This window comes from Draconibacterium sediminis (assembly GCF_000949475.1).
GTDB lineage: Bacteria > Bacteroidota > Bacteroidia > Bacteroidales > Prolixibacteraceae > Draconibacterium > Draconibacterium sediminis.
The window spans coordinates 288,358-346,028 of the sequence record NZ_JRHC01000005.1 but is presented as its reverse complement, the minus strand read 5'-3'; the positions used below and the strand labels follow the sequence as shown (position 1 = coordinate 346,028).

The window sequence follows — 57,671 nt, the reverse complement described above, 5'->3', positions numbered from 1 at the left end:
TGAAGTTCAATGTTGTGAACCAAAGTACCAAGAGGTATTTCAGCCAGAGGAAGACAATTACCGATTTCAGGATCTGCTCCAGTACCGCTCATTACAGTTTGGCCAACTTGCAACCCGTTAGGCGCAATCATGTAACGTTTTTCGCCATCTTCGTATTTCAGAAGGGCGATACGAGCTGTACGGTTTGGATCGTACTGAATTGAATCGACAACAGCTGCAACACCGTCTTTATCGCGCATAAAATCGATAATACGGTATTTGCGTTTATGTCCCCCACCTATATACCTCATTGTCATGCGTCCCTGGTTATTACGACCACCGGACTTTTTAATGGGCTCCAACAATGATTTTTCAGGTGTAGATGCAGTAATGGTATCAAAAGCGCCAATTACTTTGTGCCTTTGACCCGGAGTTACTGGTTTCAGTTTTCTTACTGCCATAATACTTATTAATTATATACTATTATATATTACTATAAAAGTCAATACTATCTCCTTCAACCAAAGTAACAATAGCCTTTTTATAGGCTGCTGTTTTACCGGTAATAATACCACCTTTGGTATATCTCGATTTTACTTTACCACCATAAACCATGGTGTTAACGTTCTCAACCGAAACGTTATAAAGATCTTCAACCGCTTTTTTAATCTCAGGTTTACTTGCATTGCGAGCTACCACAAAACCGTAACGGTTAAAACGTTCCGACTGGTCGGTCATTTTTTCTGTAACTAATGGTTTTACTAAAATTTCCATCTTTTTTTTATCCGTTAAAGTTTAAATGCTTCTTCAATTTTCGCAACAGATCCCTCGCAAAGCACAATCGCTTTTGCATTCAAAATCTGGTAAGTATTTAACTCTGAAGCAGTTACAACCGATACGTCTTGCAAATTTCGCGACGACAAATATATGTTATTATTTTCAGTTGGTAAAACGAAAAGTGCCTTTTTTTCAGCTATTTGCAGATTGCTCTGTAATGCTACCATCTCTTTTGTTTTTGGAGCTTCAAAATTGAAGTCTTCAACAACAACGATGCTCTTTTCGTTTGCTTTGTAAGTTAAAGCTGATTTACGGGCCAATTGCTTCACTTTTTTGTTCAGCTTGAAACCGTAGTTACGCGGACGTGGGCCAAAAATAGTACCACCACCACGGAAGATTGGCGACTTGATGCTACCGGCACGTGCTGTACCTGTACCTTTTTGTCTTTTAATCTTCTTGGTGCTACCTGCTATCTCACCACGTTCTTTACTCTTGCTAGTTCCCTGGCGTTGGTTCGCCATATATTGCTTTACGTCCAAATAAATGGCGTGGTCGCTGGGCTCAATACCGAAAATCTGGTCGTTTAAAGTGACTTTCTTTCCGGTTTCTTTTCCTTCTATATTCAGTACACTTAGTTCCATTGTTTTCTAATAATTAAGTATGAACCTTTGGCTCCAGGTACCGAACCTTTTACCACTAATACATTCTTCTCAGGAATAATTTTTACTACCTCAAGGTTTTCGATAGTAACTGTTTTTCCACCGTCTCTACCAGCCATACGCATACCTTTAAATACGCGTGAAGGCCATGAAGATGCACCGATAGAACCAGGTGCTCTCAACCTGTTGTGCTGACCGTGTGTAGCATCATTAACACCACGGAAATTGTGACGTTTTACTACACCCTGAAAACCTTTACCTTTTGAAACTCCAACGATATCAACATAATCTTTTTCTGCGAAAATGCTTACATCGATTTCTTGTCCGAGCTCAAACTCTTCCTGATAGGTGTTATGAAACTCTACTACTTTGCGCTTTGGTGAAACACCAGCCTTTTTAAAGTGGCCAACTTCAGCTTTAGTGGCGTGCTTGTCTTTTTTCTCGCCATAAGCTAACTGAAGCGCTTCGTAGCCGTCGGTCTCTGCCGTTTTCACTTGTGTAACCACACAAGGTCCGGCCTCAATCACAGTGCATGGGATATTTTTCCCCTCAACACTGAATACGGATGTCATTCCGATTTTTTTTCCAATAATACCAGCCATTTTTTCGACTACTTTAAATTATCAAACTTTAATTTCTACTTCAACGCCACTTGGAAGCTCCAGCTTCATTAGTGCGTCGATTGTTTTAGCGGTTGAGCTGTAAATGTCGATCAAACGTTTGTAAGACGACAGCTGAAATTGCTCCCTCGATTTTTTATTTACGAAGGTTGAACGTAAAACGGTGAAAACTCTGCGGTGAGTAGGAAGTGGAATAGGACCACTTACTACAGCACCAGTAGTTTTTACTGTTTTAACGATTTTCTCAGCCGACTTGTCTACCAAGTTGTGATCGTACGATTTAAGCTTAATCCTGATCTTTTGACTCATAAGAGAAAATTGTTATAAATTATTTTAATAAATCAACTTTTCCATTACAATCTGCCAATACTTTCTCAGCAAGGCTACGTGGAACTTCTGCATAATGGCTGAATTCCATTGATGAAGTAGCACGACCCGAAGAAAGTGTACGCAATACGGTTACGTAACCAAATTGTTCTGACAGTGGAACTTTTGCTTCGATTACTTTTGCGTTACCCTTGCTATCCATGCTTGCAACTTCGCCACGACGACGGTTGAGGTCGGCAATAATATCACCCATGTACTCTTCAGGAGTAACGATCTCAACATTCATAATTGGCTCAAGAAGCGCAGGTTTAGCTTTTGATGCTGCACTTTTAAATGCCTGACGAGCACAAATCTCGAACGATAACTGGTCTGAATCCACAGGGTGGAACGAACCATCGAGCAATGTAACTTTCAAGCTGTCGACAGGGAAACCTGCCAACGGACCATTTGATAATGCATCTTTAAAACCTTTTTCAACTGAAGGGATAAATTCGCGAGGAATACGTCCACCTTTTACAGCATCGATAAATTCCAAACCATCTTTTCCTTCTTCAGCAGGTTCTACTTTTACAATAACATCGGCAAATTTACCACGACCACCAGTCTGTTTCTTGAATACTTCACGTAATTCAACAGATTCGGTAATTGCTTCTTTATAGGCAACCTGTGGTGCTCCCTGGTTACATTCAACTTTGAACTCGCGTTTCAAACGATCGATCAAAATTTCGAGGTGAAGCTCACCCATACCACGGATTACAGTCTGACCTGAATCTTCGTCGGTATTTACAACGAATGTAGGATCTTCTTCAGCCAGTTTCGCCAATCCGTTTCCAAGTTTGTCAACGTCTTTTTGCGACTTAGGCTCAATTGCAATACCAATTACCGGCTCAGGGAAGTCCATGCTTTCCAGAACAACCGGATTTTTAATATCACCCAGCGTATCACCTGTACGGATATCTTTAAAACCTACTGCAGCACAAATATCTCCAGCTGAAATAGAGTCTTTTGGATTTTGTTTGTTAGAGTGCATCTGGAACAAACGCGAGATACGCTCTTTTTTACCTGTACGTGAGTTGTAAACAGTATCACCGGCATTCAGTGTACCTGAGTACACACGAATAAATGCCAAACGACCTACGAATGGGTCGGTAGCAATTTTAAATGCTAATGCAGCCAAAGGCTCATCTGCATCAGGGTGACGTACAACATCAGCGTCAGTTAACGGGTTTTTACCAGTAATTTCCTCTTTATCAAGCGGCGATGGTAAGAACTCACAAACAGCATCCAGCAAACGCTGAACACCTTTATTTTTAAATGCTGATCCACACATCATTGGAATGATTACTCCTTCCAAAGTTGCTTTACGGATAACAGCCAACATCTCTTCTTTCGTAATTGAATCCGGATCTTCGAAGTAACGCTCTAAAATCGCGTCATCTACTTCTGCTACCGATTCAACTAAGTTTTCTTTCCACTCTTCAGCTTGTTCAACTAAATCAGCAGGAATTTCATCAAGAACATACTTTGTTCCCATTGCGCCGTCGTCTTCCCAGCGGATAGCTTTCATTTCTACAAGGTCGATTACCCCTTCGAAACTTTCTTCTGATCCAATAGGAATTTGCATTGGCACCGGGTTAGCACCTAATTTTTCTTTAATCTCGTTGTAAACGTTAAAGAAATCGGCACCCTGACGGTCCATTTTGTTTACGAATGCAATACGGGGAACGCCGTATTTTTCGGCCTGACGCCATACTGTTTCAGACTGAGCTTCCACACCACCAACGGCGCAGAATAATGCTACAGTTCCGTCCAAAATTCTCAGTGAACGTTCAACCTCAACAGTGAAGTCAACGTGTCCCGGAGTATCAATAATATTTACTTTGTGCTCAATATCATTGTGTTTCCAGAATGTAGTAGTTGCAGCCGAAGTAATTGTAATACCTCTTTCCTGCTCTTGCTCCATCCAGTCCATGGTAGCAGCACCATCGTGCACCTCACCAATACGGTGAGTTAACCCTGTATAAAACAGAATACGCTCTGTTACAGTGGTTTTTCCGGCGTCGATGTGCGCCATAATACCAATGTTTCTGGTATATTTCAGATCTTGTTTAGCCATTTTTTAAACCTATTTTCTATTACCAATTTTACTAAACTATGATTCTAGAATCTGAAGTGTGCGAATGCACGGTTAGCTTCGGCCATTCTGTGTGTATCTTCTTTTCTCTTGTAAGCTCCACCTTCTTCGTTGAAAGCAGCGATGATCTCAGCTGATAATTTATCGGCCATAGATCTTCCCGAACGTTTACGGGCAAACAAAATCATGTTTTTGATACTGATAGCAGTTTTTCTTTCCGGACGAACTTCCATTGGCACCTGGAAAGTAGCACCACCTACACGGCGACTCTTAACCTCAACATTTGGAGTAATGTTCTCCAATGCTTTTTTCCAAACTTCAAGAGGTGATTGTTCTGCATCTTTCATGCGTTTCTCTACCATATCCATGGCTTCGTAAAACACTGAATATGCTGTTGATTTTTTACCATCAACCATAAGGTCGTTTACAAACCTTGTTACTAAAGTGTCGTTGAATTTTGGATCCGGTAAAAGGATCCTCTTCTTTGGTTTCGACTTTCTCATTTTAAAACTTTTTAGTGTTATTCAAATCGGCTGCCCTAAGGCGGTCTTCAGTTCATCTCCGGAAGACATTAGAGAGAATTCCTTACTCAACCAAACCACTGCAAATAACGTAGTTAATTACTCTTTTTTACTTTCTTATTTTTTCGGTCTTTTAGCACCATATTTCGAACGACGTTGTAAACGTCCTTCAACACCCGCAGTATCCAAAGCACCGCGAATTAAGTGATAACGTACACCCGGAAGGTCTTTTACTCTACCTCCACGTACAAGCACAATTGAGTGCTCCTGAAGGTTGTGGCCTTCACCAGGAATGTAAGCATTCACCTCTTTACCATTGGTTAACCTTACCCTTGCAACTTTACGCATTGCCGAGTTTGGTTTCTTTGGCGTAGTGGTATAAACACGAACACATACTCCACGACGTTGTGGGCATGAATCTAAAGCCGGAGATTTACTTTTCTCAACTTTAGTTTGTCTTCCTTTTCTAACTAACTGTTGAATAGTTGGCATAACTACCTGTTTTTTATATAGTTAATAATCATTATCCAAAATGGACTGCAAAATTATGCAAAAATCCTTAATTATCAATCGTTTCGAGACGAAAAAGCGCACTTTTCCCCTAAAAACGGCTCGCAAAAGTACGAATTATTATTAAAGTACAATAGATTTCTACCTTTTTTTTGAAATAATTAAGATTGAAATGGATTGAGGGAGAGAAGATTGAAGTTGAACACGGAAAGTCAAAAGCTCAAAAGAAATGCTTGCACAAACTCATAGAAAAACAGGCAATAGGCAAACAACAATTGGCAACTTGTTTTGCCTGTTGCATTTTGCGAACCGTGACTGTAAACTGTTTACTGCTTTATCCGTTCTTTCCAAAGCGATTTTAATGGATTAAAAATTCGCTGAATCAGTCGCAGGTCTTCTGTAATAATTTCGGCCTGCCCCATCAGCTGACTTTGCATTTGCAGCTTGTTATCGTAGTTAGTTACCAAACCATTAGGGAAAGTGATTTCTACCATATAAAAGCTATCTTCGGGCACCAGCGAAACACTTTTAACTTTACCGCGCACCAAACCATATTCCATGTACGGATAATTGTCGAATTTCACATTTACATCAAGCCCTTCTTTTACTTTTCCCGATCCACGAACAGGCAATTCAACTTTACCTATCACTTCGCCAACATCTTCGGGCACGATGGTTAAAACACGGTCGCCCTCAGTAATATTCTGATTTTCGGCATAAAACTTATTAAAGGTTACTACCCCATCAATTGGCGATCGCAACACATAAGTAAGGAACCAATTGCTTGCCTGGCTTTTCAAATTATTAAAAGCCTCAATCAGGGCCGATTCGTATTGAATTTTAAAATCGCGGTATTCTTTTTCGTTTTCAATAATTTTCTGATCCAGTTCGCTGATACCCATCTGGCGCTCTGCAAGTGTTGAACGTATACCGTCGAGTTCCGATTTTTTGCTCAACATTTCCGATTCGGCCTGTTCCAAAACAGTGGAAGAAACCACCTCGCCGGCCAGCAATTTTTTCTGGCGTTCGTAATTCCGCTGTTTAATCTGATATTCTTTATCAACGGCCACTTTTTGCTCCCAAAGGCGATCATATAAAATCCGGGCGTTTTTCAACTGCTCCTTATACGACTCCTCTTTTAATATATAATAGTTGCGTTGGTAAAACTCATTCAGCTCCTCGTAGCGGGTTAAAAACTGCGAATAATACTCCTGAACAGCACCCAACTGCAGACTTTTATTAAAACGCTGCGAAACAGAAAAATTGAGCGTATCAAAAGCGGGCTGAACAGTACTTATCATCTGCTCCAACTCAAGCACATCGGTATAATCTGCCGGATTTTCAATTAAAGCGATTGTTTGCCCGGCAGTCACATGATCTTTATCTTCCACAAACAACTTCTCGATTTTTCCGGTTGCACGGGCAACCAGTGTAGCCGGCGGATTTTCGGTAGTAACCACAATATTCGAGCGCAAAATATCAGGGTAATAAAATATAAAGCTAAAAATAATGATCAGCGAAAAGATGGCAACAAACACAAGAATCCCGTATCGCACAATGCGCGATGGAACTCCGCCAAGTATCTCCTGTACCTCGCCGGAACGTAACTCTATCTTTTTGTCATCAGCCATTGGTCACTAGTTATTAGTTACCTAATTCCAATTGGTTTTTTACCAGTTGATAATATTTTCCTTGTTTTGCAATCAGCTCTTCGTGCGTGCCGCGCTCAACAATTTCACCTATTTCGAGTACTATAATCTGATCGGCATTTTTTACCGTACTTAAACGGTGTGCCACAACAACCACTGTTTTACCGGCCGAGAACTTGTCCATGTTTTCCATGATCATTTTTTCGTTGTTGGCATCAAGCGCATTGGTTGCTTCATCAAAAAACAGGTACTCCGGCGATTTATAAATAGCCCGGGCAATCAATATTCGCTGTTTCTGCCCTTGACTTAAACCAACACCTTCCTGCCCTATTTTTGTATTGTAGCTTAACGGCAATGCTTCAATGTATTCCTGAATGTTAGCCATTTTAACTGCATTCAGCAAACGCTCCTGATCAATGAGTTCGTCATTCACCACAATGTTTTTTGCAATGCTGTCGGAAAATATAAAACCATCCTGCATTACAACGCCGCAGTTGTCGCGCCACATTTGCGGCGAATAATTGGCGAGTCGAGTTCCTCCAATTTTAATATCGCCGGCAACCGGCGGGTAAAAACCAAGCAACAATTTTATCAATGTGGTTTTCCCACTACCACTGGTTCCAACAATAGCAGTAGTTTTCTTTTCAGGAATTTCGAGGTTGATATGATTTAAAACTTTGGGCGAACGCGGACCTTCATACTGAAAAACCAAGTCGCTTATAGTTATTCCTTTATTTTCAGGCAGGTTTCGCAGATACGACTTGCCCGCTTCACTCTCATCCTTTTTATCGTGAATTTCAGCCAAACGCTCCAAACTAATTTTAGCATCTTGCGCTGTGTGCATAAAACCAATCAGCTGCCGCAAAGGTGTGTTCATTTGACCTATTATATATTGTATAGCCAACATTGCACCAAAAGAGAGTCCATCATTTACAACAGAAGTTGCAGCAATAATTATAATAATAATGTTTTTTGTTTCATTAATAACAACGGAACCCGCATCCTGGTACTGTTGCAACGAAAGGCTTTTCACACTCACTTTAAACAGCCCGGCCTGAACACGCTCCCACTCCCAGCGCTTTTGCTTTTCGTAGTTGTTCAGTTTAATCTCCTGCATCCCGTTAATGATCTGGATAAGCTTACTCTGATTTTCAGAAAGTTTACTAAAACGCTTAAAATCGAGCTCGCGCCGGCGTTTCATAAAAACATAGATCCAGACAAAATACAAGACCGAACCAACCATAAAGATCAAAAATATTGTCCAGCTGTAGATAGCCAGCACAATAGCAAAAACCACCAGATTAAAAACCGAGAACAACACTCCGATTGACTGGGCCGTTAAAAAGCGCTCAATCCGGTCATGATCTTCAATACGCTGCAAAATGTCGCCGATCATTTTCGAGTCGAAAAAGCCCAGCGGCAGTTTCATCAACTTGATCAGGAAATCGGAAATAATGGATATATTAATACGTGTACTGATGTGCAGCAAAATCCACGAACGGATAAACTCAACCGACATCCTACTGATAAACAAAACCAGTTGCGCGATAAGCACCAGGTAGATAAAGCCAATGTCTTGATTATTGATACCAATATCAACTACACTCTGCGTTAAAAATGGCAATACCAGCTGAATACAGCTTCCTAAAAAGAAACCAAGGATTAACTGAATTACCAGTTTTTTGTATGGTTTCAGGTAATTAAATACAAACTGAAATCCGGTACGTTTAACCTTGTCGTCTTCGCTTTGATAAAACTCGGGAGTTGGTTGCAAAAGCAGGCAAATTCCTTTTTCTTCGCCACCGGAAACGGTTGATATCCATTTTTCGCAAAACTCCTTTTCAGTATATTCAACCCGTCCAAAAGCAGGATCCGCCACACAAACTTTGCCTTTTTTTAACTGATGAACAACAACAAAATGTTCCTGTCCCCAATGTACAATACACGGCAGCGGCGCTTCATTCCTTAACTGCTGAAAGGTAATTTTCACACCCATCGAGCGCATCCCGATTGCTTCAGCAGCATCGCTGATTCCCAGTAACGATACACCTTCCCGGGTGATGTATGAGTTTTCACGAAGAAATTCGGTGGTGTAATGTTTCCCGTAATATTTGGCTACCATACGCAAACACGTAGGGCCGCAATCCATTGCATCAAATTGTTGATAAAACGGGAACTTTGACATAACTTTCTTTTGTTGCGGAAAGATAGAAAAAATTCTCAATGCTCCCGCCAGTATTGACGATTTGATACTAACAGAGTTATCAGCATACAAGGTCCGGCAGTATCGGTTTTTGTTTTTATCCGTTGCTATAAAGTTGGTTACAATAATTAATTATATTTGCTAACGCTCAACATAATTAGTTTCAGAATGCACCTCAAAATTCGAATTTCTTTATTCATGCTTTTTTGCCTGCCTGTATTTGCCTTGGCCCAACAGCCAAAATACGACATTCAGGTTGTTAGCTGTATTGAATCGCTGGTTCCGAGCGGCCTGGGAAGATCGCGAATGATTTCGCCGGTTGTGGAAGTAAATTACCAGGATTTTACCTCGCAACAAACGGCAGCAAAAAACGACAAAAACAAAAGTAAACGAAGTGAAATACGCATTAAGGAATATGAAGAAACCAAGTTACTGAACTTCTACAACGAAGGAGGAATCCGGTTCCAGAACATTGCCTCGAATGATGCGTTGATAACATCGAAAATTAACGAAATGCTGTCCAACGGATGGGAGCTGTTTGATGTAAAAACCGGTGTTGAAAGCAAAATGGCCAATGCCAGTGTGAAAAAAGAAATCTTCAAGGCACTGATTAATGACGATAGCGAAAGTGCGAATGATCCGAACGGATTATTTCTTACACGATATTATTTCAGAAAAGAAATTAAAGAATAAGGATTCGTCATCCAGAACAAGTTATAAATCACAAAAACAAATACAAAATGAAACAAGCACTCATGTTCATCCTTTTGGCGATATTTTTATCGCCGGCAGCTAACGGACAGGAAACTCCGCAATACGAGGTAAAAATAATTACCACTATCGAATCGATTATTCCAAGTGGCGTTGGCCGTTCGCGTTTAATTTCTACCGACCACGAAGTGGATTACAAAGAATTTACCACACGACAAACAGCCGAAAACGGCGACAGAAACAAAAGCGACCGCGAAGAAATTCGTATTAAGGATTACGACGAAACAAAACTGCTCAACTTTTTTAATGTTGGAGGTATCCGTTTTCAGAACATTGCTTCGAACGATGCATTGTTAACCTCTAAAATTAACGATATGATGAGCCAGGGATGGGAACTGGCTTTTGTAAATACCGGTGTTGAAAGTTACGGCGGTGCTGATGACACCAATGGTATTTTTATTACACGCTATATCTTTAAACGCCAGAAAACAGAAGAAACGCATTCGCTTCAGGATACAATCCCGGAATAAAACAATACAAAAAAACACAATAGTATTACTGTATAAAAAGTTGATTCTATTGTGTTTTTTATGATCTCACAAAACTCTGCAACTCCCCAATATCATAACAGAATAAAGATCAGATAAATTAAAGCAGGAAGAAATCCAAGCAACGATATTGGCCTTGCCGAATTCTGAAATCGTTCTTTCTCGCTTAAATAATAAAATAGTGCAACCGGCAGCACTGCAATTACCATACTTATTCCAAAAAAATCGAAAAATGCCCCCTTTTCAGTTAGAAAACGAAATTGGTGCGTTCTTTCCCTAAAATAAAAAATGGCAGCTGAAATAACGGCTGAAACAAGAATAATTACCACCGGATAAATACGGCAACAAAGTTTATTTTTTTGCATAGCGCAAGATAATTATAAAGTTTTTGAACGGTACAACTTAAAGGCCATATTCTAACTCAGTTGGAACAAATGACGACATAAGATTGAAAAGTTATTATATTGCAAATTGAAAATAAGCATTCATGAAGATTCTGATTATAGAAGACGAAATAGCTTTATCAGACGCCATTTTTCAGTACCTGACCGATGAAGGTTATGTGTGCGAAACAGCCTACGATTACAACACGGCGGCCGAACATATTGAAATTCATTTTTACGATTGCATTTTGGTAGATATTAATTTACCGGGCGGCAGCGGGCTCGACCTTATCCGCCAGGTAAAAAAGGACAATAAAAAAATGGGGATCATTATTATTTCGGCGCGCGATTCGGTGGAAAACAGAATTGAAGGGCTTGAAATCGGTGCTGATAATTACCTCACAAAACCTTTTCACCTGGCCGAATTAAATGCGCACTTAAAATCGATTAACCGGCGAATAAATTTTGATGGCGACAATCATATTCTGGTCAACGAAATAAAGATTCTTCCTGATTCGCACCAGGTTTTTGTGAACGACAATGAGTTGCAACTCACCAAAAAAGAGTACGAACTGCTTCAGTTTTTTGTGGCCAACAAAAACAAGGTAATTACCAAAACCGGTTTGGCGCAACATCTTTGGGGCGATTACATGGACATTGCCGATTCGTACGATTTTATATACGGCCATATTAAAAACCTGCGCAAAAAGCTGATAAAAAAAGGATGTGCCGATTATATTAAAACCATATACGGCGTTGGTTATAAATTTGATTTAACCCAGGAATAAAAGGCAAAGCCAGAAAGAAAAATAATGAAACTACTTACCAAAATAAGTCTCAATTTCCTCTCCATTTCGCTTTTCATTTTTCTGGTAGGGCTAATCGCTTTTTATTTTTTACTTCGTCAGCAAGTAAACCAAAACATTAATGTTGAGTTACAAAAACGGCAAACCAGTATTCTGAACGAATTGAAATCCGCACACTCGGCTGCTACCACACCGACCGATTTTGAAAAAAAGGTTGAAATAACTCCGATTCCTGCTAACCAAACTCCGGTTGAAGGTTATTCCGATACGCTAATTGTGAACAATGAAACAGGTGCTTACACCGCTTACCGTCAACTGCAGTTTGTTTCGGAGATTGGCGGACAAAAATACCTGGTACGAATCTTTAAATCGCATGCCGAAACCGACAACCTGATGGTGCGCATTATTTTATCGATGACACTGCTGGTAGTTGCCCTTATTGTAGGACTTTTGGTGCTAAACCGGCATATTTCGCAAAAAACACTAAAATCGTTTTACGACACCATCAACAAAATAAAAAAATACGACCTGAACACCCACGAAGATTTTCAGTTGAAAGAAAGTGACATCAAGGAATTCAACGAGCTAAACAAGGTTTTGACTTCGATGACCGAGCGCATAAAAGAAGACTATTATAACCTTAAGGAATATACTGAAAATGCCTCGCACGAGCTGCAGACTCCCATTGCCGTAATTATTTCAAAAATGGAGCTTTTGCTGCAGTCGGATTGTATGCAGGAGAAAGAACTAAAAACAATTAGTGACGCGTACGAAGCTTCCAACAAACTTTCGCGTCTGACCAATACCTTGCTGTTGCTTTCTAAAATCGGTAACCGTCAATTTCCGGAAGTCAAAAAAATTGATCTAACACAAATTATCAACACACAACTTTCGTTCCTTGAAGATGTTATCGAAAGCAAAAAGATTTCGGTGGAAAGCCCCGACAAAGCATATTTTGTTGAAATGAATCCGTACCTGGCCGACATTCTTATTTCCAACCTGTTAAAAAACGCCATCCGTCACAATTACAAAAATGGTTCGATTTCGATAACTACAAACGAAAAACAGCTAACGATTGCCAACAGCGGTGAAAAAATTGAGGGAAACGCCGACGATATTTTCAAACGATTTTACAAATCATCATCCTCCGACAGTTCGGTTGGATTGGGGCTTGCCATCGTTCAGAAAATATGCGAAGTTTCGGGTTTTAAGGCCCTTTATTCCTATGAGAATAATCTGCACAATTTTAGCATTATTTTCACCCCGGAAGCAAAGAATTTTGAAGACTGAATATCAGAATAACAACACCGCATAATCCCCTGTTTTTCTGACACATTAACACAACACTTACAAGCCTTTGTTCAATACCCCTCCAAATCTGGTTTTTTCTACAGATTTTCTACAGATTGTTTTAATAGTATTGTTTCAAAATCAAGACTTAATCAATTCATTCATGATAGGATTACTTGGATTAAACCACAAAACTGCTCCGATAAAAGTTCGCGAGAAATTTGTTTTTTGCGAAGAAGATGTGAAGCGTTTTGTGCCGCAATTAATCGACGCAGGTATAAACGGTGCAATCGTTGTTTCAACATGCAACCGTACCGAAATATATTTTGACTACCCGGAAAAAGACATTTTTGATTGTACATCAACATTGGCAAAAATGCTTTTTGATTGGAGGAAAGCGGATAAAAGTGTGGGAGCACATTTTTACCATAAATTTCAGGACGAAGCTTCACAACATTTATTCCGTGTAGCATCGGGCCTCGACTCGATGGCGCTGGGCGAATACCAGATTGTTGGCCAGTTGAAAGATGCTTTTGCCATTGCCGACAAATATGAGCTGCACACTCCAACTCTAATTCGCCTGTTTAACAAGGCTTTTGAGGCCGGTAAAAAAGTTAGAACAGAAACTGCACTCTCAAAAGGAGCCGTTTCGATTAGTTACGCTGCCGTTGAACTGGCTAACAAAAAACTGCACAATCTTAGTTCGCATCCAACATTGCTGCTTGGAGCTGGTCAAACAGGTGAGTTAACTCTGCAAAACCTGCTGAAAAAAGGGTGCAACAAGTTCACCATTATTAACCGTACCGCAGAAAAAGCGCAGGAACTGGCAAAACGCTATAAGGGTGTGGCCAGAGAATTTTCGGAACTGCAAAATGAACTGGTTCACAACGACATTGTAGTTACGTCAACCGCATCGAAAAAGCCACTTATTACAAAAGAAATGGTGGAACAGGTAATGATTGAAAGACAACATAAACCAATGTTTTTTGTCGATCTTTCGGTACCGCATAACGTTGCACCGGACGTAGCAGAAATAGAAAATGTTTTTGTTAACGATATCGACGATTTAAATGCCGTTGTCGATAAAACATTTGATATTCGTAAGGGTGAAATCGAAAAAGCAGAAGCTATCATTGCCGAGTTTGTTACCGATTTTAGCGACTGGCAACACACCCGTAACCTTACTCCGACTTTCCAAAGCATCAGCGATAATTTCAGGAAAATAAATGAAGCGGAACTCGAAGGTTTCATAAAACGTCAGTCGAAAGACAACACCGAAGAAGCTTCGATGTACGCCGACCACATTACCAACAAATTTATCCGCCTGATGATCAAAAATGTAAAATCGATTACCGATAACGGGCGCAAAAAAGAATACATCGAACTCGTTAACGATCTGTTCAAGCTTGCTCCATGAAACATATAATTCGCATTGGTACACGAGGCAGTAAACTTGCCTTATATCAAGCTTATAGGGTAAAAGATGTACTGACACCGAAATTCCCTGAAAAGCAATTTGAGATTGTCGTTATTAAAACAAAAGGCGACAAAATTCTGGATGTGCCGTTGTCAAAAATCGGAGACAAAGGACTTTTTACCAAAGAGCTTGAAGTAGCCATGTTCAACGACGAAATCGACATGGCCGTACACAGTTTAAAAGACCTTCCCACGATTTTTCCTGAAGGAACAAAACTGGGCGCTGTGCTGGAAAGAGGCACTGTTAACGATGCACTGGTCAGCAAAGATCACTTAAAACTTTCGGAATTAACTTCGGAGCATACCATTGCCACTTCAAGTTTACGCCGCAAAGCACAATTGCTTCGTTTGAATCCCGACTTTAATATCGTCGAAATCAGGGGCAATGTAAACACCCGCATCCGCAAAATGAATGAAGGTTACTGCGATGCAATGATAATGGCAGGTGCGGGATTACAACGCCTCGAAATGGATGAAGCGATCACCGAAATTCTTGATCCGGAAACGATGATTCCGGCTTGCGGACAGGGTGCAATCGCAATCGAAATAAAAGATAACGATCCGGAGATTGAAGCCATTATCGCACAAATCAATCACAAGGAAACGATGATAACAAGTTCGGCAGAACGTGTGTTTCTGAATACTTTGGAAGGCGGATGCCAGATTCCGGTGGGAAGCACCTGCAAAGTTGAAGGTGATCAGGTAAAGATAACCGGTTTTATTGCCAGCATCGACGGAAGTAAATTTTTGAAAGAAACAGCAACCGGACCGGTTGAAGATGCCAATGAATTGGCAAGAAACCTGGCCAATAAATTATTTAACGCCGGCGGAAAAGAAATTCTGGATGCAATCCGCACGGAGAATTTACCTGTTACAAAAACGGAACTTCCGCTAAATGACAAGGTGATCATTTCAACTCGTCCGGCTGATATTCACGATGATCTTCCTGAGCTGCTTACAAAAGCAGGCGCATCGGTTGTTTCGCTGCCAATGATTCAAATTGAACAGACACAACTGACTGCAGCAGAAGAACAATCTTTACAAAATCTCGATCAGTTTCAGTGGATTATTTTCACCAGCAAAAATGGCGTTGTTAGTTTCTTCAAACAACTTATCGAAACCTTAGGCAATACCACTTTGCCCAACGATTTAAAGATTGCCGTGATTGGCAAAAACACAGCAGCAGAACTGGATTATTACGGTTATGCGCCGTATTTTACGGCAAGTGAGAATTCATCTGACGGCCTGCTAAAGGAATTAGCAGAGAAGCACAATCTGCAAAACCAAAATATTTTACTGGCCCTCGGAAAGCTGGCCGGTAATAAACTGGAAACAGAATTATCAAAAACAAATTCTGTTACCCGTATCAATACATATCAAACGGTAAAACCTTCGGGTGCTGATTCGAAAATACTGGATACGATTTCGAATGACAATTACGATCTGATCGTATTTACAAGTCCGTCAACGTTTAACAATTTCTGCCACTTTTATGGCACTGAAAATATTTCATGTGTGAAAATGGCCAGCATTGGTGAAACAACCTCGGAAGCTATCCGACAAGGTGGTGCCGAACCATTGGTTACCGCAGAAAATTCAAATGCTGAAGGACTGTACAAAGCAATAATCGACTATTATCTAACCAAATAAAACTACACTATATGATGTTTCCTGAAACAAGATTAAGAAGATTAAGATACAATTCGGTTTTACGCGACATGGTAACCGAAACAAAACTATCGGTTGACGATTTGGTGATGCCACTTTTTGTTTGTGCCGGAACCAACGTTCGCAACCCGATCAGCTCGATGCCGGGTAACTTTCAATTATCGGTTGAAAACCTGGTTGAGGAATGTAAAGATGTTGTTGCATCAGGCGTGAAAGCAGTTCTTTTGTTTGGTATTCCTGCCGAAAAGGACGAAGATGGAACAGTTGCCTGTCAGCACAACGGCATTGTACAGCAAGCCATTCGTGCCATAAAAGCAGAGCTTCCCAATTTGTATATCATTGCCGATGTTTGCAACTGCGAATACACCACACACGGACACTGCGGAACCATAATTGATGGCGATGTGGATAACGATACCACGCTTGAAACACTGGCTGCACAATCGGTTTCACTGGCAGAATCCGGTGCAGACATGATCGCTCCGAGCGATATGATGGACGGTCGCGTTGGACGAATCCGTGAAGCATTGGACGAAAATAAATTCGAGAAAATTCCGATCATGGCTTATTCGGCTAAATATGCATCGGGTTTTTACGGGCCATTCCGTGAAGCTGCGGAAAGTGCACCAAAATTTGGCAACCGTGCCACTTATCAAATGAATCCGGCCAATTCAGACGAAGCCATGCGCGAGGTAGAACTCGACATTGCCGAAGGTGCCGATATTGTGATGGTAAAACCGGCGCTCTCGTTCCTGGATATTATATACCGTGTAAAAACCGAATTCAAAATGCCAACGGCAGCCTATAATGTTAGCGGCGAATTTTCAATGCTAAAAGCAGCTGCAGAGAAGGATTGGATCGACGGGCCGCGTGTGATGATGGAAATTCTTACCTCGATAAAAAGAGCCGGTGCCGATATTATTATTACGTATTCAGCTGTTGACGCAGCGAAAATTTTGAATGGAATAAAAGGATAAAACATGCAGTTTTCAAAAAGTATAGAAGCATTTCAGCAAGCTCAGCAAAGTATTCCGGGAGGCGTAAACTCTCCGGTTCGGGCTTTTAAAAGTGTCAATTTAAATCCGGTTTTTATCGACTGTGCCAAAGGCTCAACAGTTGTAGATATTGACGGTAACCAATACACTGATTTTGTATCGTCATGGGGACCACTGATTTTTGGTCATGCCCACCCTGAAATTGTGTCGGCTATTAACAAAGCAGCACAAAAAGGTACCAGTTACGGAGCTCCTACTTTGTACGAAACAGAAATGGCGGAGCTGATCGTTGAGATGGTGCCTTCGATAGAAAAAGTACGAATGGTTAACTCGGGAACCGAGGCTACAATGAGCGCCATCCGTTTGGCACGTGGAACCACAGGCCGCGAGAAAATTGTAAAGTTCGTGGGTAATTACCACGGTCACGGCGACAGCTTCCTGATCAAAGCAGGCTCAGGTGCTATCACTTTGGGATTGCCTGATAGTCCGGGCGTAACTGCCGGAAATGCAAAAGATACCTTGCTGGCCAATTATAACGATCTGGCTTCGGTAGAACAATTATTCGCTGAAAACGGAGAAAATATTGCTGCAATTATTGTTGAACCGGTTGCCGGAAACATGGGTGTTGTTCTTCCTGAAAAAGGATTTTTGGAAGGCCTGCGCGAAATCGCCACAAAAAATGGCGCACTACTAATTTTTGACGAGGTGATCACCGGTTTTCGTTTGGCCAAAGGTGGTGCTCAGGAATACTTTAATGTAATGCCCGACATTACCACGCTGGGTAAAATTATTGGCGGAGGATTGCCGGTTGGCGCTTATGGTGGTAAAAAAGAAATTATGGATCAGCTGGCACCAAACGGCCCGATTTACCAGGCAGGAACCCTGTCGGGAAATCCGTTGGCAATGGCAGCCGGAAGCACCATGTTGAAACTGATCCGGAACACTGCCGACTTCTACCCGGAACTGGAGCGCAAAGCTAAAAAGCTGGAAGAAGGAATTCGCAACAACCTGAAAGAAACAGGTATCAAAGCAGTGTTGAACCGTGTTGGATCGATGATGACCTTGTTCTTCACTAACGAAGAAAAAGTGAGCTCATATGAGGAAGCAATGAGTGCAGACACAACACGTTATGCAAAATATTTCAAACTATCATTGGAAAGCGGAATGTACATTGCGCCGTCGCAGTTTGAATGTTTGTTTGTTTCGTACGCACACTCCGACGAAGATATCGACAACATCATCGCTGCCAATTTAAACGCCTTAAAAGAACTAAAAAGATTGAGAGAAGATTGAAAACAGATTGATGGAGATTGGCTCAATCTCATCAATCCATTCAATCATATCAATCTACACAGTTGGAAATATTTTGCAGATAGTTACACAAATTTTGTTGATAAGAAAGAAATACCAAAATAGATGGAAAAAGGAATATTTATAAAAACACTTGAAGGGCAAAAAACGGAACGACCACCGGTGTGGTTTATGCGTCAGGCGGGAAGAGTTTTGCCGTCGTACCTTGAAATGAGAAAGCAGTACAGTTTTGCAGCACTGATGCGCGATCCGGAACTGGCAGCCAAAGTTACGCTTCTGCCTGTTTACGATTTGGGCGTTGACGCAGCGATTCTTTTTTCCGATATTCTTGTAATTCCCGAGGCAATGGGAATGGAATTGACGTTCACCGATTCAGGGCCACGATTTGCAACAGCTTTGAAAGATCTTGACGATCCGATGTCACTTATCAACCCGGACGCCACAAAACTGGAATACATTTATGATGTTATCGATAAAATTCAGGAAACCAAACCGGCGGATTTCCCGTTGATCGGTTTTTGCGGAGCTCCGTTTACCACGCTTTGTTACATGGTGCAGGGATTGGGAACAAACCACACGTTCCCTGATGCGGTTTCGCTGTTGTATAAAGACAAAAAGCTGGCAAAACAACTGTTAGGTGCCATTACCGATTTATCGATTGAGTATGCATTAAACCAGGTAAAACATGGCGTGGCAGCTTTTCAGATTTTTGAAACGCACGCCGGACTTATTCCTGCTGATTTATATATGGAATTGATTATGCCGTTTGTACGAAAAATATCGGCAGCAGTAATGGAAACAGGCACCCCAACTATTTTCTTACCAAAAGGATTGGGAACCGGGTTAAAACAATTACAATCCGGCGATGCCGACTTTATCAGTGTCGACTGGCAAGTACCAATTAAAGAAGCACGCGAAATGATCCCGGCAGATATGGGAATTCAGGGAAATCTTGACCCGCGTATTTTATTTGCCAACCAGGAAGTAATTGAAGCTAAGTTGCAGGAATACCTTTCGTTTGGAGCAGAAGAAGACAAATGGATTTTTAATGTGGGACATGGATTTGTTCCCGGCATTCCGGTTGAAAATGCTAAATTCGTTGTCGACTGGATCAAAAGTGCAAACTGGAACGGTTGAATTTCTATTGACGAAAGATCAGAAAAGCTGATTCAATGAAATTCGGAAAATGAAATTGATATTGCTCAAATGGTTTGATTAGTTTGAATTGGTTTGAGAATTTGAGAATTGTAACTGTAAACTGAGACTGAATACTTGAAAATGATGAATCTGAGCGCCATAATCACATCCGACGTAGTAAAAATAATACACGACATTGTTAGTGTATCATTTTTACTTTTGGCGGTTACGTTGATTTACCGCTCGGTTCGTGGAATAAAAAACCAGCTCCCTTACGCCAAAACCGACAAGTATGTTGCCATTGCTTTTATTGTGGCGTTGTACCTGCAACTTATTTTAGGGTTGATAATGTTTACGAATCTGGGATCAGGTTTCGATTTTCAGTACATCCCCGACGAAAGCAATAACATGGTTGCCAAAAGATTGTGGCCCGTAGAACACATTGTTCTTATGTTGTTCGCTCTTTTTATTGCCAACCTCGGATTAATATCTTCATTCCTGACAAAACAGAGTCGTAGCCGGTTTATAAAAATACTCGTTTACTATTCTGTTTCAGTTGTTCTTATTGCGATTTCGTTGTTATCGATTTACGCCTAACAGTAGCTTATTAATTTGCCATTTGCCAAACTATCTTTTGAAACCCATAAAAATTTAAATCTCCTGCCGGAGGCCTTCATTTTTGCCTTAATGCAAAAACGAAGCAAAAAAATCAAGGCTGCTTTTGATCTTTATCCTCCGTTTCATAAAACCTAAATTCGGACGGGTGATCTCCTCAATTCTTCGGAGCTTCCCGCTCTCATTAAGGTTTCATTTCACCTCCTGACAAAGACCAAAAGAGGCCGTTCCACTAATGAAACGCCTTTTTAAAATTCAATATATTTCTACAAATAATAGGTGGCGCTGCAATTCTAGTTCTCCCTAAACCTACAGAGCAATGAAACTGGTGCGGGCTCGTCAAAAATCCGTCAGTCGGGCTAACCCACAACATTGAAAAAACGCAAAGGTTATTTTTTGACAAGATTTTTGGTTCCTTTTCATCGACTGGAATTGAGCAAAGCGAAATCGTGAACACCTCATGTTTCTATTTCTGTGAACAAAAGGAACTGCCCGTCTGGCATGAAGACAAAAGAAACTAAAATAATCTGGCCACGAAGTTTTTTGAGTACTGCAAAACAGCAACGAACATTAAATTGCTATATCAACACTCCATTCTCAGATAAATCAAAGCAGGAGTTTTTACAGGTGTTTCACTATTCAAAGAAACCATCTCCTGCAATGTTCCTTTAAACTTTTGTGCATCCCAACGGCCGGAACGCGACACAATCGTTGCCTGAATACACTCGCGGTGAACGACATCCAGTGCTTCGTAGATTTCCTCCAGTACTTTCGTGCCCATGTAAATCACAGCGGTTCCGCGGTTTTCCAGAATACTTACCAACTGTTTTACGCTGAGTAATTTCCCGGCCACATCGCGCCCCGAAAGCAGGTGCAGCGAGTTGCTTCCCCGCCGGTCGGTTAACGGAATGCCAAATTCTGCCGACGCCGCATTAAACGCCGAAATGCCCGGTACCACTTCAAAAGGAATATTCTTTTCCTGCAGATACGAGGTTTCTTCCGCTCCCCGGCTAAAAATCATTGGATCTCCCGATTTCACACGCACCACCACTTTCCCCTGTTTTGCGTGCTTTTCAATTTTGTGGTGGATGGAGTTTTGCCGCTCCGTTACATCAACGCCATCGCCGGCACGTTTACCCACAAAAATAAGTTCTGCATTCTCCGGGAAAAGCGTCCGAACATCGCGCGAAATCAAGGCATCGTATAAAATCACATCTGCCTCTTTAATACAATCGTGCGCTTTCACAGTGAGTAAATCTGCCGGTCCGGGGCCCGCTCCTACAATATAAACTTTTCCCAACTGTTCCATTGCTAAATTCTGTAGGCCCACTCTTCCACTTCTTTTAAGTAGTCCATCGGACTTTGATACGCGAACTTAAAATCCAACGCCTCAATAAGTTTGTCGCTGTTAATCACCTTGTAACTTCCTTTGTCTTTTGAAAACACCGGAATTGGCATATCACTGATTTTTGCAGCTTTTGCATAAAACTCATTACGTCCGGGATGCTCAGGGCTCGATGCATTGAACACCTCGCCCCAAATATTTTTTTCAATAATTTGAGTGATGATATTTATGCAATCGTCGCGGTGAATCAAATTAACAGGTGCATCAAAAACCGGTGTATTTTTGCCTTGTACAAAACGTGCCGGATTGCGATCGTATCCGATCAAACCACCGAAACGAATTACCGTAGTTTGAAATGCCGGATTATCCAGCAACAGTTTTTCCGCTTTTAACAATGCTCGCCCACTGGCTTTTTCCGGCGTTCCCTCATCGCCTTCTTTTACTTCTGCATTTTTCGATTCGTACACAGACGTTGAAGAAATAAAAAGAACTTTTTTAATGTTCAGCTCCTCAACTTTGGCAATCACCTGCTCAATTTTCTTTGGGTATGAGTCCTCCACACAATCTGTTCGCGTTGGCGGAATGCTGATAATAAGCACATCGGTATTGAAAAAACTATTGTAATCCACCGTCAGCGATTGCGCTTTGGCTTTCACATAAAATGCACTAATTCCACTTACCTCAAGCCTGTTGTAACTTTGCGTTGACGCCACCGATCCTTTAACTTTCCAGCCTTTTCGGAGCAATGATCTTCCCAACGCTGTTCCAAGCCATCCGCAACCTAATATCGATACTGTTGTTCTCATGTTTGTTTGCTTTTAAGTTTTGATTTCTATCTGTTACTAATGGAATTAGTGTTTAAAATCCTTGCCTTCTTTAATTTCCTCCACGTAATTATTGCGGATAACAAAGTCGCCAAAATGCTCGCCGTCCTTGCGGTTTGCTGCAAAATCAGCAATAATCGGACGTAGCTCGTTCAGTATCTCTTCCTCGTTGATGGTTTGTTTGTAGAGCGTGTTCAAACGCGATCCGTTAAAACTTCCACCAAGGTATAAATTGTAATAGCCAGGCGATTTACCGATCAGGCCAATTTCGGCCAGATAAGGACGCCCGCAACCATTGGGGCAGCCGGTCATACGAATTACAATTTCTTCCTTGCCCAGCTCGTGTTCATTCAGAATCGCTTCAATTTTCGATACCAAATCAGGCAGGTAACGTTCGGCTTCGGCAAAAGCCAGAGGGCAGGTTGGCAAAGCCACACATGCAATTGAATTTTTTCGCAAGCCGGAGATATCTTCAGGAGATACACCATAAGTCTTCAGCAAGGCATCCACCTTGTTTTTCACTTTTGTGCTCACTCCCGAGATGATCAGGTTCTGATTTCCGGTTAAGATAATATCACCGTCGATCACTTTTGATATCTCACGAAGAGCAGTTTTCAGTTTGTATTCTCCCCGGTCAAGCACGCGGCCGCCTTCTACAAAATATGTGAGGTGCCACTTTTTGTCGCTGCCTTTTATCCAGCCAAAATCATCTCCGTTTCGGTCTAAAACGTATTCGCGTTCCGGCTCCAGTTCATATCCCAAATATTTTGTCAGTTCTGCCACGAATTCTTCCACTCCCATTCTGTCGATGGTGTATTTTAAACGGGCCTGTTTCCTGTCTTTTCGGTTACCGTTATCACGTTGTACCAGCACCACTTTCTCTGCAACATCAATAATTTGATCTGGGGTACAAAAACCAATTACAGTTCCGGTTCTCGGATAAGTTTCGGGTTTCCCGAATGTAGTTCCCAAACCACCGCCAACAGCAACATTGTAGCCAACAATTTTGTCGTTTTCAACAATGGCAATAAAACCCAAATCCTGCGAAAAAACATCACAATCATTATGTGGTGGAATTACAATCCCGATTTTAAATTTTCGTGGCAGGTAACGGTTTCCGTACAACGGTTCCACTTCCTCTTTACTGTCGGCCACCAGTTTTTTATCCAACCAGATTTCGTGGTAAGCACCTGTTTTGGGCAAAAGATGCTCGCTGATATTTTTAGCTGTCTCAATCACTTCAGCATGAAACGATGACTGCGCCGGATTGGCATGGCTCATTACGTTACGGTTTACATCGCCACACGCAGCTATGGTGTCCATCAAATGGTCGTTCATTTCTTTAATGGTGGCCTTCAGATTGCGCTTCAGCACACCGTGCAACTGAAATGTTTGCCTTGTTGTCAATTTCAACGTACCATTGGCATATTTTTCCGACAACTCGTCCATTGCCAGCCATTGCCCTGGCGTAAATCTTCCGCCGGGCATACGCAACCGTATCAAAAATGAAAAGGCAGGTTCCAGTTTTTGTCGCTTTCGCTCTTTGTCAATATCGCGGTCCCACTGCTGATAAATACCATGGAATTTCGAGATTTGCGTATCTCCATCCGATATGGCCCCAGTAATCGGGTCGGCCAGACTTTCGGTTAAGGTTCCCCGTAAATAGTTACTATCGTATTTGAGCTTTTCAACTTCTGAAAGCTCCTGCCAGTTAATATTTTCACTCATAATTTTTGGGTTATAGTTTCAGGAGCGACTACATGAAGGTAGTTGCAGTCGCTCCTGCTATTTTTATTTATCCCGATGAACTTTATTCTCGGGATTCGTTCGACTAATAACTTTTAATGCGTTACACTTTTAAAAGTTGAGTCTCACTAATAAACATCGGTTTGGAAACGCTTCTCACGTTTCAAATTTTTCACATATTTTTCGGCTTGTTCCTCGCTGATTCCACCCTGAGTTTGAATAATATCAAGCAAAGCCTTGTTTACATCTTTGGCCATGTATTTCATATCGCCACACAAATACAAGTGAGCACCGTTTTCCAGCCAGTCGAACACTTCCTTTTGCTGCTCTTTTAGTTTGTGCTGCACATAAACTTTTTCTTCCTGGTCGCGACTAAAAGCAACATCTATTTTGGTAAGCACTTCATTTTTTAACAGCTTTTGCCACTCGGTTTGATACAGAAAATCGGAGCTAAAACGACGGTCGCCAAAAAACAACCACGACTCGCCTTTAATTCCCAGACTCTCGCGATGCTGCATAAATGCGCGATATGGAGCGACACCCGTTCCGGCACCAACCATGATAATTTTTGATCCGTTGGCCGGCAATTTAAACGACGGATTTTTGTCGATATAAACCGGTACCTGCTCATCAATCTCAATGCTATCGGCCAGGTGCGACGAACATGCTCCGTTGCGTTTACGATTCTTACGTTCGTAACGAACTACTGAAACGGTTACATGAACCTCTTCGCCCACACTTTCCATGCTTGATGAAATAGAATACAAACGGGGCGGAATAGGGCGTAAAACTTCTACCAGTTTATGCGCATTCCATTCGTATGGGTAATCTTCCAGCAAATCGAGCACATCGTGGCCATATAAATAATTGTCGAGCGCCTCATCGTCGGCAAGCAATTTAGCCAGTTCGGCATTCTTTGTTTTCTCCTGGTATTTGGTCAGCAGATCGAAAGTCAGTAAGGTAATTTCCAGATGGTGCGACAATGCTTCCTTCAAACTGTATTCCTCCTCTTCAATATCAACTTTCTGTTGCGGGTCGAAACCGGTAAAGGCAAGAATATCTTCTACCAGGGCTTCAGGGTTTTTAGTAAAAATCCCCAACGAATCTCCCGGTTCGTATTCCAGTCCCGATCCTTCCAACGAAAGTTCAACATGGTACACTTCTTTGTCGGAATCGCTTCCGGTAATCCGAACTTTCTCCAACACTGTTGCCATATATGGATTTGATTTCGAGAACTCCTCTCCAAAACCTCCTGATGGTGTCGATGATGTACCCGAAGCGACAGGCTCGGGGGTTTCAGTAGCCGACAGATTCAGCAAAAAGTTGTTCATCCACATTTCTGATGGCTGTTCGTAATCCACATCGCATTTTACGGCTGGCGTAATTCGGTAACCACCCCGGTTTTTTAAAGCCACATCAATTTCTTCACCGGTTTTACAAAAATGCTTGTAGGTTTTATCACCCAGCGCCAGCACCGAGTAGTTTACGCCCTCGAGCTGAGGCGCACGCGGCCCGGTTACATATTTGTAAAAATCTTCGGCCATATCCGGCGGGTCGCCCTCGCCATGCGTACTAACAACTATCGCTACATTATCTTCCTCATGCAGCTTTTTGTAATTGTAATCGTACAAACTAAAAACCTGGACATTCATTCCTTTAAACGAGGCTTTCTCTCCCAATTTTTCGGCCAGTCCCTGCGAGTGTCCGGTTTCGGTACCATACAAAATGGTAAGATTAATCGAACTTTGTGGTGCCGGAGCAGCTGCACTTACAGTTGTTCCTGCTACGGCTGGCACTTCAACTCCTCCAAGGGCTGCCAATCGCCCCTCAAAATAACCATTTAGCCAAACAGTCTGCTCTTTATTCAAGCCTTCAACCAGTTGGCTTAAAGCACTTAACTGTGCATCATTTAATGGATTTGCTTTTAAACTCATTTTTGATTTTTAATTACGAGATTGAATTGAACGCATCCAACTCAATCTTCAAGTTGCAACTTATCTTTTATTAAATTTCTTATTCTAATCGATTCATAAACATTCTCGCCATTCGAACTTACCGCCACCGAAATTTTTCCATGCCGGTAGATAGCAGGTGAAACAAACTGACAGCGATCTGGTTTATCATGAATATTAACTAATACTTTTTCTTCGCGGCAGTCCTTTTCTATTTGCCGGTCGAGCTCTTCGTTATTCGAGCAGGAATAAAGCATTAAATAGTCTTTTAAATAGTTTTTGTGGTATGGTGCTTCAATGTATTTCACCCCGCTGTTTTTTATTTCGTCGCATACATCAATGGCCAGTATCTCAACTTCGGCGTTGTGGCGCTGCAAGATCTTTAGCTTGCTGTAAGCACTTTGTCCGCCACCAACAATCAGTATTTTCTGGTTGGCAATATCAATTGCAATTGGTAAAAAATTCTTGTCTGCCATACTGTTTAAATTTCGTATTCAATTGGTGTATGTTTAACCCTTCCGAAGCTGATTTTGTTCCAGGCACGCTCATGAAAAAAGTATAACGCCATTTTTGTAAACAGCTCGACACCGCCAATGGTAACCGCAAAATTTATATCGCCCACCACAAACCAGGAGATCAGAATGGTATCGATGGTGCCAATAGTACGCCACGAAATCGTTTTTACGATACTCCTTCTTTTCCTCTCAACTGTATTTCCATTTTCTTTTGCCATACGCCATATCCCTGTTTAAACTATCATTCTGTCATCTGAATTTTTCTAAAAAAAAAAGCCCTTCTGCAAATACAGAAGAGCCTTTCAAATCGAGTAATATTTTCAATCTATGGTCAGTTCCTCTGCACAACAATAACATCACAACACATACACATCATACATGTCATTTTCATCATTGTTATTTTAGAGAAAGTATTAACCATTGCGCTTTAAAATTATTTCTATGTGACTTATATCACACAGTGCAAATGTAAACGAAAATTTCAGACAAAAAAGAATTTTAATCACTAATTTTTATTTGTTCTAAATTAATTAACAAAGCTACAAGGCGCTGAAACCCGGAAAAACAGCCCACATGTTTTTTAATTGACATATTTGTTATGCTATTCTGATAATTCGCTACACCCCCTTATTTATAATGATTTCAGACTATAACATTTATTAACAAAAGTGCTTAAAAAGCTGTATTGATGCATATTAACAACGCCCCGAAACAAGGGCCGGATTATATATTTTTTCCTCCTGATTTTTACCTCTTGATTGTTAATTAATTATTACTATTTTTGATGACCTCGCTTCAAAACGATGAAGAAAACGAGTATAAACAAATCAATAAAACTTATATACTATGAAAGTTTACAAAACCGATGAAGTTCGGAACATTGCTCTAATTGGTAATGCCGGCAGTGGGAAAACCACCCTTGCAGAAGCTATGCTGTTCGAGGGTGGAATTATAAAACGTAAAGGTGATGTTGGTTCGAAGAATACAGTATCCGACTACAACCCGATAGAGCAGGATTATGGCAATTCTGTTTTTTCTACCCTGATGCATACCGAATACAACGGAAAAAAAATAAATATAATGGACACCCCGGGGATGGACGATCTTTGCGGAGGTGTTGTTTCGTCGTTAAGTGTTACAGCGCTTGGTTTGCTAACGGTTAACGCATCAAACGGTATTGAGGCCGGCACCGAAGCCGCTGCCCGTCATGCCGACAACGCACACACGCCACTTGTTGTGGTTTTTAATCAGCTCGATCACGAAAACTCAAATTACGATAGCACACTTGATCAGTGCAAAACTACTTTTGGTAATAAAACTACCATAGTACAATACCCTGTTGATGCAGGAACAGGCTTTTCGGCTATTATCGATGTACTTAAAATGAAAATGTACACCTACAAAGACGATAGCGGCAAACCTGAAATTTCTGATATTCCTGAATCGGAAATGGAAAAAGCAGAAGAACTGCATAACGAACTGGTTGAAAAAGCTGCCGAAAACGAAGAAGCCTTAATGGAGCTTTATTTCGATAAAGGAACACTTACCGAAGATGAAATGCGCAAAGGTATTAAGCTGGGAATGCTCGACCTTACGCTTTTGCCTGTATTCTGTACCTGTGCTAAGAAAAGTATAGGCGTTGGCCGTTTAATGGAATTTATTACCAACATTGCACCGACACCTAAAGAAAAGAAAATGGGTAAAATTGTTGCCGGAAAAGAGGTAACAATGGATGCTTCGCAACCACCAAGCCTTTTTGTGTTCAAAACGGCTGTTGAGCCTCACGTTGGTGAGATCACCTATTTCAAAGTAATGTCGGGGGTTGTTAAAGAAGGTTTAGACCTCATCAACTCGAAAACCGGAAACAAAGAACGCCTATCGCAGGTATTTGTACCCGATGGTAAAAGCCGCGAAAAAGTGGACGAGCTTCATGCAGGCGACCTGGGTTGTACCGTTAAACTGAAAGAAACACGATTTAACCAAACCCTGGCAGCCAAAGAAATCGGAACTGCATTTGCTCCGATTGTATTCCCTACGCCGCGCCATACAGTAGCAGCCAAGGCTGTTAACGATTCTGACGACGAGAAAGTAGGCGAAATTTTAAGTAAGATCAAATACGAAGATCCAACCTACGTAATTGAGTACTCGAAAGAATTAAAACAACAACTGATACACGCACAGGGCGAATACCACCTTAACGTATTGAAATGGTATTTCGACCACGTTCACAAAGTAGATGTGGAATACCTGAAACCAAAAATTCCTTACCGCGAAACCATTACCAAACCTGCTCAGGCCGATTACCGCCACAAAAAACAATCGGGTGGTGCCGGACAGTTTGGAGAGGTACACATGATTATTGAACCTTACGAAGAAGGTGCTGCACCTAAAACCATGTTTAAATTTGGCGATAAGGAACAAAAGATTTCGGTTCGTGCGGTTGAAGAACACAAACTCGACTGGGGTGGAAAACTGGTATTTGTTAACAGTATTGTTGGCGGATCGATCGACGCCCGTTTTTTACCGGCCATTCTGAAAGGAATTATGGAAAAAATCGAGGAAGGCCCGCTTACCGGTTCGTATGCCCGCGATATTATCGTTTACATTTACGACGGTAAAATGCACCCGGTTGACTCGAACGAAATTTCGTTTAAACTGGCCGGACGTAATGCTTTTAGCATGGCCTTTAAAAATGCCGGTCCTAAAATTCTGGAGCCAATTTTAAATCTTGAAGTTTGGGTACCGTCAGACCGCATGGGTGATGCTATGAGTGACCTTCAGGGACGTCGTGCCATGATTATGGGTATGGGCTCGGAAAAAGGCATGGAGAAAATTACAGCCAAAGTACCGCAAAAAGAAATGTACAAATACACCACTTCGTTGAGTTCGATTACCGGTGGAAGAGGCGTGTTTAGTATAAGTTTCGACGGATACGAAAAAGTACCTTCGGATGTACAGGAAGAACTGCTGAAAGCTTACGAAGCCGAGCAGGAAGAAGAATAGACCATTTTCTAATCCATTTTACTATAACTAATAAATCCCGGTTCGTCAGCTGACGGATCGGGGTTTTGTTTTTATGTCCGACCGAATCAAATTCCCTTACCGCAGCCACGCAACATGCTCCCGCAACATTTTTTTCAACTATTACATTGCCGCTACAAGCCTTCCACAACTTTTTCTTGTATGCCGCAGCCGTGTAGCGAGGTCGCCACAAAAATTTCACCCGTGCTACAGCCGTGTAACAGGCTTTCTACAATATTTTTTGCCTGTTACAGCCCTGCAACAGGCGAGCCACAAAACTTTTTCCTAATTACAATACTGCGACAAGCCTTCCACAATATTTTTTTGCATGCTGCAACATTGCGACATGCCTTCCACAACCTTTTTTCGTATATCGCAGCCGTGCGACAAGGTCGCCAGAAAAATTTCTTGCTTATTGCAGCCGTGCAACGCGCGAGCCACAACATTTTTTTGCTTGCCGCAGCGCAGTTACAAGCAAGCTACAACTTTTGCTGAGCAATTACACGAATGCAGGAAGCCTAAAATCAGCGAGTTACAAAGACTGCAAAATTAAGAAACTATCGGGAAGCTGCTTACAGTAAGGTTTAAGGGCTAAAGCCCGGTTAAGAGGAGCAATGCTTAACCCCGGCATTAATGCCGGGGTTATTGATCCCACTACCAAAGCAGGGCTTTAGCCCTTAAGTCCAAGCCAATCAAAAAAAAGTATCCGAGCTGTATTTACGGCAACTTATACTGATCGGATACTTTAGTATTACAAACAAAAACAGCCGAACTAAAAGTCCGGCTGTTTTTATATTTTCTGATAATTCAATTCTCTACGATTTTATCGAACCCTTTTTTAGCTCCAGGCGCGTTTGATGCAATTCCATATTCATTTTGGTGTAACGCTCCAGTGCATTCTTTTTATGCGTTTCGTATTCCTCTTTTAACTCATCGTAATCTTTTTTGGTACGGCGCGTAACAGAAAGACTTCGTTTGTACAAAAGAAAAACAAAACCGGCCAATACCAAAACTCCGGCAATAAGCAAATACATAGTTACCGAATAAACATTCTTATCCAATTTCATCCCTAAAACCACGATTGAATTCTGCAATTTCAAACTCTCATCAAGCTGCTCCTGCAGGTTATTCATTTCTGCATCTTTCGAGCCTATTTCGCTGTTTAGATTTCGGATCTGTGTGTTTTTCTGCTCCACACTTTTCTCCAACACACCAATGGTATCGGTAAGTGCGTTGTAGAAATCATCCAACTGATCTTCTTTCAAAAAATAAGATCCATTCCAGAAATTAAGGTTCTCTTTAAAAACTTCGTATTGGCTGGGCAAGGATTGTTCCTGTTTCCAGGCGTTTATATCCTTTTTGGCGAAGGAATTAAAAACAACAAAAACCAATACAACTACAGCAAATATCCTTTTCATATAACAAACAATTTTCGATTTAATGGTCGGACCTTTTAATAGCCCATTATCTGTAATAAATTCAATAACTATTCAACGTAACGCAGAATCCCTACACTTGTTATTCAACTGTAAAGATAAATACGGGAAGTACACATACCATATACACTCCGTGAATATACGCACAATATAATAAAGGTTTGCCTGAGGAAGCAAATATAAGGAATTGAAATAAACTAATACCAACCTGAAGTTTAAAATTTTTCAGGATTCGCAATGCAGGATTAAAACAAAATATAATAGCCGGAAAAATAATGAATAGGCTCATGTAGGCTATTTATGGGCAATTGGTTTGGTAATTTTTAACGAATGCTATAACTTGCAGGAAACCAAAAAACTACTGCCATGCAAATTAGCTACAGTCAACCACTTTCTGCAGGTTGGGACCGCATGAAAAAAGCCTTGTTCCAACCCTTCGATATTAACAAATGGATGAAAGTAGGATTTACAGCCTGGCTGGCCGGGCTAACTGATTGCGGCGGCGGTAGCGGATCGGGAAACAGCACCGGAAACAATGCCAACTGGGACGAGTTTTTCAGCTTCCCGCAAACGGCCTGGGACTGGCTGCTCGATAACCCGGTTTGGGCCAACCTTATTCTTGTAGGGTTGGTTATTCTGTTTCTTATAATTTCGGTGGTTATTTGGGTAAGTTCGCGCGGAAGATTTATGTTTCTGGATAATGTTGCGCACGACAAAGCCGAGATCAGCAAACCCTGGCACGACTTCCGAAAACAGGGGAACTCTCTTTTTATTTTTCAATTCTTTTGGGGCTGGTTCGCTTTTGCCGTGTTTGTATTAATTGCCGCCTACTGTTTTGTTACCGGTAAAGATTTATATCTTACGCATGCTCCCAAGGCGGTTATTTTCGCCGGAATTACACAAATGATACTGCTGTTTATCGGATACCTGATTGTGTTTGGATACATATCGCTGTTTCTGAAAGACTTTGTGGTGCCCATCATGTACAAACACCGTGTTGGTGTATTAAAGGGCTGGGGCAAATTTCTGTTGCTGTTTGGAAGAAGGGCATTGCCGTTTATCCTTTACGGGCTGTTTATTTTTGTATTGGGAATTGCAGTTGGCATTGCCATTATTTTCTTTGCACTGATTACCTGCTGCATAGGTCTGCTGCTTATTGCCATCCCCTATATTGGAGCGGTAATATTATTGCCAATAAGTTATACATTCAGAGCCTTTAGCATAGAGTTTTTGGCACAGTTTGGCGATGAATACAATGTATTTCCACCGACAGTAGAACTCGCTGACGACAGGAATGAAATTAGCAGGGAGTAGATTAAAATTTTCTGAATTATATCCTCTCTCTTGTCTCCCACCCTTCCATGATGGGAAAAGGATGTGTATAATAAATCTAATTTGAAATTTTAGCCTCTAATCTTTTTCGCGAAACAGGTGAACAAACCCGTGTTTCTTGCGCTTTTCGCCATCGCGGCCGGTTCCTACAACATCGTAGAAATAAACTCCCGGGCTGGCATAACGCCCTCCAATTCTTCCATCCCAAACGGTTTCGGTCCAGGTATCCTCAAAACCACGCACATCGCCACTTTTCCAGTAATGAACACGCCTACCCCAACGGTTAAAGATGCTGATCTCTAAACTTTGCATCGATTGAAATTGAACAACAAACTCATCGTTAACACCATCACCATTTGGAGTAAATACATTAGGGATAGCAATATCCGAAGAGTCTACCACAATATAATCATCCATATAAACGGTATCAGCGCAAGTCAAAGTATCGGAGAGGTGTTTTGAAACCAGCCGAACCATGTAAGTTCCTGAGTTTTCGTAGGTATAAACAGGTGCATCGTCGTAAGCTACAAAATCGATACTGTCAACCGGATTTCCGGTTCCGTCCGAATCCGCTTTTATAGCATTTAAATCACGGTAGAAATACCATTCATAATAACCCGGTGTTCCATTTTCAGAGTTATTCGAAAAAGTAACCTCAAGCGGCGCTTCGCCTTCCATCGGGCTAGCAGTAAAACTGGCTTTGGTAACAATCGTTTCATAGGTAAGTGTTGCCTGTGCATCGCAGCCAAATTTATCGTAAACACGCAAAGTGTAGTTTGTATTCTCTGCAGGCGGATCATAAACCGTTAAGTTAATTACGGAAGCAATCCGGTTGCCATCTTCGAGCCACTCTACCTGCACATCTTTATTCACAAAAAGTGGCGCGTTGTTGCTTAAATCGTAATACGTCAGCACGGCCGAGTTCAATTCTCCATTCATCACAAAATGTTCGCAGTCTGAAACGGCAAGCTCTCCGCCGGCATACATCCAGTTGTTAAAAACCCAGGCACGGTCGATTTCGGTAGTTGTTCCCTGCGTAATGGTTATCCGGTAGCAACCATCGGCCAAACCAGTTATTTGCGACGAAGCAGCGTCGGTAGTTTCCTGGTATTCTTCATTAAAAGTTCCGCTTGTTTCATCATACTTTTCCCACAACCACGTTTTTGTTCCTGCCAGTGCAGTAGTGGCGGTTAAAGCACCAACTTCCGCCGAAGAATCGTTACTGCAGAAAATAAAAATGTCGTCGGTTTCCGGGAATACCGGGTATTGTGTTAGATCTGTGGCATCGGCTCCGGGCGAAGATATTTGTGCCTGTAGAGCGTAAAAAGAAAATACCAGAATAGTTACAATAAAAAGACTTCGCTTCATAAATTATTGCTCTTTAAGATACAATATTAACGTATAAATTTCATTTAATTGCGTGTTATTCCAATTGTTTTTCAACGTAAAGCTTACGCGAAACGGCGAAATTACAATGGTCAATCATCGGTGTTATACGCAAAAATAGTGAACCGCATTCGAAATACCGAGGTCTTCGATAATACCGATAAGAAATTAAACCGAGCTTTTGATTCGCAAACTCCTAAAAGCTCTTTAATTTTCTATCGGCATTAACTCCCGTATTTTCGGAATAATCTCAAAGTCTCGCCAAGGATTACTTTGAAATACAACTGGTATAATTTGTTAATAAAACACCGGCAATAAGGGAAAGATTCCACCCGACATCATTAATTTTGCAGGCAGAACAACCTGCCGCGTCGGTTGTTGTTTTACTACGATTGAATTCTGAATGTTTTACCGAAAATCGCCCACACACGGAAATCGGCTAACAAACATTTAATTCGGTCAGTATTTTATATTTGCAAGCAGAAAAAAGAAATCTATAGTGTTCGATTATCTTCAAAATTTAAATGAGGCCCAACGAGAGGCTGTTCTTCGTACCGAAGGACCTGCACTGGTTATTGCAGGCGCCGGATCGGGGAAAACGCGTGTTTTAACGTACCGTATTGCCAATTTGCTGAAACAGGGCGCCAAGCCGTCAAGCATTTTATCGCTGACTTTTACCAATAAGGCAGCCCGCGAAATGAAAGAACGTATTGCCAGCGTGGTAGGCGAAAATACCGCCCGCTACCTGTGGATGGGTACTTTCCACAGTATTTTTGCGCGTATTTTGCGCTTTGAACACGAAACCATCGGCTACCCGGCAAACTTTACCATTTACGACAGTGCCGACAGTAAAAGTTTGATAAAAACGATCATCAAAAGTTTTCAGCTCGACGATAAAATTTACAAACCGGGAGTGGTTGCCAGCCGTATTTCGATGGCAAAAAACAACCTGATTACGCCCAATGCGTATGAAAATTCAGCAGAAATTCGAAGCGCCGATAAAAGCATGCGTATGCCACAAATTGCGCAGATCTATAAAGAATATGCCAAACGCTGTTTGCTTTCAGGAGCTATGGATTTTGACGATCTGCTGTTGAAAACAAACGTGTTGTTTCGCGATCATCCCGAGGTGCTGAAAAAATACCAGGAGCGTTTTGGTTACGTGATGGTTGACGAGTACCAGGATACCAACTACTCGCAATACCTGATTGTGAAAAAACTGGCTGCAGCGCACAAAAACATTTGTGTGGTGGGCGACGACGCGCAAAGTATCTACTCGTTTCGTGGTGCGCGTATCGAAAATATTCTGAATTTTAAATCGGACTACCCTGAGCATAAAGTGTTTAAGCTGGAGCAGAATTACCGCTCTACACAAACCATTGTTAACGCTGCCAACAGCATTATTGCCAAAAACAAAAGGCAAATTCCGAAAAAGGTATTTTCTGAAAACGCCACCGGGAAACCTATAAAATTGATTTCGGCTTTGACCGATAATGAAGAAGGATTTTTGGTAGCACAGGAAATTGCCCAATCGCAACTGCGCGATCATTACAAGTACGAAGACTTCGCGATTTTGTATCGTACCAATATGCAGTCGAGGATTTTTGAGGAATCGTTGCGCAAAAGAAATATTCCGTACAAAATATACGGCGGCTTAAGTTTCTATCAGCGTAAGGAAATTAAAGACCTCATCTCCTATTTCCGAATGACGATAAACCCGGCCGATAACGAAGCGCTAAAACGTATTATCAATTATCCGGCGCGCGGAATTGGGGCCACTACCCTTGCCAAGTTGGAGGCTGCTGCAATTAATAACGAAACATCCATTTGGAAGATTATTAGCGATTTGCCAACGGTTAACCATGCCAATTTAAACAAAGGCACTGCTGGTAAAATTCTGCATTTTGTGGGATTAATTCAGAGGTTTATGCAACTATCGCAAGACAGCGATGCTTTTGATACGGCCAAAACCATTGCCGAACAAACCGGTATTCTGAAAGAATTGTATACCGACAAGTCGCCCGAAGGATTGAGCCGCCACGAAAACATCCAGGAACTGTTGAACGGTATCCAGGAATTTAGCATCAACGCCAAAGAAACCGGGGAACCAGAAAAACTGGAAAATTACCTTGAAGATGTGGCACTTCTTACCGACCAGGACAACGAAAAAGAAGAAGACCGCGATAAAGTGACGCTGATGACGGTGCACTCATCGAAAGGACTGGAATTTAAAAATGTGTTTGTTGTGGGTATGGAAGAGAACCTTTTCCCTTCGAACCAAAACGGCGATAACAAACCCGAAACACTGGAAGAAGAACGCCGGCTGTTCTACGTGGCACTAACCCGCGCCGAAGAAAACGCCTGGTTCTCGTATGCCAACCAGCGCTACCGTTGGGGAAATCTCGATTTTTGTACGCCAAGTCGTTTTCTCGAAGAAATTGATGAGCAGTTTCTCGATACTTCGGCAATCGCTGCACACTCCTCTCCTACACGCCGGGCTCAGAGTAACGATGACATCCAGCCCGAACGTTATCACCAAAATCCTATTCGCCGTCAGCCACCCGGAGCATTTAAAACACCCGAGTCGCAAAACTTTTTTAATAGAAAACTCGTTTCGTTAAAGGAAAGCAGCAGAGCACAAAATACTTTCCAGGGCGATGCACCGGAAAAAATACAAACCGGGATGGTGGTAGAGCACCAACGTTTTGGCGAAGGAAAAGTAATTAATATTGAAGGCGTTGCACCAAATATAAAAGCTACCGTGTTTTTTAAATCGGGTACACAGAAGCAGTTGCTGCTAAAATTCGCCAAACTAAAAATTAAGGGATAAGAGTAACGAGAAGCGAACCACGAGTTTCGAGGATCAAGTATCCAGAATCGAGGATCTAGTATCAAAAAAACGAACTAAAAAATAAAACTTCGGGATTTATCGGGAAATGATTAGTTTTGTAACATCATTTCGCAAATAAATCCAATTTACTTGAAAGTTAGATTTTTAGCATTAAACATTTACAGATGGATTATAATACCAAGAGAAAAAAAATGGCCCTTCCTGAATATGGAAGAAATATACAAAACATGGTTGATTACCTGATGACCATTGAAGACCGCGAAAAACGAAACAAATCGGCACAAACGGTTATCGATGTAATGGGCAACCTTTTCCCTCATTTACGCGATGTTCAGGAATTCAGACACAAACTCTGGGATCACCTGGCCATTATGTCCGATTTTCAACTTGACATTGATTACCCTTACGATCCGCCAACGCCGGAATCATTAAAAGAACGCCCCAATACGGTACCATACACCAAACATCGCATAAAGCACAAGCACTACGGCCGCACCATGGAGCTTTTGATTCAGGAAGCCGATAACTTTGAAGGTGAAGAGCGTGACATCATTATTGAACAACTGGCCAACCACATGAAAAAATCGTACCTCGCGTGGAATAAAGATGCCGTTGAGGACCACATGATTTTTAGTGATCTGGAAGAAATGTCGCGTGGAAAATTAAAAGTACCTGAGGGAACTCAACTGGCCGACTCCAAAACACTGGTTAGTGCTCCAAAGAAGAAAAAAGTAAAAAAGAAAAAATAGGTAATACGCTATAATATCACACCCCATGTCGACTTTCAAAATTGAAGGTGGTTTTAAGTTAAAAGGAGACCTTGAGCCGCAAGGAGCAAAAAACGAGGCGCTTCAAATAATATGTGCCACCCTGTTAACTGCCGAACAAACGATCATCGAGAATATTCCTGAAATTCGGGATGTGCTGAAATTAATCGAGATTCTGAAAGGATTGGGGGTTCAGGTGGCTCGTCTGGCCAAAGGCAAATATAGTTTCGACGCCTCCAAAGTCGATATCAATTTTCTGAAAACTGAGGAATACGCCCAGCAAGCCGCGGTACTGCGTGGTTCGATAATGATTATCGGCCCGCTGTTGGCCTGTTTCGGACAAGGTTTTATTCCGCAACCGGGTGGCGATAAAATTGGTCGCCGCAGAGTTGATACTCATTTTATTGGTTTACAAAAGCTGGGTGCCCGTTTTGATTTCGACCGCGAAAACAAATGGTACTCCGTTTCAACCGAAAAACTTACCGGAGCTTATATGTTGCTCGACGAGGCTTCAGTTACAGGAACAGCAAACATTGTAATGGCTGCCGTTTTAGCCGAGGGAACCACAACAATTTACAACGCAGCCTGCGAACCTTATCTGCAGCAACTTTGCAAAATGCTGGTTTCCATGGGTGCCAAAATTGAAGGAATTGGGTCCAACCTGCTTTCCATCGAAGGTGTTTCATCATTAGCAGGATGTACACACCGCATTCTTCCCGATATGATTGAAGTGGGTAGTTTTATTGGCCTCGCTGCTATGACAGCCTCCGAAATCAACATCAAAAATGTGGGTATTGAGCACCTGGGAATTATTCCCGAATCGTTTCGCCGCCTGGGAATTAAGGTTGAACAAAATGGCGACGATCTGCTGATTAAGGACACCGAACATTACGAAATAGATTCATACATCGATGGATCGATAATGACCATTTCGGATGCGCCCTGGCCGGGACTGACACCCGACTTATTAAGTGTTTTCCTTGTAGTGGCCACACAAGCCAAAGGAAGTGTGCTTATTCATCAGAAAATGTTTGAAAGCCGTTTATTCTTCGTGGATAAACTAATTGATATGGGGGCGCAAATTATTCTTTGCGATCCGCACCGTGCCACCGTAATTGGCCTCGACCGAAAAAATACCTTACGTGCCACAAAAATGGTATCGCCCGATATTCGTGCAGGTATTGCATTGCTAATTGCTGCCATGTCGGCAAAAGGAATCAGTACTATCGATAACATCGAACAGATCGACCGCGGTTACGAAAATATCGATGGCCGTTTAAATGCCCTCGGCGCTCACATTTCAAGAATGTAAACGCGATGTTAAAACTTTATCCGGAGCTTTGTGTTACTACTTAAAATTCTATATTTGAACTTTTTAGAAATAACAATACGCAAAAGATGAAAAGATTTATTTTACTGGCAGCGATCATTTTTATGGGCACAACTTTTATTAATGCCCAGGAACTTGGTTTAAACATTGGCAATAAAGCACCCGAACTGATTGGCAAAGGACCAAATGGTGAAACCATAAAATTATCCGACTTAAAAGGCAAAGTTGTGTTGATTGATTTTTGGGCAGCATGGTGTGGTCCGTGTCGCCGCGAAAACCCAACTGTTGTTGCCAACTACCAAAAATACAGAGACGCCAAATTTACTGTTGGCAAAGGATTTACCGTTTTTGGTGTGTCGCTCGACGATTCACCCGAAAGATGGAAAGCAGCCATTGAACAAGACGGTCTGGAATGGCCTAATCATATTTGCGATTTCCAGAAATGGAACTCAAAATACCGTATGATTTACCAGGTTCGCGGAATTCCCGATAACTACTTAATTGATGAAAACGGGGTAATTATTGCCAAAAAACTTCGTGGCCCGTCACTTGACGCTGCTCTGCACAAAATTCTAAGAGAAGAGCTGTAGACACTACTTTAAAAATAGTATAAATCGTTCAAATTGGCACTCGGAATCAGATTCGGGTGCCAATTTGTCGTTTATATTTGCATGGCAAAATTTTTGCTATGTCAGCGTAGCATAAAAAAGGCTTACAGTTAATTATTTATACTGAAAAATTAGGTAAAATGGCAGAAGAAAAAGTAAACAAGGAAACAGAAGAAGAAAAAGATATTGCAGCTCAGGTTGAAGATGCTGCAGCCGAAAAGGAAGAAAAAGCGGACGATAAAAAAGACAAGAAGAAAAAATCGAAAAAAGATAAGAAGGAAGAACAGTTGGAAGAATTGGGCCAAAAACTTCAGGAGCTTCAGGACAAACACCTGCGTTTGCAAGCTGAGTTTGACAACTTCAGAAGAAGAACGATGAAAGAAAAAGCCGACCTGATTAAAACGGGAGGCGAGTCGGTTATCGTTAATATTCTTCCGGTTATCGACGATTTTGAGCGTGCGCTTGATTCGATGAAACACCTTGAGGACGAAGATGCAGGCAAACACGGAACAGCACTGATATACAAGAAATTTCAGGAGTTCCTGAAACAAAACAACGTAAAAGAAATTGAAGCTCAACATGCTGATTTTGATGTTGACCTGCACGAAGCCATTACAAAAATTCCGGCTCCAAGCGAGGAATTAAAAGGTAAAGTAGTTGATGTAATTCAAAAAGGTTATTGCTTAAACGAAAAGGTAATCCGGTTTGCCAAAGTTGTAATCGGAGAATAAAAATTCAGAGGAGGAAGAATGGCAAAAAGAGATTATTACGAAGTATTGGGAGTTGGCAAAAGTGCTTCTGCTGAGGAAATAAAAAAAGCTTATCGTAAAAAGGCTATCCAATATCACCCGGACAAAAACCCGGATGACAAGGAAGCTGAAGAGAAGTTTAAAGAAGCAGCCGAAGCCTACGAAGTACTTAGCAATCCGGAGAAAAAACAACGTTACGATCAGTTCGGCCATGCCGGAATGAGCGGCGCTGCCGGTGGTGGCGGTTTTAGCGGAGGCGGTTTCTCTGACATTGAAGATATCTTTTCGGCTTTTGGCGACATTTTTGGCGGACATTTTGGCGGATTCGGTGGATTTAGCGGAGGCGGTGGCCGAAGCAGAGGTGGCCGGAGAGTGAGCCGGGGTTCCGATTTGCGCGTTAAAGTAAGGCTGAACCTCCAGGAAATTGTTAACGGTGTTGAGAAAAAGATAAAAGTAAAAAAATACGTAGCCTGCCAGCATTGTAGCGGAACCGGAGCTAAAAACGGCTCATCGTATTCCACTTGCGGAACTTGCGGTGGCGCCGGTCAGGTAACACGTGTTCAGAATACTTTGCTGGGGCAAATGCAAACCACTTCGGCTTGTCCAACCTGTCAGGGCGAAGGGAAAATGATCACCGACAAATGTAATCACTGTGCCGGCGAAGGAGTTGTTCGCGAGGAAGAAGTGATCAACATCAAAATTCCGGCTGGTGTTGGCGAAGGCATGCAGCTGAATGTTTCGGGAAAAGGAAACACCGGACGACGTGGCGGTATAAACGGCGACTTGCTGGTGGTTATTACCGAAGCTGAAGACGAGGAATTGGTTCGCGACGGAAACAACCTGATCTACAACCTTTTCTTATCGTTCCCGGAAATTACGCTGGGTACCACAGCCGAAATTCCAACCGTTGACGGAAAAGTGAAAGTTAAAATTGAGCCCGGTACACAACCCGAAAAAATACTTCGCTTACGCGGAAAAGGTATTCCCGATGTAAACGGTTACGGACGCGGCGATTTGTTGGTTCGTGTACATGTTTGGATTCCTAAAAAACTGAGCAACGAAGAAAAACGTGCGTTGGAAAAACTTCAGGATTCGCCTGGATTTCAGGGTGGACCTTCAGCACAGGAAAGATCATTCTTTCAGAAAATGAAAGACATGTTCGAGTAAAAAGATATAGTAACCATAAAACGAAAAAAGATTCCTAACTGAATGGGAATCTTTTTTTGTTTTCGGAAATGTGATTTAATGAAGGAGAACGGAAAACATTTTAATCAGAAAATTTCAGACAAAATCCGTATTTCATTGATTTTTTTTGCAGAAATGCGGCACAACATTAAATTTGCTGAAATTGAACTACTAATACCGATTAGCAATTGAATGAAGCCTAAAATTCGTTTTACTCTTAAAGCCTTTTCAATTGCCTGTCGGCATTAACCATTATAATCTCAAAACTTCGCTTAAGGCTCAGTTTGAAAAACAATTGGTAAAACATGGAAGATTTTTATACACGATACAATTTTCTTGAACCCGAATTACAGGAAGAAATTCTGCAGGTTGCCGTAAGAAAAAAATTTGCTCAGCACGAAACCTTAATTCGTGAAGGTCAGTTTATTTCCAGTTTCCCAATGGTATTGAAAGGACTGATACGCGTTTCGCGCACCAGCGAGGCCGGTAACGAATTACTGCTTTATTACCTGCAGGCCGACGAAGTATGTGCCATGTCGTTAACCTGTTGCATGGCTCGCCAAATTAGCGAAGTTAATGCCATTGCCGAGGTGGATACCGAGGTGCTGATGATTCCGGTGGAAATGCTTGATGCCTGGACAAGCAAATATCCCCTGTGGAAACAATACGTGATGCAAACCTTTCAAAACAGGTTTCGCGAATTAATCAATACACTTGATGCGGTTGCCTTTTTAAAACTCGATGAGCGTTTAGTCAAATTTTTTATCGACCGACATAAAAAATCGGGCGTTCAGACTTATTCAGGTACACATCAGGATCTGGCTCTTCAACTCAATTCATCGCGCGAAGTGATCTCGCGCCTGCTAAAAAAGCTGGAAAAAGACGGAAAAGTTTCACTTTCAAGAAATTTTATTGATTTTTCCGGTGTTTTGTGACTTATATTACATACCCGCTAGTATTCTATTATTTTATTTGCAGGTATAAAATCTAAAGACATAATAGTTCATAACTATTGTTTCATAATTTTTTGGGTTATAAAATCGGTTAGTAGTTGAAGGTTGATGAGCCAGGCTGGAGAGTCTGGCTTTTTTTTGCTTTTACCTAAAGTAAAATCCGCCATTTCAAATTCTCACTCCCGCACTCCCATTTCCATATACCATTCTTTAAAACGAATAAGGCTTCAATTCAAAATAAAATCGGATGTACTTTCTGGTCTTATTCATTAATGTTAATTTCATATTGATAATTAATCCCAGCGATCACTTATAATTTATAGATATAATGCTGATATTTGTCATTAAAATATATGCTACCCAATATTTTGCATTTTTGGATAGTGTTATCAGCTACAGAGAATATCAATTAAAAAGCAAGCTACATGTTTAAAATTCAAACTCTGAATAAGATTGACCCCGATGGTCTGAAACTATTTCCACTCGACAATTATGAGATTGCAAGCGAGCTTCCAAACCCGGATGCTATTGTTTTGCGCAGTTTTAAAATGCATGATGTTGAAATTCCATCGTCGGTAAAAGCTGTTGCAAGAGCCGGCGCAGGTGTGAATAATATTCCAATCGAGAAATGCACCGAGAAAGGTATCGTAGTTTTTAATACACCGGGAGCTAACGCCAACGGAGTAAAAGAGGCTGTAATTGCCGGAATGCTTATGGCATCGCGCGATTATATTGGCGCAGCTAACTGGGCAAAAACACTAATCGGACAGGGCGATGCTGTTCCGTCGTTAGTGGAACAAGGTAAAAAGAACTTTGCCGGAGAAGAAATTAAAGGAAAAACACTGGCCGTAATTGGTTTGGGAGCCATTGGTGTTTTGGCAGCAAATGCCGCATCGGCACTGCGTATGAACGTAATTGGTTACGACCCATACATGTCGGTAAAACACGCACTGAAACTGAGCCGTGAGGTAAAAGTGGTTGAAGGGATTCAGGTGTTGTTGCAACAAGCCGATTTTATTACAATCAACATCCCGTTATTACCCGATACAAAAGGATACATCAACAAAGACAAATTTGCCATGATGAAAGATGGCGTTAAAATTCTGAACTTTGCACGTGGCGGTCTGGTAGATCACGCCGATTTAAAAGTGGCTATCGAGTCGGGTAAAGTGGGCAAATATATTACCGATTTCCCTGATGAAGAATGCCTGAAACTGGATAACGTAATTTCAATTCCTCACCTGGGTGCTTCAACAAAAGAGTCGGAAACCAACTGCGCTATTATGGCCGTTGAACAAATGCGCGACTACCTGGAAAACGGTAACATTAAAAACTCGGTGAATTTCCCTGCTGCCGAACTGGAGCGCAACGGAGGAAGCCGTATTTTGATTGCCAACCGCAATGTTCCGAATATGGTAAGCCAGATTTCAACTGTTTTGGCTGCCGAAGGATTGAACATTGATAATATGCTGAATAAAAAACGCGACGATATTGCGTATAACATTATCGATGTTGACGCTGAAAAAATTAACGACAGCGTAAAAGAAAAACTGTTAGCTATCGATGGAATCTTTATGGTTCGTTTGATTAATTCATAAAGCGTAACAGTTTAAAGAAATATTTCACAAAAAGGAGAATCAGGGTTATATCTGGTTCTCCTTTTTTTATGCCAGCAACTGCATCGAGCTCATTGCTAAATTATTATTAATAACAAGCAAACCCGCTTTCCAAGTCCCTCTTTTTTACTATTTTTGGCGTTCCTGTCCTGCCTAAAGTAAATTGAAAAAAATTACAAAAAAATGAGTAAAAGTATTGAAGTTAAAGCAGCTGATAATGTTCGTATTCTGGCTGCCGCAATGGTTGAAAAAGCAAATTCGGGCCACCCTGGCGGAGCAATGGGCGGAGCAGATTTTGTAAACATCCTTTATTCTGAATTCCTTAATTACGATCCATCGGACATGACATGGGCAAACCGCGACCGTTTTTTCCTCGATCCGGGCCATATGTCTCCAATGCTTTACGGAATTTTATCGTTGGCAGGTTTTTACAGCATGGAAGATGTTGCCAATTTCCGTCAGTGGGGAAGCGTAACTCCGGGACACCCCGAAGTTGACGTTGAGCGTGGTGTTGAAAATACATCAGGTCCACTCGGACAAGGCCATGTTATGGCAGTTGGTGCAGCCATTGCCGAGCGCTTTTTGGTAGCTCGTTTTGGCGAGTGGATGGCGCACAAAACATATACTTTCATCTCTGATGGTGGTATTCAGGAAGAAATTTCGCAGGGTGCGGGTAGAATTGCCGGTCACCTGGGATTGAGCAACCTGATCATGTTCTACGATTCAAACGACATTCAGCTGTCGACAGAAACCGACGAGGTGACTACTGAAGACACTGAAATGAAATATAAAGCCTGGGGTTGGAATGTGGTTACTATTGCCGGTAACGATGCCGATGCCATTCGTAAAGCTTTAAAAAATGCACAGGAAGAAACTGAAAAACCAACCCTGATTATTGGTAAAACAATTATGGGTAAAGGTGCTATTACTGAAGATGGTGCAAATTTCGAGCGTCAGTGTTCAACTCACGGTCAGCCATTATCGGGTGCCGGTGCATCGTTTGCAAAAACAATTGCGAATTTGGGTGGCGATCCTGAAAACCCATTCGTAATTTTCGATGATGTAAAAGAATACTACGAAAAACGTAAAGCAGCGTTGATTGAAGCTGCAGCAGCAAAAAAGGCTGAGCAGGCAAAATGGGAAGCTGCAAATCCTGAATTGGCAGCAAAACTAAAAGCTTTCTTCTCAAACGAAATTCCGGAAATCGATTACAGCAAAATTGAGCAAAAAGCAGGCATCGCAACACGTGGTGCTTCTGCAACTGTTCTTTCGGTATTTGCCAAGGAGGTTGAAAACATGATCGTGTCGTCTGCCGACCTTTCAAACTCGGATAAAACGGATGGTTTCCTTAAAAATACATCATCGTTTAAAAAAGGCGATTTTAGAGGACAATTCCTGCAGGCAGGTGTTTGCGAGCTTACAATGGCCGTAATTATGAACGGTATGGCATTGCACGGTGGAGTGATTCCGGCATGTGGTACTTTCTTCGTATTCAGCGATTACCAAAAACCGGCGGCACGTCTTGCTGCACTGCAGGAACTACCGGTTAAATACATCTGGACGCACGATGCATTCCGTGTAGGAGAAGATGGTCCTACTCACCAACCTGTTGAGCAGGAGGCGCAGATTCGCTTGTTGGAAAAATTGCAAAACCACAGCCACAAAAACTCGATGCTGGTATTGCGTCCTGCCGATGGTAACGAAACTACCGTTGCGTGGAAAATGGCTATGGAAAATACCGATACTCCAACAGCTCTTATTTTGTCACGCCAGGGAATTAAAGACGTTACTACATACGAAACAGCACAGGGAGCTACAAAAGGTGCGTACATCCTTCAGGATTGCGAAGGTACACCTGATGTAATTCTGTTGGCAAGCGGTTCGGAAGTAAGTACTTTGGTTGACGGTGCCGAATTATTGGCCAAAGACGGTGTGAAAAGCCGTATCGTTTCTGTTCCTTCTGAAGGTTTATTCCGCACACAAAGTGCCGAATACCAAAAAGAAGTTCTTCCTGCAGGAGTTACTAAATTTGGTTTAACTGCCGGATTGCCTGTAACACTTGAAGGACTGGTTGGAATGGACGGAAAAGTGTTTGGTCTTGGATCATTTGGATTCTCTGCTCCGGCCGGAGTATTGGATGTAAAACTGGGTTATACAGGCGAAAATGTATACAACCAGGTAAAAGAATTATTGGCATAACAGCAATAACCTTATAAATAAAAAGGTGCATCTTTACGATGCACCTTTTTTTGTATCCTCTTGATTTTTATATAAGAAAGTGTTCCTCAATTTTACTATATTAGCACATTAAGGTGAATGGAATTGTGCTCATTTCAAGTGTAACCATAGAAAATAAGGGATGACAAATCAGGCCGATCAAAAAATTGCACACCTCCAAACCATAATCACCGCCATACGAAAAATTCAGCATTTAATCATTTCCGGAAAAGATCCGGAAACCATATTGGAAAAAACCTGTGAAATTTTAGTTGACACTCGTGGTTATTATTTTGCATGGATCACCCTTTTCGATGAAAAGCGAAATACAAAATTTTTTACGGGAGCAGGCGCTATTTCCGTTATCAACAATATCAGGAACCAGGCTACATCAAAAGGCTTTCCCGATCAGCTTTGGCAAACACTTTCTAATACATCGGAAACCGTACATTCCGGGTTACCCGGCGAATTTCTGATAGACCTTGACACTACTGAATGGACGCCGTTTCTTGCAGAGATAAAAGATGATCAACAAACCTTAGGCATATTGTGCGTGGCTATGCCTGCAACCGACAGTAAACACCAGGTAGAAGAAGTCGGCTTAGATGATCTGGCACAAGGTCTGGCTTTTGCATTAACAAAATTCAAACAGCACAACGAATTAAAAGCCAACGAACTCCGCTATAAAAATTTGGTAGATTCCTTAAACGACGGTGTTCTTATTATTCAAGACGAGATTACCAAATTTGTAAACCAGTCGCTTTGCCGTTTAACCGGCTACACCGAGAAAGAAATACTCGAAAACCCATTCATTACACTGGTTGCCCCCGAGGAGCGGGAACTGGTAATTCAATTGTATACTAATTTTGTTACCGGAAAGTCATCACAAACGCATTATGATTCGGCGGCTGTTACAAAATCGGGAGAAACTTTCTCGGTTGAAGTAACTATTAACCAAACGGTTTACGATGATAGACCGGCAATTATGGTGATCCTTCATGATAATTCCGAGTTAAAAAAATCAATGGAGCAATTAAAGGAAAGTGAAGAATATTTTCGATTCCTTTCGGATTCGGCATTTGAAGGAATCATCGTTCACGACAGGGGCGTTATTCTTGATGTAAATGCCACGCTGCTTAAAATTACTGGTTACTCGCGCGAAGATAATTGGTAAAAACCTATTATCAGAGTTTATCGACTTAAAAGACCATGATAAAATATACAAAAGAATAAATAGCGAGGTCGTAAAACCTTATGTTCTTAAGGCCTTCAAAAAAGATGGAACCTATATACATGTTGAAATTGAGGCACGTGAAATACATTACAAAGGCAAAAAAGCACGAATTGCTGCTGTACGAGATATTTCAGAACGTTATCAGCTGCAGGAAGAAATTAAAATAGGCCGGGAAAGATTGAATCGCATTCTCGACAACCTTCCGGGAGTAGCCTATAACAGTCAGAATAATACCGACTGGACGATGAATTTTGTTAGCCGGAGAAGCTACCGGCTTTTTGGCTACGAACCCGAAGAACTTACAAACGAAACAAATGTAAAATATACAGATCTCATCCATCCCGACGACAAAGTACGCGTAAGAGAAACCATTCAGAAAGCGATTGACAATGACGAGTCGTTTGAAGCAGAGTATCGGGTATATAACAAACAAAACCAGATAAAATGGGTTTGGGAACGCGGAAAAGCATTCAATGTAAATAACGATTTTCATCTTGAAGGTTTTATAAGCGATATCACCAAACGTAAAAAGCTGGAGACAGCCAACGAGCTGTTTTTAAAGGCTATTGAAGCAAGCCCGGTCAGCATTTTTATTACAGATAAACAAGCATTTATTGAATACGTTAATCCTTTTTTCGAAAATTTAACCGGCTATAAAAAATCAGAGGTAATCGGAAAAAATCCACGTTTTCTGACTTCAGGAAATCACTCCGAGGAATTCTATAAAAACCTGCGGAAAACCATCCACTCAGGCCAAATCTGGAATGGCGAAATTCGTAACAAGAAAAAAAGCGGAGAATTATACTGGGTGCAAACCGTTATTTTTCCAATTTTTAATAATCAGGGCGAAATTACACAGTTTGTATCCGTTAGTGAAGATATTACCGAAAAGAAACAAACCTTAAAAGAACTGCATCACGCAAAAGAAAAAGCCGAGCACAACGAAGCACGTTTTAAAGCCTTGCACAATGCTTCGTTCGGAGGAATTGCTATTCACGATAAAGGATTAATTCTGGATTGCAACGAAGGATTAAGCCGAATTACTGGATATTCGTATGAAGAGCTGAAAGGAATGGATGGCTTGCTATTAATTGCTGAGGACTCCCGAAAACTGGTTAGACAGAATATTGAACAACAATACGAAAAACCTTACGAGGCTTTTGGGATTCGGAAAAATGGAAAAAGATATCCAATACGAATTGAAGGAAGGATGATTCCGTATAACAATAAACTGGTTCGCGTAGTAGAATTCAGAGATATTACCGAACAAAAGGAAATTGAAAAAGAACTGGTTCGGGCCAAAGAAAATGCCGAACAAAGCGATAAGTTAAAATCTTCTTTCCTGGCCAATATGAGTCACGAAATAAGAACACCGATGAACGGCATTTTAGGATTTACCGAATTGCTTAGAGATCAGGAATTATCGCTCCAACAACGAACTGATTTTATCGATGTAATTCAGAGCAGCGGGGAAAGAATGCTTAATACCATTAACGATATAATTGATATTTCTAAAATTGAATCGGGGATGGTTATTGCACATATGCAGGACATAAACCTACCGGCATTGATAAAAGAGCTTTACATTTTCTTCGAGCAATCGATGAAACTGAAAGGCATTACTTTTAAACTGAACGAAAACAATGGTAATCCGGTAATGCTTTTACACACCGACCCCGATAAACTTAATTCAATTCTTACCAACCTCATTCGTAACGCCTATAAATTCACCTCATCTGGCACCATCGAGTTTGGATACACAACCAGCAAGAACCACATTAACTTTTTTGTAAAAGATTCCGGTGTTGGAATACCGCAGGAAAGACAACAGGCAATTTTCGAGCGATTTGTGCAAGCCGACATTGCAGACTCGCGGGTTTTCGAAGGTTCGGGACTGGGCCTTGCCATTACAAAATCGTACACCGAAATGTTAAACGGTACAATCAGCCTTGAATCGGAAGTTGGGAAAGGAACTACCTTCTATGTTTCGCTGCCTATGCAGGCAACAATCAATTCACAACAAACCACGCCTTCTGAATTACAACTGATTGACAATGTTTTACAACAAAATAAGTTAAAAATATTGATTGCTGAAGATGACACCATATCGATTGAACTGCTAAAACTTCTGGTTCGCGATATCGCGTCGGAAATACTGGTTGCCAATAACGGGAAAAAAGCAGTTGAAATGGCCCGGAATACCCCTGACATAAACCTGATTTTGATGGATATTAAAATGCCGGTAATTGATGGGTATACAGCAACAAAAATGATACGGGAGTTCAACACATCAGTGAAAATAATAGCTCAATCGGCATTTGCACAAACAGAAGATATAAAAAAGGCACGGGCCATCGGCTGCGATGATTTTGTAACAAAACCAATTAACAGGCACCGACTGGTTGAAACAATCAACTCGCTATTTATGAACGATTAAAACTCAGCATCAATCTATTGATTAACAGACTACATAGAGTTCATATCCTGCAACCTTACTCAGGCATTTTCTTAAGGTTGAATAGACGTCAACTTTAATACCGAACTTTTAACCGGAACAAACCTCCTCCTCCTCTCTCCCGTTTACATTAACTATCCGAATATTTCCTGAAGAAGTATCACCTATTCCCTAATCTAATAATTATTTCCTCAAAGGTATTAACTCATGGTAAAAGATTATTAATACGTTCTAAATACTACCCTGTAAAAGGTTATCATTCAATTTTTTCGCTATATTACGGAACGCCTTTTCAACTAAAAGACAGAACCAGAATGATCAACCGGGATGAATCGAAAATAGAAACTTTTCAGCGTATTATTGATACCTTAAAAGCCATTAACAAAATCATTGTTGATGAAAAAGAAATAGATTCGCTTCTAAAAAAAACATGTGAGGTACTCACCCAAATCAGGGGATATTCGTTCTGTTGGATTGGGCTTTTTGATCAGAACAATAAGCTACACCAAATTGAAAGCTCGCACCACATTGCCGGATTTGAAAAATTAAAAGAACAAATATTAAACGGTAAACTTCCCGCCAATCTCACAAAAGCCATCAAAAACCAGGAGTTCTTACAAATTGACTCACCTGATAATATTTGCCCGGTTGACAATAATGGCCAGGAAAATCGCTCTTATATCGCGCCCATATCAATCGATAATAAACAACAGGGTATACTGTGTGCTTCAGTGCCCCTTGCGTATACGCAACTGCCAAAGGAAGCCGAAAATTATGTTGATATTGCAACCAGCATTGGATTTGCAATAAATGCCATTACTGAAAAAAAAGATATGGCCTGGCTGCTGGCAACATCACCCCATGGAATAATTACATTCGATCACGATTTAACGGTTGTAGGAATTAACAACAGGTTTTGCGAACTCTTTAATTGTACAGAAAAAGATATTTTAGGAAAAAATATTGCCGATTTGGTAACAAATAACCTGAACGAAAATACACATGAGAGTGCTTTTGTTGGTTTAAAACAGATTACCCGGGGTGATGACATTCGAGACATGAAATTTGTCTTGGGTGAAAAAATATTCCGCATTGAAACGCAACAATACGATTTAAAGAATTATCGAATTGCCCGTATAAAAGACATTACCAAAGAGCAGACGGAAAAAATTGAACTCGAGAAAAGTGAAAAAAAATATAAAAATCTTGTTGAAGGACTGAACGATGCCCTGTTTATACTGCAGGATGGAGTCGTTAAGTTTGTAAACAAGTCGCTGTGTAAGATATCGGGCTACACCAAAAAAGAATTGTTAAACACTCCTTATACTAAATTCATCGCCCCGTCGGAGCTAAAAAAAATTAAAGATAAACACGCCAAACGTCTTCTGGGCGAAAGAGTAAAACACATATATCAATCAAAGGCAATTCATAAAAATGGCGAAGAAATTCCTGTTGAAGTAACCATAATTCAGGTTGAATACGAAGAAAGACCAGCCTACCAGGTACTATTACACGACATTACTACAAGGCAAAATACCTTACAACAGCTTAAGGAAAGTGAAGAACGATTCCGCTTTTTGGCAGAGTCGGCGTTTGAAGGAATACTTATACACAAAAACGGAGATATTGTTGATGTAAACGATGCATTTCTTGAACTATCGGGTTATTCAAAAGATGAGATTGTGGGCCGCAATATTTTCGAGTACATGTATTCCGAGCAAGATGTAAAACGTTTAAAAAAACAGGTAAAAAATCGCAAAAACAGTCCGTACACGCTCAAGGGATACAAAAAATCGGGAGAACCCGTTTACATGGAAATAGAAAGTAAAACAATCCAGTACAACGGCGAAGAAGTTAAAATTGCAGGAATAAGAAATATTACCGAACGACAACTGCTAAACGAAAAACTGAACGAAACCAAAAACAGGCTCAATAACCTGCTAAACAATTTGCCCGGTATGGTTTACACCTGCTACAATCGCAAAAACTGGGAAATGCTGTTTATGAGCGAAGGATGTATTGCATTAACCGGTTATACTCCAAACGAGTTTATTAATAATCCGGAGTTGGACTATAACGATATAATCCACCCCGGTTTCCGCAATGAAGTTTGGGATAAAGTTCAGGAGGCAATAAAATACGATTCGGCTTTTGAAATAGAGTACAAAATAATTTGTAAGAACAAAGAAGAAAAATGGGTATGGGAACGTGGCCGAAAAGCCATACAAAATAATGAGGAGGTACTTGAAGGATTTATATCAGATATTACCGAGCGTAAAAATGCCACCAATTCAGTTCTTCAATCACAAGCGAAATACCGAACACTTTTTAAAGCTATTAACGATGCTGTTATTATTCAGGATTACGAAAAGGAAAACCATCCGATAATAGAAGTAAATAACCGCGCCTGCAAATTATACGGTTATAGCCGCGAAGAACTGCTATCAAAAACAATTAAAGACTTAGATCATTCATTACACTCCTCGTACGAAAATACCTCAGAACAGATCTATGAAACGATCCACCAAAAGGCCAACGGCTCAGCCATTCCGGTAGATATAAAGTCCAGTATCTTCCAAATTGGTAACAAACGCATGATAATGTCGCTGATTCGCGATACCAGCTTACGTAAAGAAGCCGAAAAAAAATTATCCGATTCGGAACATTTGCTGGATCAAATTCTGCAAAGCATCCCGAGCGGTTTTGTAATGATCGACGAAAACCGGAATATAGTAAGAGTAAACGATCAGACCTGTCAAATTACAGGCTACAAACAAGAAGAACTGGAAGGACAAAAATGCGCTGTAATATGCGTAAAGAAAGATCATTTAGAAGACTGTCCGGTATGTTTCATCGGCAATGAATCGTATAATGGAATTGACACTTTTATAAAATGTAAGGATGGCTCTGTAACAGCAGTTTTAAAAAATATACAAACAATAAATATTAACGGCAGGAAATTCATTCTCGAAAGTTTTCAGGATATAACCAAACTAAAAATAGCCGAACAACAATTAATAAAAGCCCGAAACCAGGCGCAGGAAAGCGAACAGAAATTTTCGACTTTTATGGAATCATTACCCGGATTTGCGTTCATAAAAGACCACGAACTGAATTATCTGTACGTAAACAGTTATATGAAACAAATCCTGAATGCCGACGATTGGATTGGAAAAAACACAAAAGATGTTCTGCACCCCGATGTTGCGAATCGTTTAGTAGAAAACGACAAAAAAGCATTTTCGCATGGACGATATAAATACGAAATAAAATATCCGGTGCATGGAAAAGGGATACGCGATTTTTTAAACTATAAATTTACCATTGGTAACGACAAAAAGCTACTCGGAGGAATATCACTGGACATTACAGAGCGAAAAAGCCTAGAAAGCAGAAATGCCATGCTGTCGAAAGCCGTTGAAGCCAGTCCTGTTAGCATTGTTATTACCGATATTAACGGAGATATCGAGTATGTAAATCCTTTCTTTGAAGAAAAAACAGGATATAAATTGCAGGAAGTTCTTTTTGAAAATCCACGTATTTTAAAATCGGGCAAACAAACAAAAGAGTTTTATGCCGACATGTGGAAAACAATTGTAGCAGGAAAAGTATGGCGCGGTGAATTCCATAACAAAAAGAAAAACGGAGAAGAGTTTTGGGAAAAAGTAATTATAACTCCACTGGTTAACGACGAAAAAAAGGTTGAACACTTTATTGCCATAAAAGAAGATATTACACACCAAAAACAAATGCTCACCGACTTACGGCTGGCGAAAGAAAAAGCTGAAGAAAGTGACAAGCTTAAATCTGCATTTCTGGCTAATATGAGCCATGAAATAAGAACGCCAATGAATGGGATTATGGGATTTACCGAATTACTAAAAGATCCTAACCTCAGCGGAGAACAACAGCATGAGTTTATCTCTATTATACAAAAAAGTGGCGATCGCATGTTATCCACTATTAACGACATAATCGATATTTCAAAAATAGAGTCGGGGCTGGTTTCTGTCGATCTGTCAACCTTCGAACTAAACTCCTTTTTAAACGAAATCAGACTATTCTTTAATCCGGAAACTGCACAAAAAAAGCTTTATCTGGAGTTTATAAACAGCAACGATTCAGTTTCGCACAAAATAAATTCCGATGCAGTAAAACTAAACAGCATACTAACCAATCTGATTAAAAATGCGATCAAATTTACAAACAAAGGAGGCATAACATTTGGCTATCAGTTTGTAAACAGTTCGATACAATTTATTGTAAAAGACACCGGCGTTGGCATTCCCAAAGACCGGCAGCAAGCCATTTTTGATCGGTTTGTACAGGCTGATTTTGCAGATTCACGAGTTTACGAAGGTTCGGGTTTGGGGCTATCCATCACAAAATCATACACCGAAATGCTGGGAGGTTCTATTCGTCTTGAGTCAGAAGAAAACAAGGGAACAACCTTTTTCGTTACTTTCCCCTATCACCAACCATTAGCTGACACTTTTTCTGCGGGTAGTGAGGAAACTGAGCTCAAATCAGTGTCGGGTAATTTAAAAATGCTAATAGCCGAAGACGATCCGGTTTCGGTTGAATTACTTAAGATGATTCTGCCAAAAACCAGTAAAGAAATCCTTGTAGCCGGAAACGGAAAAGAGGCCGTTGATGCGGTTAAAGCCAATCCTGATATTGATTTAATATTAATGGATATAAGAATGCCTTTAATGGATGGATTGGAAGCTATTGAACAGATACGAAAATTTAATAAGGATGTGAAAATTATTGCACAAACTGCCTTTGCTCAGGAACAAGACATTATAAAGGCCTTTAATGCCGGATGCAATAATTACATATCGAAACCTATAAATGCCAAAAATCTGGGATCGATAATCAACAATCTTTTCTGATTTTGAAGTAGGAAACAACAAAATAAAAAGGCGTATCCGTGACCGGATACGCCTTTTTCAATAGTATCTTTTAACACTCTATTTTATAAGTGCCAACGATTGTTTTGCAATCTCCAACTCTTCGTTGGTAGGAATAATAAGAACTTTAACTTTTGCGCCGTCCACGTTAATTTCGTGAACATCACCTTTGCGGTTCTTATCTTTTTCTTCGTCCCAGGTAATGCCAAGGTAATCCATATCCTCGCAAACCATCTCGCGAACCGTAGTTTTGTTTTCCCCTACCCCGGCTGTAAATACAATGGCATCAACCCCATTCATTGCAGCGGTATAGCTTCCAATATATTGCTTAATGCGGTAGGCATACATTTCCAAAGCCAAAATGGCAACCGGGTCGCCTTCTCTCTGACATTTTTCAATATCACGCATGTCGGTAAGTTCGGTTAAGCCTTTCATTCCACTTTCTTTGTTCAGCAGATCTGAAATCTCTTCAACCGAAAATCCTTTCTGTTGCGCCAGGTAGAAAATAATTGCAGGGTCGATATCGCCCGAGCGGGTACCCATAATCAATCCGCTTAACGGCCCCATTCCCATGGTGGTATCGATACAGGCACCAGCTTTAACAGCTGCCATTGAAGCACCGTTACCAATGTGAATGGTTATGATTTTTGCATCAGGATTTCCTAAATACTCAATCGCTTTTTCTGAAACAAATTTGTGCGATGTTCCGTGGAAACCATATTTACGGATACGCAATTCGCGGTAAAATTTCTCAGGAATAGCATATCGATAGGCTTTTTCCGGAATACTTTGATGAAAAGCAGTATCAAAAACACCAACCTGTTTTGCATTTGGAAATACTTTTTCAGCCACTTCCACGCCAATCAGGTTAGCCGGATTGTGTAGTGGAGCCAATGGGAACAATTCTTTTACTTTGGCCTTTACCTCATCGGTAATCTCAACCGTTTTGGTAAAAGTTTCGCCACCATGTACCAAACGGTGACCAACAGCCTGAATTTCTGACGGATCGCTGATAACACCAACTTTTTCGTCAGTAAGCAATTCAGCAACTCGCTTTAAACCAACTCCATGATCGGGAATCGGGAATTCTTCAACGGTCTTTTCTTCCGAACCGTTAAGGAATGTTTTGTGTTTGATCAGTCCCATCTCCAGACCGATCCGTTCTACAATACCACTCGACAAAGGCATCTCGGTGTTCATATCAATCAACTGATACTTAATAGACGAGCTACCTGCATTAATTACTAAAATATTCATTTTAAATTATATCAATTAAAGTTTTTTGGTAACAGGCAAACCCTTAGCGCTACGTGTTAACCTGTTATCGTAAAAAGTATGAATTTACTTTTAAAACCCTTCCTGAGCCTGAATAGCTGTAATTACAACGGTATTAAAAATATCGTCGACTGTACAACCACGGCTAAGGTCGTTAACCGGTTTATTCAATCCCTGTAACATTGGGCCAATTGCCAGTGCTCCGGTTTCGCGCTGGATGGCTTTATATGTATTGTTTCCGGTGTTCAAATCGGGGAAAATAAGCACGTTGGCCTGCCCTGCCACTTGCGAATCGGGCATCTTGCTCTTCCCTACACTCGGATCAACAGCAGCATCGTACTGAATAGGTCCTTCAATTTTCAGATCAGGACGTGCAGCAATAGCGATCTCAGTAGCACTGCGAACTTTATCAACCTCAACACCTGAACCTGATGTACCCGACGAATACGACAACAATGCCACTTTCGGATCGATACCGAAAGCAATTGCCGAATCGGCCGAGGTAACTGCAATCTCAGCCAGCTGCTCGGCAGTTGGACTTACGTTTACAGCGCAATCGCCCATTACTGAAACATGGTCGTCGAGACACATAAAGAACACCGATGATACCGTTTTAACACCCGGCTTGGTTTTTACAAACTGAAGTGCCGGAATAATGGTGTGTGCTGTAGTATGTGCGGCACCTGAAACCATACCGTCGGCATGCCCTTTGTAAACCATCATTGTTCCGAAATACGAAACGTCGGCCATGGCATCGCGTGCCATATCTTCAGGTATATTTTTGTGTTTACGCAGTTCGTGGTAAGTTTTCCAGTAATCTTCGTAATACTCCGATTCTACCGGATCGATGATTTTAATATTACCATTAATTTTCACACCGATTTCGGTAGCTTTGGTAATAATTTCATCGCGTCTTCCCAAAAGAGTAATATCAACCACCCCCTGATCAACCAAACTTGAAGCAGCCTGTAAAATACGAGGATCGGTACCTTCGGGTAAAACAATATGTTGTTTTTTCGATTTGGCTTTTGCCACCAGGTTATACTGGAACATATGCGGTGTTACCACATCGGTTTTGAAACTTCTGAATTTGTCGATCAGGAAGTCGGTGTCCACATATTTTTCAAAAGTGGAAATGCTTAAATCGATTTTACGTGGTAAGCCAGGGTGCAATTTTGGTTTTACATCCGATATTTTTTTGGCTGCAGTAAACGTAACATCGTCAACCAAAATAATAGGAACAATATTTGGTAAACCTTCAATCAGCCTTACAATTTGTGGCTCGAGAGCAATACCTCCGGTAACCACAATACCGGCAATACTCGGATAATTTGCCGAAGCATTGGCCTGAAGCGCCGCCAAAATAATATCGGAGCGGTCGCCCGGAGTAATGATCAGGCTGTTCTCCTCTACCCTGTCGAGGTAGTTGCGCAGCTGCATAGCACCAACATCGTAGCGGTCGGCCTGTTTGCACAACAGGTTTTCGCCAAACAGTACGGTACCCCCCAATTCGTCGTTAATTTCTTTTATGGTAGGGCTGCCCAGTTTTTTAATTTCCGGAATGATCTCAATCGAAGTGTCGGCAGGTACTACCTTGCTCAGCTCTTCGCGCATCATATCGCAATTTCCGGGTTCAACACGG

General features: G+C 41.2%; 45 protein-coding genes (2 of these 45 only partly in view). 24 read left to right on the top strand and 21 right to left on the bottom strand.

The genetic code is table 11. The features are described 5' to 3' along the window. The 10 genes from rplB to LH29_RS18115 form a co-directional block, all read right to left on the bottom strand. Positions 1 to 440, bottom strand: partial view of a 50S ribosomal protein L2 gene (gene rplB / locus LH29_RS18160; protein ID WP_045032506.1) — the 5' portion only. It extends 385 nt beyond the left edge of the window; only the first 440 of its 825 coding nucleotides appear in the window; its start codon is at positions 438 to 440; its stop codon lies beyond the left edge, outside the window. Positions 441 to 462: 22 nt separating this feature from the next. Beyond that, positions 463 to 753, bottom strand: a complete 291-nt coding sequence (gene rplW, locus LH29_RS18155) for a 50S ribosomal protein L23 (RefSeq protein ID WP_045032505.1) — start codon at positions 751 to 753, stop codon at positions 463 to 465. A gap of 14 nt (positions 754 to 767) precedes the next feature. Continuing rightward, positions 768 to 1,397 carry a 50S ribosomal protein L4 gene (gene rplD / locus LH29_RS18150; protein WP_045032503.1) on the bottom strand — a complete coding sequence of 210 codons (630 nt, stop codon included), beginning with the start codon at positions 1,395 to 1,397 and terminating at the stop codon, positions 768 to 770. Next, positions 1,388 to 2,017, bottom strand: coding sequence for a 50S ribosomal protein L3 (rplC, locus tag LH29_RS18145; protein ID WP_045032501.1), 630 nt, complete (start codon positions 2,015 to 2,017; stop codon positions 1,388 to 1,390). Before rplC ends, rplD begins: the two co-directional genes overlap by 10 nt. A gap of 21 nt (positions 2,018 to 2,038) precedes the next feature. Beyond that, positions 2,039 to 2,344, bottom strand: coding sequence for a 30S ribosomal protein S10 (gene rpsJ, locus LH29_RS18140; protein WP_038558987.1), 306 nt, complete (start codon positions 2,342 to 2,344; stop codon positions 2,039 to 2,041). Between the two features lie 19 nt (positions 2,345 to 2,363). Beyond that, entirely contained in the window at positions 2,364 to 4,478 is a 2,115-nt protein-coding gene (gene fusA, locus LH29_RS18135) for an elongation factor G (RefSeq protein ID WP_045032498.1), read from the bottom strand. 44 nt (positions 4,479 to 4,522) lie between these two features. Next, positions 4,523 to 4,999 (bottom strand): 30S ribosomal protein S7, encoded by a 477-nt coding sequence (rpsG, locus tag LH29_RS18130; protein WP_045032495.1) that lies wholly within the window; start codon positions 4,997 to 4,999, stop codon positions 4,523 to 4,525. Positions 5,000 to 5,134: 135 nt separating this feature from the next. Then, positions 5,135 to 5,509 (bottom strand): 30S ribosomal protein S12, encoded by a 375-nt coding sequence (gene rpsL / locus LH29_RS18125; RefSeq protein WP_038558978.1) that lies wholly within the window; start codon positions 5,507 to 5,509, stop codon positions 5,135 to 5,137. 344 nt (positions 5,510 to 5,853) lie between these two features. Continuing rightward, positions 5,854 to 7,158, bottom strand: coding sequence for an HlyD family secretion protein (locus tag LH29_RS18120; protein ID WP_045032493.1), 1,305 nt, complete (start codon positions 7,156 to 7,158; stop codon positions 5,854 to 5,856). A 13-nt stretch (positions 7,159 to 7,171) separates the two neighbouring features. Then, positions 7,172 to 9,361: a peptidase domain-containing ABC transporter gene (locus tag LH29_RS18115; protein ID WP_045032492.1), complete on the bottom strand. Its 2,190-nt coding sequence runs from the start codon at positions 9,359 to 9,361 to the stop codon at positions 7,172 to 7,174. A gap of 186 nt (positions 9,362 to 9,547) precedes the next feature. Here LH29_RS18115 and LH29_RS18110 point away from each other — a divergent pair, with 186 nt between their 5' ends. After that, positions 9,548 to 10,072 carry a hypothetical protein gene (locus tag LH29_RS18110; protein WP_198152497.1) on the top strand — a complete coding sequence of 175 codons (525 nt, stop codon included), beginning with the start codon at positions 9,548 to 9,550 and terminating at the stop codon, positions 10,070 to 10,072. 47 nt (positions 10,073 to 10,119) lie between these two features. After that, positions 10,120 to 10,620: a hypothetical protein gene (locus LH29_RS18105; RefSeq protein ID WP_045032490.1), complete on the top strand. Its 501-nt coding sequence runs from the start codon at positions 10,120 to 10,122 to the stop codon at positions 10,618 to 10,620. A gap of 92 nt (positions 10,621 to 10,712) precedes the next feature. On the opposite strand, the gene LH29_RS18100 is transcribed toward LH29_RS18105, so the two are convergent. Beyond that, positions 10,713 to 11,003, bottom strand: coding sequence for a hypothetical protein (locus tag LH29_RS18100; RefSeq protein ID WP_045032488.1), 291 nt, complete (start codon positions 11,001 to 11,003; stop codon positions 10,713 to 10,715). Between the two features lie 122 nt (positions 11,004 to 11,125). Between LH29_RS18100 and LH29_RS18095 the strand changes: the two genes are divergently transcribed. From LH29_RS18095 to LH29_RS18060, 8 genes are all read left to right on the top strand, one after another. Then, positions 11,126 to 11,809 carry a response regulator transcription factor gene (locus LH29_RS18095; protein ID WP_045032485.1) on the top strand — a complete coding sequence of 228 codons (684 nt, stop codon included), beginning with the start codon at positions 11,126 to 11,128 and terminating at the stop codon, positions 11,807 to 11,809. Between the two features lie 24 nt (positions 11,810 to 11,833). After that, positions 11,834 to 13,117 carry a sensor histidine kinase gene (locus LH29_RS18090; protein WP_045032483.1) on the top strand — a complete coding sequence of 428 codons (1,284 nt, stop codon included), beginning with the start codon at positions 11,834 to 11,836 and terminating at the stop codon, positions 13,115 to 13,117. Between the two features lie 163 nt (positions 13,118 to 13,280). Next, positions 13,281 to 14,534, top strand: coding sequence for a glutamyl-tRNA reductase (gene hemA / locus LH29_RS18085; RefSeq protein WP_052671069.1), 1,254 nt, complete (start codon positions 13,281 to 13,283; stop codon positions 14,532 to 14,534). Further along, positions 14,531 to 16,243 (top strand): hydroxymethylbilane synthase, encoded by a 1,713-nt coding sequence (gene hemC / locus LH29_RS24345; protein ID WP_082063825.1) that lies wholly within the window; start codon positions 14,531 to 14,533, stop codon positions 16,241 to 16,243. Before hemA ends, hemC begins: the two co-directional genes overlap by 4 nt. 11 nt (positions 16,244 to 16,254) lie before the next feature. Next, positions 16,255 to 17,238 (top strand): porphobilinogen synthase, encoded by a 984-nt coding sequence (hemB, locus tag LH29_RS24820; protein WP_045032481.1) that lies wholly within the window; start codon positions 16,255 to 16,257, stop codon positions 17,236 to 17,238. Positions 17,239 to 17,241: 3 nt separating this feature from the next. Continuing rightward, complete coding sequence (hemL, locus tag LH29_RS24815) at positions 17,242 to 18,549, top strand: glutamate-1-semialdehyde 2,1-aminomutase (protein ID WP_045032479.1); 1,308 nt, start codon at positions 17,242 to 17,244, stop codon at positions 18,547 to 18,549. A 123-nt stretch (positions 18,550 to 18,672) separates the two neighbouring features. Beyond that, positions 18,673 to 19,704: a uroporphyrinogen decarboxylase gene (gene hemE, locus LH29_RS18065; protein ID WP_045032477.1), complete on the top strand. Its 1,032-nt coding sequence runs from the start codon at positions 18,673 to 18,675 to the stop codon at positions 19,702 to 19,704. Positions 19,705 to 19,845: 141 nt separating this feature from the next. After that, positions 19,846 to 20,301 (top strand): hypothetical protein, encoded by a 456-nt coding sequence (locus tag LH29_RS18060; RefSeq protein ID WP_045032475.1) that lies wholly within the window; start codon positions 19,846 to 19,848, stop codon positions 20,299 to 20,301. Positions 20,302 to 20,902: 601 nt separating this feature from the next. Here the strand turns inward: LH29_RS18060 and cobA are convergent. From cobA to LH29_RS18030, 6 genes are all read right to left on the bottom strand, one after another. Beyond that, positions 20,903 to 21,628, bottom strand: coding sequence for a uroporphyrinogen-III C-methyltransferase (gene cobA, locus LH29_RS18055; protein WP_045032474.1), 726 nt, complete (start codon positions 21,626 to 21,628; stop codon positions 20,903 to 20,905). A gap of 2 nt (positions 21,629 to 21,630) precedes the next feature. Next, positions 21,631 to 22,470 (bottom strand): Rossmann-fold NAD(P)-binding domain-containing protein, encoded by an 840-nt coding sequence (locus LH29_RS18050; RefSeq protein WP_045032473.1) that lies wholly within the window; start codon positions 22,468 to 22,470, stop codon positions 21,631 to 21,633. Positions 22,471 to 22,515: 45 nt separating this feature from the next. After that, positions 22,516 to 24,216, bottom strand: coding sequence for an assimilatory sulfite reductase (NADPH) hemoprotein subunit (gene cysI, locus LH29_RS18045; protein ID WP_045032471.1), 1,701 nt, complete (start codon positions 24,214 to 24,216; stop codon positions 22,516 to 22,518). A 146-nt stretch (positions 24,217 to 24,362) separates the two neighbouring features. Next, positions 24,363 to 26,168 carry an assimilatory sulfite reductase (NADPH) flavoprotein subunit gene (locus LH29_RS18040; protein WP_045032468.1) on the bottom strand — a complete coding sequence of 602 codons (1,806 nt, stop codon included), beginning with the start codon at positions 26,166 to 26,168 and terminating at the stop codon, positions 24,363 to 24,365. Positions 26,169 to 26,209: 41 nt separating this feature from the next. Beyond that, entirely contained in the window at positions 26,210 to 26,662 is a 453-nt protein-coding gene (locus LH29_RS18035; RefSeq protein WP_045032466.1) for a precorrin-2 dehydrogenase/sirohydrochlorin ferrochelatase family protein, read from the bottom strand. A 5-nt stretch (positions 26,663 to 26,667) separates the two neighbouring features. After that, the gene (locus LH29_RS18030) at positions 26,668 to 26,919 is read right to left on the bottom strand and encodes a DUF2061 domain-containing protein (protein WP_045032464.1); all 252 of its coding nucleotides are present in this window, start codon (positions 26,917 to 26,919) and stop codon (positions 26,668 to 26,670) included. A 628-nt stretch (positions 26,920 to 27,547) separates the two neighbouring features. Between LH29_RS18030 and LH29_RS18025 the strand changes: the two genes are divergently transcribed. Then, complete coding sequence (locus tag LH29_RS18025; protein WP_045032462.1) at positions 27,548 to 29,704, top strand: elongation factor G; 2,157 nt, start codon at positions 27,548 to 27,550, stop codon at positions 29,702 to 29,704. 833 nt (positions 29,705 to 30,537) lie between these two features. Here LH29_RS18025 and LH29_RS18015 read toward each other — a convergent pair. Further along, positions 30,538 to 31,140 carry a hypothetical protein gene (locus tag LH29_RS18015; protein ID WP_045032457.1) on the bottom strand — a complete coding sequence of 201 codons (603 nt, stop codon included), beginning with the start codon at positions 31,138 to 31,140 and terminating at the stop codon, positions 30,538 to 30,540. Positions 31,141 to 31,524: 384 nt separating this feature from the next. Here LH29_RS18015 and LH29_RS18010 point away from each other — a divergent pair, with 384 nt between their 5' ends. After that, complete coding sequence (locus LH29_RS18010; RefSeq protein WP_045032455.1) at positions 31,525 to 32,472, top strand: DUF7544 domain-containing protein; 948 nt, start codon at positions 31,525 to 31,527, stop codon at positions 32,470 to 32,472. Between the two features lie 96 nt (positions 32,473 to 32,568). On the opposite strand, the gene LH29_RS18005 is transcribed toward LH29_RS18010, so the two are convergent. Continuing rightward, a complete protein-coding gene (locus LH29_RS18005; protein ID WP_045032453.1) occupies positions 32,569 to 33,858 on the bottom strand; it encodes a T9SS type B sorting domain-containing protein in 1,290 nt (429 codons plus the stop codon). A 517-nt stretch (positions 33,859 to 34,375) separates the two neighbouring features. Here LH29_RS18005 and LH29_RS18000 point away from each other — a divergent pair. The 12 genes from LH29_RS18000 to LH29_RS24020 all read left to right on the top strand — a co-directional run bounded on the left by LH29_RS18000 (position 34,376) and on the right by LH29_RS24020 (position 54,736). Beyond that, positions 34,376 to 36,706 carry an ATP-dependent helicase gene (locus LH29_RS18000; protein ID WP_045032451.1) on the top strand — a complete coding sequence of 777 codons (2,331 nt, stop codon included), beginning with the start codon at positions 34,376 to 34,378 and terminating at the stop codon, positions 36,704 to 36,706. Positions 36,707 to 36,891: 185 nt separating this feature from the next. After that, positions 36,892 to 37,476, top strand: coding sequence for a DUF4290 domain-containing protein (locus tag LH29_RS17995; protein WP_045032449.1), 585 nt, complete (start codon positions 36,892 to 36,894; stop codon positions 37,474 to 37,476). Positions 37,477 to 37,501: 25 nt separating this feature from the next. Continuing rightward, a complete protein-coding gene (gene murA, locus LH29_RS17990) occupies positions 37,502 to 38,806 on the top strand; it encodes a UDP-N-acetylglucosamine 1-carboxyvinyltransferase (protein WP_045032447.1) in 1,305 nt (434 codons plus the stop codon). Positions 38,807 to 38,892: 86 nt separating this feature from the next. Continuing rightward, positions 38,893 to 39,414, top strand: coding sequence for a peroxiredoxin family protein (locus tag LH29_RS17985; RefSeq protein ID WP_045032445.1), 522 nt, complete (start codon positions 38,893 to 38,895; stop codon positions 39,412 to 39,414). Between the two features lie 158 nt (positions 39,415 to 39,572). Next, the gene (locus LH29_RS17980; RefSeq protein ID WP_045032444.1) at positions 39,573 to 40,163 is read left to right on the top strand and encodes a nucleotide exchange factor GrpE; all 591 of its coding nucleotides are present in this window, start codon (positions 39,573 to 39,575) and stop codon (positions 40,161 to 40,163) included. 18 nt (positions 40,164 to 40,181) lie between these two features. After that, on the top strand, positions 40,182 to 41,348 hold the full coding sequence (gene dnaJ, locus LH29_RS17975) for a molecular chaperone DnaJ (RefSeq protein ID WP_045032443.1): 1,167 nt from the start codon (positions 40,182 to 40,184) through the stop codon (positions 41,346 to 41,348). A 323-nt stretch (positions 41,349 to 41,671) separates the two neighbouring features. Continuing rightward, a complete protein-coding gene (locus tag LH29_RS17970) occupies positions 41,672 to 42,301 on the top strand; it encodes a Crp/Fnr family transcriptional regulator (protein ID WP_045032441.1) in 630 nt (209 codons plus the stop codon). Positions 42,302 to 42,744: 443 nt separating this feature from the next. After that, positions 42,745 to 43,917: a phosphoglycerate dehydrogenase gene (locus tag LH29_RS17965; protein ID WP_045032438.1), complete on the top strand. Its 1,173-nt coding sequence runs from the start codon at positions 42,745 to 42,747 to the stop codon at positions 43,915 to 43,917. Positions 43,918 to 44,118: 201 nt separating this feature from the next. Then, entirely contained in the window at positions 44,119 to 46,134 is a 2,016-nt protein-coding gene (locus LH29_RS17960) for a transketolase family protein (protein ID WP_045032436.1), read from the top strand. A 160-nt stretch (positions 46,135 to 46,294) separates the two neighbouring features. Continuing rightward, positions 46,295 to 47,326 carry a PAS domain S-box protein gene (locus LH29_RS17955; protein ID WP_045032435.1) on the top strand — a complete coding sequence of 344 codons (1,032 nt, stop codon included), beginning with the start codon at positions 46,295 to 46,297 and terminating at the stop codon, positions 47,324 to 47,326. Beyond that, entirely contained in the window at positions 47,277 to 49,823 is a 2,547-nt protein-coding gene (locus tag LH29_RS24025) for a PAS domain-containing hybrid sensor histidine kinase/response regulator (RefSeq protein WP_052671068.1), read from the top strand. The genes LH29_RS17955 and LH29_RS24025 overlap by 50 nt, the downstream gene beginning before the upstream one ends. A gap of 332 nt (positions 49,824 to 50,155) precedes the next feature. After that, complete coding sequence (locus LH29_RS24020) at positions 50,156 to 54,736, top strand: PAS domain S-box protein (RefSeq protein ID WP_052671067.1); 4,581 nt, start codon at positions 50,156 to 50,158, stop codon at positions 54,734 to 54,736. Between the two features lie 78 nt (positions 54,737 to 54,814). Here LH29_RS24020 and LH29_RS17940 read toward each other — a convergent pair whose 3' ends face one another. Together LH29_RS17940 and pta are read right to left on the bottom strand one after the other, a co-directional pair. After that, positions 54,815 to 56,011, bottom strand: coding sequence for an acetate/propionate family kinase (locus LH29_RS17940; protein ID WP_045032433.1), 1,197 nt, complete (start codon positions 56,009 to 56,011; stop codon positions 54,815 to 54,817). A gap of 90 nt (positions 56,012 to 56,101) precedes the next feature. Then, a protein-coding gene (gene pta, locus LH29_RS17935; protein ID WP_045032431.1) for a phosphate acetyltransferase crosses the window boundary here: on the bottom strand, positions 56,102 to 57,671 show its 3' portion. The gene runs 524 nt beyond the window's last position; 1,570 of the gene's 2,094 nt are visible here — the last part of the coding sequence; its start codon lies off the right edge, out of view; it ends in the stop codon at positions 56,102 to 56,104.

Bases quoted from the DNA above. Each gene is read 5' to 3' on its own strand.
- rplW (WP_045032505.1), bottom strand. From the start codon at position 753: ATGGAAATTTTAGTAAAACCATTAGTTACAGAAAAAATGACCGACCAG.
- rplD (WP_045032503.1), bottom strand. From the start codon at position 1,397: ATGGAACTAAGTGTACTGAATATAGAAGGAAAAGAAACCGGAAAGAAA.
- rplC (WP_045032501.1), bottom strand. From the start codon at position 2,017: ATGGCTGGTATTATTGGAAAAAAAATCGGAATGACATCCGTATTCAGT.
- rpsJ (WP_038558987.1), bottom strand. From the start codon at position 2,344: ATGAGTCAAAAGATCAGGATTAAGCTTAAATCGTACGATCACAACTTG.
- fusA (WP_045032498.1), bottom strand. From the start codon at position 4,478: ATGGCTAAACAAGATCTGAAATATACCAGAAACATTGGTATTATGGCG.
- rpsG (WP_045032495.1), bottom strand. From the start codon at position 4,999: ATGAGAAAGTCGAAACCAAAGAAGAGGATCCTTTTACCGGATCCAAAA.
- rpsL (WP_038558978.1), bottom strand. From the start codon at position 5,509: ATGCCAACTATTCAACAGTTAGTTAGAAAAGGAAGACAAACTAAAGTT.
- LH29_RS18120 (WP_045032493.1), bottom strand. From the start codon at position 7,158: ATGGCTGATGACAAAAAGATAGAGTTACGTTCCGGCGAGGTACAGGAG.
- LH29_RS18115 (WP_045032492.1), bottom strand. From the start codon at position 9,361: ATGTCAAAGTTCCCGTTTTATCAACAATTTGATGCAATGGATTGCGGC.
- LH29_RS18110 (WP_198152497.1), top strand. From the start codon at position 9,548: ATGCACCTCAAAATTCGAATTTCTTTATTCATGCTTTTTTGCCTGCCT.
- LH29_RS18105 (WP_045032490.1), top strand. From the start codon at position 10,120: ATGAAACAAGCACTCATGTTCATCCTTTTGGCGATATTTTTATCGCCG.
- LH29_RS18100 (WP_045032488.1), bottom strand. From the start codon at position 11,003: ATGCAAAAAAATAAACTTTGTTGCCGTATTTATCCGGTGGTAATTATT.
- LH29_RS18095 (WP_045032485.1), top strand. From the start codon at position 11,126: ATGAAGATTCTGATTATAGAAGACGAAATAGCTTTATCAGACGCCATT.
- LH29_RS18090 (WP_045032483.1), top strand. From the start codon at position 11,834: ATGAAACTACTTACCAAAATAAGTCTCAATTTCCTCTCCATTTCGCTT.
- hemA (WP_052671069.1), top strand. From the start codon at position 13,281: ATGATAGGATTACTTGGATTAAACCACAAAACTGCTCCGATAAAAGTT.
- hemC (WP_082063825.1), top strand. From the start codon at position 14,531: ATGAAACATATAATTCGCATTGGTACACGAGGCAGTAAACTTGCCTTA.
- hemB (WP_045032481.1), top strand. From the start codon at position 16,255: ATGATGTTTCCTGAAACAAGATTAAGAAGATTAAGATACAATTCGGTT.
- hemL (WP_045032479.1), top strand. From the start codon at position 17,242: ATGCAGTTTTCAAAAAGTATAGAAGCATTTCAGCAAGCTCAGCAAAGT.
- hemE (WP_045032477.1), top strand. From the start codon at position 18,673: ATGGAAAAAGGAATATTTATAAAAACACTTGAAGGGCAAAAAACGGAA.
- LH29_RS18060 (WP_045032475.1), top strand. From the start codon at position 19,846: ATGATGAATCTGAGCGCCATAATCACATCCGACGTAGTAAAAATAATA.
- cobA (WP_045032474.1), bottom strand. From the start codon at position 21,628: ATGGAACAGTTGGGAAAAGTTTATATTGTAGGAGCGGGCCCCGGACCG.
- LH29_RS18050 (WP_045032473.1), bottom strand. From the start codon at position 22,470: ATGAGAACAACAGTATCGATATTAGGTTGCGGATGGCTTGGAACAGCG.
- cysI (WP_045032471.1), bottom strand. From the start codon at position 24,216: ATGAGTGAAAATATTAACTGGCAGGAGCTTTCAGAAGTTGAAAAGCTC.
- LH29_RS18040 (WP_045032468.1), bottom strand. From the start codon at position 26,168: ATGAGTTTAAAAGCAAATCCATTAAATGATGCACAGTTAAGTGCTTTA.
- LH29_RS18035 (WP_045032466.1), bottom strand. From the start codon at position 26,662: ATGGCAGACAAGAATTTTTTACCAATTGCAATTGATATTGCCAACCAG.
- LH29_RS18030 (WP_045032464.1), bottom strand. From the start codon at position 26,919: ATGGCAAAAGAAAATGGAAATACAGTTGAGAGGAAAAGAAGGAGTATC.
- LH29_RS18025 (WP_045032462.1), top strand. From the start codon at position 27,548: ATGAAAGTTTACAAAACCGATGAAGTTCGGAACATTGCTCTAATTGGT.
- LH29_RS18015 (WP_045032457.1), bottom strand. From the start codon at position 31,140: ATGAAAAGGATATTTGCTGTAGTTGTATTGGTTTTTGTTGTTTTTAAT.
- LH29_RS18010 (WP_045032455.1), top strand. From the start codon at position 31,525: ATGCAAATTAGCTACAGTCAACCACTTTCTGCAGGTTGGGACCGCATG.
- LH29_RS18005 (WP_045032453.1), bottom strand. From the start codon at position 33,858: ATGAAGCGAAGTCTTTTTATTGTAACTATTCTGGTATTTTCTTTTTAC.
- LH29_RS17995 (WP_045032449.1), top strand. From the start codon at position 36,892: ATGGATTATAATACCAAGAGAAAAAAAATGGCCCTTCCTGAATATGGA.
- murA (WP_045032447.1), top strand. From the start codon at position 37,502: ATGTCGACTTTCAAAATTGAAGGTGGTTTTAAGTTAAAAGGAGACCTT.
- LH29_RS17985 (WP_045032445.1), top strand. From the start codon at position 38,893: ATGAAAAGATTTATTTTACTGGCAGCGATCATTTTTATGGGCACAACT.
- LH29_RS17980 (WP_045032444.1), top strand. From the start codon at position 39,573: ATGGCAGAAGAAAAAGTAAACAAGGAAACAGAAGAAGAAAAAGATATT.
- dnaJ (WP_045032443.1), top strand. From the start codon at position 40,182: ATGGCAAAAAGAGATTATTACGAAGTATTGGGAGTTGGCAAAAGTGCT.
- LH29_RS17970 (WP_045032441.1), top strand. From the start codon at position 41,672: ATGGAAGATTTTTATACACGATACAATTTTCTTGAACCCGAATTACAG.
- LH29_RS17965 (WP_045032438.1), top strand. From the start codon at position 42,745: ATGTTTAAAATTCAAACTCTGAATAAGATTGACCCCGATGGTCTGAAA.
- LH29_RS17960 (WP_045032436.1), top strand. From the start codon at position 44,119: ATGAGTAAAAGTATTGAAGTTAAAGCAGCTGATAATGTTCGTATTCTG.
- LH29_RS17955 (WP_045032435.1), top strand. From the start codon at position 46,295: ATGACAAATCAGGCCGATCAAAAAATTGCACACCTCCAAACCATAATC.
- LH29_RS24025 (WP_052671068.1), top strand. From the start codon at position 47,277: ATGCCACGCTGCTTAAAATTACTGGTTACTCGCGCGAAGATAATTGGT.
- LH29_RS24020 (WP_052671067.1), top strand. From the start codon at position 50,156: ATGATCAACCGGGATGAATCGAAAATAGAAACTTTTCAGCGTATTATT.
- LH29_RS17940 (WP_045032433.1), bottom strand. From the start codon at position 56,011: ATGAATATTTTAGTAATTAATGCAGGTAGCTCGTCTATTAAGTATCAG.